This window comes from Bradyrhizobium sp. 35, assembly GCF_023073215.1.
In the GTDB taxonomy this organism is placed as follows: Bacteria; Pseudomonadota; Alphaproteobacteria; order Rhizobiales; family Xanthobacteraceae; genus Bradyrhizobium; species Bradyrhizobium canariense_D.
On sequence record NZ_JADPJC010000023.1, the window covers coordinates 57672 to 113911 of the forward strand.

53 protein-coding genes and 1 tRNA gene (2 of these 54 cut by a window edge) are annotated in these 56240 nt (G+C 63.9%); 28 read left to right on the forward strand and 26 right to left on the reverse strand.

Features of this window, described 5'->3' with window-relative positions; all coding sequences use genetic code 11:
* Positions 1-1061: the 5' portion of an ABC transporter substrate-binding protein gene (locus IVB36_RS04390; RefSeq protein ID WP_018457598.1), read on the reverse strand. Its footprint begins 535 nt before the window's first position; the window shows 1061 of its 1596 coding nt (coding positions 1-1061); it begins with the start codon at positions 1059-1061; its stop codon lies beyond the left edge, outside the window.
* Between the two features lie 210 nt (positions 1062-1271).
* Between IVB36_RS04390 and IVB36_RS04395 the strand changes: the two genes are divergently transcribed.
* The 13 genes from IVB36_RS04395 (at position 1272) to IVB36_RS04455 (ending at position 15947) form a co-directional block, all read left to right on the forward strand.
* Complete coding sequence (locus IVB36_RS04395; RefSeq protein WP_018457597.1) at positions 1272-2930, forward strand: ABC transporter substrate-binding protein; 1659 nt, start codon at positions 1272-1274, stop codon at positions 2928-2930.
* A 195-nt stretch (positions 2931-3125) separates the two neighbouring features.
* Positions 3126-4079 carry an ABC transporter permease gene (locus tag IVB36_RS04400; RefSeq protein WP_085349306.1) on the forward strand — a complete coding sequence of 318 codons (954 nt, stop codon included), beginning with the start codon at positions 3126-3128 and terminating at the stop codon, positions 4077-4079.
* 2 nt (positions 4080-4081) lie between these two features.
* Positions 4082-4984: an ABC transporter permease gene (locus IVB36_RS04405; protein ID WP_018457595.1), complete on the forward strand. Its 903-nt coding sequence runs from the start codon at positions 4082-4084 to the stop codon at positions 4982-4984.
* 2 nt (positions 4985-4986) lie between these two features.
* Positions 4987-6048, forward strand: a complete 1062-nt coding sequence (locus IVB36_RS04410) for an ABC transporter ATP-binding protein (RefSeq protein WP_018457594.1) — start codon at positions 4987-4989, stop codon at positions 6046-6048.
* A complete protein-coding gene (locus IVB36_RS04415; RefSeq protein ID WP_018457593.1) occupies positions 6045-6239 on the forward strand; it encodes a hypothetical protein in 195 nt (64 codons plus the stop codon). Before IVB36_RS04410 ends, IVB36_RS04415 begins: the two co-directional genes overlap by 4 nt.
* Entirely contained in the window at positions 6236-7651 is a 1416-nt protein-coding gene (locus tag IVB36_RS04420) for an Asp-tRNA(Asn)/Glu-tRNA(Gln) amidotransferase GatCAB subunit A (RefSeq protein WP_018457592.1), read from the forward strand. Before IVB36_RS04415 ends, IVB36_RS04420 begins: the two co-directional genes overlap by 4 nt.
* Positions 7648-8625, forward strand: coding sequence for an ABC transporter ATP-binding protein (locus IVB36_RS04425; protein WP_018457591.1), 978 nt, complete (start codon positions 7648-7650; stop codon positions 8623-8625). Before IVB36_RS04420 ends, IVB36_RS04425 begins: the two co-directional genes overlap by 4 nt.
* 97 nt (positions 8626-8722) lie before the next feature.
* A complete protein-coding gene (locus IVB36_RS04430; RefSeq protein WP_007605178.1) occupies positions 8723-8992 on the forward strand; it encodes a GlsB/YeaQ/YmgE family stress response membrane protein in 270 nt (89 codons plus the stop codon).
* Positions 8993-9252: 260 nt separating this feature from the next.
* Positions 9253-10998 carry a type I secretion system permease/ATPase gene (locus tag IVB36_RS04435; protein WP_018457590.1) on the forward strand — a complete coding sequence of 582 codons (1746 nt, stop codon included), beginning with the start codon at positions 9253-9255 and terminating at the stop codon, positions 10996-10998.
* A complete protein-coding gene (locus IVB36_RS04440) occupies positions 10995-12329 on the forward strand; it encodes an HlyD family type I secretion periplasmic adaptor subunit (RefSeq protein WP_018457589.1) in 1335 nt (444 codons plus the stop codon). Before IVB36_RS04435 ends, IVB36_RS04440 begins: the two co-directional genes overlap by 4 nt.
* Before the next feature lie 175 nt (positions 12330-12504).
* Positions 12505-13983 carry an AMP nucleosidase gene (locus tag IVB36_RS04445; RefSeq protein ID WP_247390764.1) on the forward strand — a complete coding sequence of 493 codons (1479 nt, stop codon included), beginning with the start codon at positions 12505-12507 and terminating at the stop codon, positions 13981-13983.
* A gap of 86 nt (positions 13984-14069) precedes the next feature.
* The gene (locus tag IVB36_RS04450) at positions 14070-14336 is read left to right on the forward strand and encodes a DUF1488 family protein (RefSeq protein WP_231171036.1); all 267 of its coding nucleotides are present in this window, start codon (positions 14070-14072) and stop codon (positions 14334-14336) included.
* Between the two features lie 240 nt (positions 14337-14576).
* Positions 14577-15947 (forward strand): hypothetical protein, encoded by a 1371-nt coding sequence (locus tag IVB36_RS04455; protein WP_018457586.1) that lies wholly within the window; start codon positions 14577-14579, stop codon positions 15945-15947.
* Between the two features lie 27 nt (positions 15948-15974).
* On the opposite strand, the gene IVB36_RS04460 is transcribed toward IVB36_RS04455, so the two are convergent.
* Positions 15975-17063, reverse strand: a complete 1089-nt coding sequence (locus IVB36_RS04460; protein WP_247390766.1) for a Zn-dependent alcohol dehydrogenase — start codon at positions 17061-17063, stop codon at positions 15975-15977.
* 44 nt (positions 17064-17107) lie between these two features.
* Positions 17108-18892 (reverse strand): acyl-CoA dehydrogenase family protein, encoded by a 1785-nt coding sequence (locus IVB36_RS04465; RefSeq protein ID WP_247390767.1) that lies wholly within the window; start codon positions 18890-18892, stop codon positions 17108-17110.
* A 231-nt stretch (positions 18893-19123) separates the two neighbouring features.
* Here IVB36_RS04465 and IVB36_RS04470 point away from each other — a divergent pair, with 231 nt between their 5' ends.
* Together IVB36_RS04470 and IVB36_RS04475 are read left to right on the forward strand one after the other, a co-directional pair.
* Positions 19124-19825: an SDR family NAD(P)-dependent oxidoreductase gene (locus IVB36_RS04470; protein WP_018457582.1), complete on the forward strand. Its 702-nt coding sequence runs from the start codon at positions 19124-19126 to the stop codon at positions 19823-19825.
* Positions 19826-19936: 111 nt separating this feature from the next.
* Entirely contained in the window at positions 19937-20767 is an 831-nt protein-coding gene (locus IVB36_RS04475) for an enoyl-CoA hydratase (RefSeq protein WP_018457581.1), read from the forward strand.
* Between the two features lie 51 nt (positions 20768-20818).
* Here IVB36_RS04475 and IVB36_RS04480 read toward each other — a convergent pair whose 3' ends face one another.
* Complete coding sequence (locus IVB36_RS04480; protein ID WP_018457580.1) at positions 20819-21442, reverse strand: GNAT family N-acetyltransferase; 624 nt, start codon at positions 21440-21442, stop codon at positions 20819-20821.
* An 80-nt stretch (positions 21443-21522) separates the two neighbouring features.
* Positions 21523-21726, reverse strand: a complete 204-nt coding sequence (locus IVB36_RS04485) for a DUF1127 domain-containing protein (protein ID WP_007599575.1) — start codon at positions 21724-21726, stop codon at positions 21523-21525.
* A 110-nt stretch (positions 21727-21836) separates the two neighbouring features.
* On the opposite strand from IVB36_RS04485, the gene IVB36_RS04490 reads away from it, so the two are divergent.
* On the forward strand, positions 21837-22736 hold the full coding sequence (locus IVB36_RS04490) for a transcriptional regulator GcvA (RefSeq protein WP_026233402.1): 900 nt from the start codon (positions 21837-21839) through the stop codon (positions 22734-22736).
* Positions 22737-22773: 37 nt separating this feature from the next.
* Here the strand turns inward: IVB36_RS04490 and IVB36_RS04495 are convergent, their stop codons facing one another.
* From IVB36_RS04495 to IVB36_RS04505, 3 genes are read right to left on the reverse strand one after another with little or no spacing between them, the layout of a single operon-like run.
* Positions 22774-23187 carry a Rieske (2Fe-2S) protein gene (locus tag IVB36_RS04495; protein ID WP_018457577.1) on the reverse strand — a complete coding sequence of 138 codons (414 nt, stop codon included), beginning with the start codon at positions 23185-23187 and terminating at the stop codon, positions 22774-22776.
* Positions 23187-24296, reverse strand: a complete 1110-nt coding sequence (locus IVB36_RS04500) for an amidohydrolase family protein (protein WP_018457576.1) — start codon at positions 24294-24296, stop codon at positions 23187-23189. The genes IVB36_RS04495 and IVB36_RS04500 overlap by 1 nt, the downstream gene beginning before the upstream one ends.
* 23 nt (positions 24297-24319) lie before the next feature.
* On the reverse strand, positions 24320-25378 hold the full coding sequence (locus tag IVB36_RS04505) for an amidohydrolase family protein (protein ID WP_018457575.1): 1059 nt from the start codon (positions 25376-25378) through the stop codon (positions 24320-24322).
* A gap of 169 nt (positions 25379-25547) precedes the next feature.
* Here IVB36_RS04505 and IVB36_RS04510 point away from each other — a divergent pair, with 169 nt between their 5' ends.
* Entirely contained in the window at positions 25548-26030 is a 483-nt protein-coding gene (locus IVB36_RS04510; protein ID WP_247390768.1) for a CinA family protein, read from the forward strand.
* Between the two features lie 57 nt (positions 26031-26087).
* On the opposite strand, the gene IVB36_RS04515 is transcribed toward IVB36_RS04510, so the two are convergent.
* The 8 genes from IVB36_RS04515 to IVB36_RS04550 form a co-directional block, all read right to left on the reverse strand.
* A complete protein-coding gene (locus IVB36_RS04515; protein ID WP_018457573.1) occupies positions 26088-26441 on the reverse strand; it encodes a nuclear transport factor 2 family protein in 354 nt (117 codons plus the stop codon).
* A 10-nt stretch (positions 26442-26451) separates the two neighbouring features.
* Complete coding sequence (locus IVB36_RS04520; protein ID WP_018457572.1) at positions 26452-27924, reverse strand: amidase; 1473 nt, start codon at positions 27922-27924, stop codon at positions 26452-26454.
* Positions 27925-28154: 230 nt separating this feature from the next.
* Complete coding sequence (gene mbfA / locus IVB36_RS04525) at positions 28155-29126, reverse strand: iron exporter MbfA (protein WP_018457571.1); 972 nt, start codon at positions 29124-29126, stop codon at positions 28155-28157.
* 62 nt (positions 29127-29188) lie between these two features.
* Positions 29189-30340, reverse strand: a complete 1152-nt coding sequence (locus tag IVB36_RS04530) for an alpha/beta hydrolase (RefSeq protein WP_026233401.1) — start codon at positions 30338-30340, stop codon at positions 29189-29191.
* Positions 30341-30474: 134 nt separating this feature from the next.
* The gene (locus tag IVB36_RS04535; RefSeq protein ID WP_018457569.1) at positions 30475-31344 is read right to left on the reverse strand and encodes an MBL fold metallo-hydrolase; all 870 of its coding nucleotides are present in this window, start codon (positions 31342-31344) and stop codon (positions 30475-30477) included.
* A gap of 15 nt (positions 31345-31359) precedes the next feature.
* Positions 31360-31971, reverse strand: a complete 612-nt coding sequence (locus IVB36_RS04540; RefSeq protein ID WP_018457568.1) for a glutathione S-transferase family protein — start codon at positions 31969-31971, stop codon at positions 31360-31362.
* Between the two features lie 156 nt (positions 31972-32127).
* The gene (locus IVB36_RS04545) at positions 32128-32970 is read right to left on the reverse strand and encodes a fumarylacetoacetate hydrolase family protein (RefSeq protein WP_018457567.1); all 843 of its coding nucleotides are present in this window, start codon (positions 32968-32970) and stop codon (positions 32128-32130) included.
* A 128-nt stretch (positions 32971-33098) separates the two neighbouring features.
* Positions 33099-33947: an MBL fold metallo-hydrolase gene (locus tag IVB36_RS04550; protein ID WP_026233400.1), complete on the reverse strand. Its 849-nt coding sequence runs from the start codon at positions 33945-33947 to the stop codon at positions 33099-33101.
* Between the two features lie 136 nt (positions 33948-34083).
* Here IVB36_RS04550 and IVB36_RS04555 point away from each other — a divergent pair, with 136 nt between their 5' ends.
* The gene (locus tag IVB36_RS04555) at positions 34084-34560 is read left to right on the forward strand and encodes a DUF3775 domain-containing protein (protein ID WP_018457565.1); all 477 of its coding nucleotides are present in this window, start codon (positions 34084-34086) and stop codon (positions 34558-34560) included.
* 12 nt (positions 34561-34572) lie between these two features.
* On the opposite strand, the gene IVB36_RS04560 is transcribed toward IVB36_RS04555, so the two are convergent.
* The 3 genes from IVB36_RS04560 to IVB36_RS04570 form a co-directional block, all read right to left on the reverse strand.
* Positions 34573-35562, reverse strand: a complete 990-nt coding sequence (locus IVB36_RS04560) for an NADPH:quinone reductase (RefSeq protein ID WP_018457564.1) — start codon at positions 35560-35562, stop codon at positions 34573-34575.
* A complete protein-coding gene (locus IVB36_RS04565; RefSeq protein ID WP_007605221.1) occupies positions 35559-36341 on the reverse strand; it encodes an SDR family oxidoreductase in 783 nt (260 codons plus the stop codon). The genes IVB36_RS04560 and IVB36_RS04565 overlap by 4 nt, the downstream gene beginning before the upstream one ends.
* 126 nt (positions 36342-36467) lie before the next feature.
* Positions 36468-36980, reverse strand: coding sequence for a CvpA family protein (locus tag IVB36_RS04570; protein ID WP_018457563.1), 513 nt, complete (start codon positions 36978-36980; stop codon positions 36468-36470).
* 118 nt (positions 36981-37098) lie between these two features.
* Here IVB36_RS04570 and IVB36_RS04575 point away from each other — a divergent pair, with 118 nt between their 5' ends.
* Complete coding sequence (locus IVB36_RS04575) at positions 37099-37860, forward strand: SDR family NAD(P)-dependent oxidoreductase (protein WP_247390769.1); 762 nt, start codon at positions 37099-37101, stop codon at positions 37858-37860.
* Positions 37861-37924: 64 nt separating this feature from the next.
* On the opposite strand, the gene IVB36_RS04580 is transcribed toward IVB36_RS04575, so the two are convergent.
* A complete protein-coding gene (locus tag IVB36_RS04580; RefSeq protein ID WP_018457561.1) occupies positions 37925-39517 on the reverse strand; it encodes a choline dehydrogenase in 1593 nt (530 codons plus the stop codon).
* 120 nt (positions 39518-39637) lie between these two features.
* Positions 39638-41095: a coniferyl aldehyde dehydrogenase gene (locus IVB36_RS04585; RefSeq protein WP_026233398.1), complete on the reverse strand. Its 1458-nt coding sequence runs from the start codon at positions 41093-41095 to the stop codon at positions 39638-39640.
* 312 nt (positions 41096-41407) lie between these two features.
* Between IVB36_RS04585 and IVB36_RS04590 the strand changes: the two genes are divergently transcribed.
* Together IVB36_RS04590 and IVB36_RS04595 are read left to right on the forward strand one after the other, a co-directional pair.
* Positions 41408-41484, forward strand: a tRNA-Met gene (locus tag IVB36_RS04590).
* A gap of 413 nt (positions 41485-41897) precedes the next feature.
* On the forward strand, positions 41898-42224 hold the full coding sequence (locus IVB36_RS04595; RefSeq protein ID WP_247390770.1) for a hypothetical protein: 327 nt from the start codon (positions 41898-41900) through the stop codon (positions 42222-42224).
* 137 nt (positions 42225-42361) lie between these two features.
* Here IVB36_RS04595 and IVB36_RS04600 read toward each other — a convergent pair whose 3' ends face one another.
* The gene (locus tag IVB36_RS04600) at positions 42362-42865 is read right to left on the reverse strand and encodes an integrase arm-type DNA-binding domain-containing protein (protein WP_247390771.1); all 504 of its coding nucleotides are present in this window, start codon (positions 42863-42865) and stop codon (positions 42362-42364) included.
* Between the two features lie 311 nt (positions 42866-43176).
* Positions 43177-43488: a helix-turn-helix domain-containing protein gene (locus IVB36_RS04605; protein ID WP_026233807.1), complete on the reverse strand. Its 312-nt coding sequence runs from the start codon at positions 43486-43488 to the stop codon at positions 43177-43179.
* Between the two features lie 93 nt (positions 43489-43581).
* On the opposite strand from IVB36_RS04605, the gene IVB36_RS04610 reads away from it, so the two are divergent.
* Both IVB36_RS04610 and IVB36_RS04615 read left to right on the forward strand, forming a co-directional pair.
* The gene (locus IVB36_RS04610) at positions 43582-44334 is read left to right on the forward strand and encodes a glucose 1-dehydrogenase (protein WP_026233808.1); all 753 of its coding nucleotides are present in this window, start codon (positions 43582-43584) and stop codon (positions 44332-44334) included.
* 281 nt (positions 44335-44615) lie between these two features.
* Entirely contained in the window at positions 44616-45515 is a 900-nt protein-coding gene (locus tag IVB36_RS04615) for an alpha/beta hydrolase (RefSeq protein WP_018459437.1), read from the forward strand.
* Between the two features lie 149 nt (positions 45516-45664).
* On the opposite strand, the gene IVB36_RS04620 is transcribed toward IVB36_RS04615, so the two are convergent.
* Positions 45665-46156, reverse strand: a complete 492-nt coding sequence (locus IVB36_RS04620; RefSeq protein ID WP_018459438.1) for a hypothetical protein — start codon at positions 46154-46156, stop codon at positions 45665-45667.
* 263 nt (positions 46157-46419) lie between these two features.
* Between IVB36_RS04620 and IVB36_RS04625 the strand changes: the two genes are divergently transcribed.
* From IVB36_RS04625 to IVB36_RS04635, 3 genes are all read left to right on the forward strand, one after another.
* Positions 46420-49476, forward strand: a complete 3057-nt coding sequence (locus IVB36_RS04625; protein ID WP_247390772.1) for an adenylate/guanylate cyclase domain-containing protein — start codon at positions 46420-46422, stop codon at positions 49474-49476.
* 312 nt (positions 49477-49788) lie between these two features.
* Positions 49789-51006, forward strand: a complete 1218-nt coding sequence (locus tag IVB36_RS04630; RefSeq protein ID WP_026233810.1) for an OpgC domain-containing protein — start codon at positions 49789-49791, stop codon at positions 51004-51006.
* A gap of 46 nt (positions 51007-51052) precedes the next feature.
* The gene (locus IVB36_RS04635) at positions 51053-51541 is read left to right on the forward strand and encodes a DUF2059 domain-containing protein (protein WP_026233811.1); all 489 of its coding nucleotides are present in this window, start codon (positions 51053-51055) and stop codon (positions 51539-51541) included.
* A 49-nt stretch (positions 51542-51590) separates the two neighbouring features.
* Here IVB36_RS04635 and IVB36_RS04640 read toward each other — a convergent pair whose 3' ends face one another.
* Positions 51591-52793 (reverse strand): ABC transporter substrate-binding protein, encoded by a 1203-nt coding sequence (locus IVB36_RS04640; protein ID WP_026233812.1) that lies wholly within the window; start codon positions 52791-52793, stop codon positions 51591-51593.
* A 213-nt stretch (positions 52794-53006) separates the two neighbouring features.
* Between IVB36_RS04640 and IVB36_RS04645 the strand changes: the two genes are divergently transcribed.
* Positions 53007-54620, forward strand: a complete 1614-nt coding sequence (locus IVB36_RS04645; RefSeq protein WP_018459443.1) for an acyl-CoA synthetase — start codon at positions 53007-53009, stop codon at positions 54618-54620.
* A gap of 10 nt (positions 54621-54630) precedes the next feature.
* On the opposite strand, the gene IVB36_RS04650 is transcribed toward IVB36_RS04645, so the two are convergent.
* A complete protein-coding gene (locus IVB36_RS04650) occupies positions 54631-55833 on the reverse strand; it encodes an MFS transporter (RefSeq protein ID WP_026233813.1) in 1203 nt (400 codons plus the stop codon).
* 190 nt (positions 55834-56023) lie between these two features.
* Between IVB36_RS04650 and IVB36_RS04655 the strand changes: the two genes are divergently transcribed.
* A protein-coding gene (locus IVB36_RS04655; protein WP_018459445.1) for a hypothetical protein crosses the window boundary here: on the forward strand, positions 56024-56240 show its beginning. The gene runs 587 nt beyond the window's last position; only the first 217 of its 804 coding nucleotides appear in the window; its start codon is at positions 56024-56026; its stop codon lies beyond the right edge, outside the window.

Genomic DNA, 56240 nt, shown 5'->3' on the forward strand with positions numbered 1-56240 from the left:
TCCTCGACCAGCTTCTTGGCGGCTGCGACATCGTATTTCAGCTCGAAGCTCGGCTTGCCGAACCAGGGGCTCGACGGATCGACCTGTCCCTTGGCGGGTTTCGCAAGGCCATTCATCAGGCCCACCACGGCTTCACGATCGATCGCGAGGTTCAGCGCCTTGCGCAGGCGGATGTCGGTCCAGGGCGAACCCGGCAGCACGCTCAGATGATAATTCCAGACATGCGGCGTAACGTTGTCGACGAGCTTCATGCCGGCGGCCTTGAGCTGCGGCACGGCATCCGGCGCCGGCGTCTCGATCAGATCGACCTGCCCGGCCAGCAGCGCATTGGTGCGCGTCAGCGCTTCCGGCATCGGCACCAGCACGAGCTTGTCGACCTTGGGAATACGCTTCTTGTTCCAATAATCCGGATTCTTCGTGAGCTCGGCGAGTTCGCGCGGCACCAGTTTTGTCAGTTTGAACGGGCCGGTCCCCGAAGGCTGGCTCGCGAACTTGTCCCAGTCCTTACCGAGCTTCTCGTATTGCGCCGGGCTGGAGACCAGGAACCACAGCATCTGATAGGGAAAGAAGGAATCGACCGTCTTGGTGGTGATCTCCACCGTGAAGTCGTCGATCTTGGCGTAGCTCGCGACCGAAGGCAGGCGGGTCTTGACCTGCGCACTCTGGCGCTTGTCGAATTGCGGCGCCTTGTCATTGAGCACCTTGTCCAGATTCCAGATCACGGCGTCGGCATCGAACTCGCTGCCATCGTGAAACTTCACGCCCTTGCGCAAGGTGAAGCGCCATTTGGTCTTGTTCTCGGCATCGACCCTCCACTCGGTGGCCAATCCGGGCACCAGCTTTCCCGGCCGGTCGGCGACGTCCATCTCCCACGCCACGAGCGGATCGTAGATGGTGTAGGCCGTGAACTGATAGGCGCCCGCGCCGCGATCGGGCTGGCCGGTCGTCAGCGGGATGTCCGCCATCGAGATGCCGTAGCGCAGCACCGTTTCGGCGCCCGCCGGAATCGCGGACAACGCCAGTGCAAGCACGGCGAAACAGGTCGATAGTCGGATACGCATGGGCCAAAGCTCCAAGGAAGAATTCAAGGACAATCGGAGCCAAACCTGCAATCTTGATGCCAGAATAGGCAGCGAGGTGCTTTCGCCGACGTGTCATCACAAGGACTTGTCGTCGCAGGGGCAATTTGCAGAATAAGTTTCCCCATTGGCATAGGCATTGCATACGATTGCATCAAAATTAGTCATCGAAGCCGGAAAAGGATTGAGTCAATGTTGATCAAGAAAAACAAGACCCGCGCGGCGCTGATCGCGTTGCTGGCGCTCAGTAGCGCGGCTGCGTGGCCGCGCGCGGCCACTGCCGAAACCGTGCTGCGTATCGCCATGACGGCTGCCGATATTCCGCGCACGCTGGGCCAGCCCGATCAGGGCTTTGAAGGCAACCGCTTCACCGGCCTCACCATGTATGACGCGCTCACCGGCTGGGACCTTTCCTCGGCCGACAAGGCGAGCGTGGTGATCCCCGGCCTTGCTACCGAGTGGAAGGTCGACGATGCCGACAAGACCAAATGGACTTTCAAGCTGCGGCCGGGCGTCACCTTCCATGACGGCTCGCCGTTCAATGCGGACGCCGTGGTGTGGAATGTCGAGAAGGTGCTGAAGCAGGACGCGCCGCAATTCGACGCCAGCCAGGTCGGTGTCACGGCCTCGCGCATGCCGACGCTGGCATCAGCGAAGAAGGTCGACGACATGACGGTCGAGCTCACCACCAAGGAGCCCGACAGCTTCCTGCCGATCAACCTCACCAATCTCTTCATGGCGAGCCCGGCGAAGTGGCAGGCCTTCTACGACAAGGCGGAGGGCGCCGACGCCAAGGCCAAGTCGCAGGCCGCATGGACCGCGTTTGCCAAGGACGCCGCGGGCACCGGCCCGTGGAAGATGGCGGGCTTCACCCCGCGCGAGCGGCTGGAGCTGGTCAAGAATGCGAGCTACTGGAACAAGGACCGCGTGCCCAAGGTCGACAAGATGGTGCTGTTGCCGATGCCGGAGGCCAACGCGCGCACCGCGGCGCTGCTTTCCGGGCAGGTCGATTGGGTCGAGGCGCCGGCGCCGGACGCGTTGCCCGAGCTCAAGCAGCGCGGCTTCAAGCTCTACGCCAACGAGCAGCCGCACGTCTGGCCGTGGCAGTTCTCGCGCGTCGAGGGCTCGCCCTGGAACGACATCCGCGTGCGCAAGGCCGCGAACCTCTGCGTCGATCGCGAAGGCCTCAAGGACGGCCTGCTCGCGGGGCTGATGGTGCCCGCGACCGGCACGTTCGAGGTCGGCCATCCCTGGCGCGGCAGACCGACCTTCGAGATCAAGTACGACAAGGCTGCTGCACAGAAGCTGATGCAGGAGGCCGGATTCGGCCCGAACAAGAAGCTGACGGTGAAGACCCAGACGTCTGCGTCCGGCTCGGGCCAGATGCAGCCGTTGCCGATGAACGAATATATCCAGCAGGCGCTGGCCGAATGCTATTTCGACGTGCAGCTCGATGTCATCGAGTGGAATACGCTGTTCACCAACTGGCGCCGCGGCGCCAAGGATCCCAGTGCCAACGGCTCGAACGCGACCAACGTCACCTATGCGGCGATGGACCCGTTCTTCGCGCTGGTGCGCTTCCTGCAATCGGGCATGGCGCCGCCGGTCTCGAACAATTGGGGTTTCATCAACAATCCCAAATTCGACGAGCTGGTGAAGAAGGCGCGGCAGACCTTCGATCCCGCCGCGCGTGACGCCGCGCTCGCCGAACTGCACGCGGCCTCCGTCGATGACGCGGCCTTCCTCTATGTCGCCCACGACGTCGGTCCCCGCGCCATCAGCCCGAAGGTGACAGGCGTCGTGCAGCCAAAGAGCTGGTTCATCGACTTCTCACTGGTGTCGATGCAATAGTTCCCGCCTCATACGCAGTGCACCCTCTCCCCTTGCGGGAGAGGGTGGCTTCGCGCAAGCGAAGCCGGGTGAGGGATCTCTTTCCGCGGATGACCCTCTCTCTTTTTCGTTAACACTGCATCCGGGGTTAGAGCCCTCATCCGGCGCTTTGCGCCACCTTCTCCCACAAGGGGAGAAGGGAAGAAAAGAAACAACGTGCTCGCCTATATCGCCAGACGCATCGTCTACGTCATCCCGATCGTCATCAGCGTCGCGCTGGTGTGTTTTCTGCTCGTGCACATCACGCCGGGCGATCCGCTCGTCGCGGTGCTCCCCGCAGACGCCTCGCAGGAGCTCGCCGCGCAGCTCCGGACAGCCTATGGTTTCGACCGCCCGCTGCCGGTGCAGTTCGGGCTTTGGCTGCTCCGCGCGCTTCATGGCGATCTCGGCAATTCCATCGCCACGGGCCGCCCGGTGCTCGCCGAGGTCATGCGCGCGGTCAGCAACACGGTCACGCTGGCGATTGCGGCGGCGATCATCGGCTTCACCATGGGCATCCTGCTCGGCCTGATCGCCGGCTATTTCCGCGAGACCTGGATCGACAAGCTGGCGACCTCCTTTGCCATCGCCGGCGTTTCGGTGCCGCATTACTGGCTTGGCATGGTGCTCGTCATCATCTTCTCGGTCCAGCTGAACTGGCTGCCCGCTGTCGGCGCCGGACCCGGCGGCTCGGCCGCCTGGGCCTGGGACTGGGCGCATTTGCAATATCTCGTGCTGCCAGCGATCACGACCTCGGTGATCCCGATGGGCATCGTCACTCGCACGGTGCGCGCGCTGACCGGCGACATTCTCAGCCAGGACTTCGTCGAGGCGCTGCGTGCAAAAGGCCTGCATGAGCGCGGCGTGTTCCGCCACGTCATCAAGAACGCCGCCCCCACCGCGCTCGCGGTGATGGGACTTCAGCTCGGTTACATGCTCGGCGGCTCGATCCTGATCGAGACGGTGTTCTCCTGGCCGGGCTCGGGCTTCCTGCTCAACTCCGCGATTTTCCAGCGCGACCTGCCGCTGCTGCAGGGCACGATCCTGATCCTGGCGCTGTTCTTCGTCTTCCTCAATCTGATGGTCGACATCGCGCAAGCCGCGATCGACCCGCGCATCAAACGGGGTTAGCGATGAGCGAGCTTCCGTTGTCCGTCACCAGCGATACGGCGCTTCAGTCCGCGCCCGCGACCAAGGCGCGCGGCTATTGGGCGACCGTCGGCCGTCGTATCTGGCGTGACAAGGTCAGCATGGTCTGCGCGCTGGTGCTGCTGCTGATCTTTCTCTCCGCGATCGTTGCGCCGTGGCTCGGTCTGGAAGATCCCTACAAGGGCTCGATGATCCGCCGCCTTCGGCACATTGGCACATCCGGCTACCCGCTCGGCACCGACGAACTCGGCCGCGACATGCTGGCGCGGCTGATCTATGGCGGCCGGTTGTCGCTTCTCATCGGCATTTTGCCTGTGATCCTCGCCTTCTGCATCGGCACCTCGCTCGGCCTCGTTGCCGGCTATGTCGGCGGCAAGCTCAACACCGCGATCATGCGCACGATCGACGTGTTCTACGCGTTTCCGTCCGTGCTGCTGGCGATCGCGATCTCGGGCGCGCTGGGCGCGGGCATCCTCAATTCCATCGTGTCGTTGACCGTCGTGTTCGTGCCGCAGATCACCCGCGTTGCCGAAAGCGTCACGACGGGGGTGCGCAACATGGACTTCGTCGACGCCGCGCGCGCCTCGGGCGCGGGACCGTTCACCATCATGCGCGTTCATATCCTCGGCAATGTGCTCGGTTCGATCTTCGTCTACGCGACCAGCCTGATCTCGGTCTCGATGATCCTCGCGGCAGGCCTGTCGTTCCTCGGCCTCGGCACCAAACCGCCGGAGCCGGAATGGGGCCTGATGTTGAATACCTTGCGGACCGCGATCTATGTCAACCCCTGGGTCGCCGCGCTCCCCGGTGCAATGATCTTCGCGGTCTCGATCTGCTTCAACCTGCTCTCGGACGGCCTGCGCAGCGCCATGGACATCAGGAACTAGCCATGAGCGAAACCAACCTCTCCGTCGCAATGCTGGAGCCGATCGAAGACCTCGGCGGCGTCGCCCAGCCGCTGCTCCAGGTCAACGGCCTCACCAAGCATTTCCCGGTTCGTGGCGGCCTGTTCGCCGCAAAGCGCACCGTGCGGGCGGTCGATAATGTCTCGTTCACCGTCGCCAAGGGCGAGACCGTCGGCATCGTCGGCGAGTCCGGTTGCGGCAAGTCGACCACCGCGCGGCTGCTCATGCATCTGATGCCGCGCGACACCGGTGACATCATCTATGACGGCATGAGCGTCGGCCAGTCGCTCTCCTTGCGCGAGCTGCGCCGCGGCATGCAGATGGTGTTCCAGGATTCCTACGCTTCGCTCAACCCGCGCCTGACCATCGAGGACTCGATCGCCTTCGGCCCAAAGGTGCACGGCATGGCCGACGGCGCCGCGCGCGCGCTGGCGCGCGAGCTGCTGGGCAAAGTGGGCCTGGTTCCTGCAAACTTTGCCAACCGCTACCCGCATGAGATCTCCGGCGGCCAGCGCCAGCGCGTCAACATCGCGCGTGCGCTGGCCCTGTCGCCGCGGCTGGTGATTCTCGACGAAGCCGTCTCCGCGCTCGACAAGTCGGTCGAGGCGCAGGTGCTCAATTTGCTTGCCGATCTCAAGAGTGAGTTCGGCCTGACCTATCTCTTCATCAGTCACGACCTCAACGTCGTGCGCTATATCAGCGATCGCGTGCTGGTGATGTATCTCGGCGAGGTCGTCGAGCTCGGCCCGGTCGACCAGGTCTGGGACCAACCGGCGCATCCCTATACGCGCGCACTTCTTGCCGCGATGCCGTCCTCGGATCCGGACCGCCGCACCGAGACGCCGCCGATCACGGGCGATCCGCCCAATCCGATCGATCCACCCTCGGGCTGCCGCTTCCACACCCGTTGCCCGTTTGCGGAGCCGCTCTGCGCAAATGCGACACCAAAACTCACCGCGCTCGATAGAATGGGCCACGAGGCCGCGTGCTACATGGCGATCCCGGGTTCAGGCCATCGCCGCGCGCCGAAGGAGGAAACCGCATGAGACCGACGACAAAAGAGATCAAGGCGACGGCACAGGTCGCCGGCGTTCCCGTCGACGACGAGATCGCGACGCGCATCTCCAATTCCATCGGACCGGCCTTCGAGGGCTTTGCGGCCATTGCCGGCACGTTGCCGTTCGATCTCGAGCCCGCGCTTTATCCGATCGCGCAGACTGCCAAGGTCTCGAAATGAGCACCGAGCCCGCATTGATGACGCTCACCGAGGTCGCGCGCGCGATCGCGATGAAGCAGGTGTCCTCGCATGAGGTGACGCGTGCGCTGCTGCATCGCATCGCGCAGTGGCAGCCGCACCTCAACGCCTTCATGTCGATCGAGGCAGAGGCAGCGCTGAAGGCCGCCGATGCCGCCGACGCCGAACTCGCCAAGGGGGAAGTCCGCGGTCCGCTGCACGGTGTGCCGCTCGCGCACAAGGATATGTATTACGACGCAGGTCACGTCGCGACCTGCGGCTCGTTGATCCGCCGCGACTTCGTTCCGACAGTGACCTCCACCGCCTTGCAGAGGCTGAAGGACGCCGGCCAGGTTCGCCTCGGCACGTTGCATCTCGCCGAATTCGCCTATGGCCCGACTGGCCATAACGCCCATTACGGCCCGGTTCGCAATCCCTGGAACGCTGCGCACATCACCGGCGGCTCGTCGTCGGGCTCGGGCTCGGCGGTCGCGGCGCGACTGACCTATGCGGCGCTCGGCTCCGACACCGGCGGCTCGATCCGCATGCCCGCACATTTCTGCGGCGTCACGGGATTGAAGACCACCGTCGGCCGGGTCAGCCGCGCCGGCGCGATGCCGCTGTCGCAGTCGCTCGACACGGTCGGCCCGCTCGCCCGCACCGCCGAGGATTGCGCGCTGCTGCTGGCGCTGATGGCCGGCCCTGATCCTGAGGATTCGACCTGCAGTCATGAGCCGCTGTCTGACTATGTCGGCGCGACCAAGGGCTCGCTGAAGGGCCTCAAGGTCGGCGTCCCCTCGTCCTTCTATGTCGATGATCTCGACGGCGAGGTCGCGCGCGTGCTGGACGAGACCGTTGCGGTGCTCAAGCGTGAGGGCGCCGACATCGTCACGGTCGAGCTGCCCGATCAGCGGCAATTGTCCTCGGCAAGCCAGCTCGTGCTCGCAGCCGAAGCCGCCGCCTTCCACAAGCGCTGGATGATTGAGCGGCCGCAGGATTATGGTCCGCAGGTGTTGATGCGGCTCCAGAACGGCCTCGCGGTCCCCGCCATCACCTATCTCGAGGCGATGCGCTGGCGCGGACCTGCGCTCGCCGCGCACAACGCTGCCACATCGGGCGTCGACGCGATGATCGCGCCGGCGTCCCCCGTGCCGGCGCCAACGATCGAGGAGAGCGACGTTGGCGGCGGGCCGAATGCGCCGGCGCTGTTGCAGCGGCTGACGCTGTTCACCCGTCCGGTGAATTACCTCGGCCTGCCGTCGCTCACGGTGCCCTCGGGCTTCACCAAAAGCGGTCTTCCGATCGGCATGCAGCTGATCGGCCGCTCGTTCGATGAAGCGACCTTGCTCACCATCGGCGCCGCGTTCCAGCGCGCCACCGACTACCACGAAAGGCTGCCGAAACTTCCGTCATGACAAAGCTCGTCGAGATCTCAGGCCTTAACATCCGCTTCACCGGGGAGCGCACGGTCTATGCCGTGAACGATCTCAGTCTCTCGCTCGGCGACGGCGAGGTGCTGGGCCTGCTCGGAGAGTCCGGCTCGGGCAAGAGCGTGACCTTGCGCGCGCTGATGCGCCTGTTGCCGAAGAAGCGCACGCAGATCACGGGCAAGGTCAACGTCATGGGCCGCGACGTGCTCGCCATGAACGACGAGCAGCTGTCGTCGTTCCGCGGCCAAACCGTGTCGATGATCTTTCAGGAGCCGGCGCTGGCGCTCGATCCGGTCTACACCATCGGCGCGCAGATCGCCGAAAGCGTGGTGCGTCACGAAGGCAAGTCGTATGCGGAGGGCAGGGCGCGCGCACTCGAAATGCTCGAGGTCGTGCGCATTCCTTCCGCAAAACGGCGGCTCGATGCCTATCCGCATGAGATGTCCGGCGGCATGCGTCAGCGCGCGATGATCGCGCTGGCGCTCGCGTGTCGTCCCAAGATATTGCTCGCGGACGAGCCGACCACGGCGCTCGATGCCACCGTGCAGATCCAGATCCTGCTGCTGTTGCGCGAGCTGCAGCGCGAGTTCGGCATGTCCGTCATCTTCGTCACCCATGACATCGGGGTCGCCATCGAGATCTGCGACCGGGTCGCGGTGATGTATGCCGGCCAGATCGTGGAGCAGGGCACGCTTCGCGACATCGTCCGCTCGCCGGTGCATCCCTACGCCAGGGGCCTGCTCGCCTCGACCGTCCACGGGGCCAAGCGGGGACAGCGGCTCGAGACCATCCCCGGCACCCCGCCGTCGCTGGGCGAGCGGCCGCACAACTGCTCCTTTGCGCCCCGCTGCGCCGCTGCCCAGCCGCGCTGCCTGGAGCAATTGCCTGGGAATGTGGAGGTCGGGCCGGGCCGGGCAGCACGGTGCGTGCTGGCGGAGCCGGTCACCGCGCTGTCATGATATTTGGACCGCCAGCGGGGAACGGGGGAACAGCATTCAGACCTCGTTCATCCCGGTTCCGCTTCCATGGAACCGTTCACGGAGAGGGACCTCATTTATGTACATTTCGAATGAAGGCTTGCTTGTCATCCTGTTCGTCGGCCTCGTCGCTGGTTGGCTGGCCGGCAAGGTGGTGCGCGGAACCGGGTTCGGCATCATCGGCGATATCGTGGTCGGCATCGCCGGCGCGCTGGTGGCAAGCTTCCTGTTTCCGAAGCTCGGCATTCACATCGGCACCGGGCTGATATCGGAGATCATCTATTCCGCCATCGGCGCGGTCATCCTGCTGCTGGTGGTGCGGCTGGTCCGCGGCGGCGGCCGGTTCTAATGGCGCCCGGGTTCAATTGATCGAACTTTTGACCTCTCCCCGCCCGGGGAGAGGTGACATGTCTGCAAGAAAAAGCCGCAAGATCGTGAGATTCCGGACTTGCGTGCAAGGTCGGTCGGGGGTGATGTGGGCCATAGGGGTCCCGGGTGTTCGACTGCGTTGAGCGATGAGCGCAAACGCGATGTTAATCCGGGTCAATTACTCCTGAATTTGCCTTTGAAATCAGGGACTTTGGCCCCTACCCGAAAGAGATCAGACTGATGGCAGCCGTTCCCGGCGTCCGCCGCTCAGAGCTCGGTGATGCGCTGCGCGCCTGTCGCACGGCGTTTGTCGGCGTCGGCTTGATGAGCTGCATGATCAACCTGCTCTATCTGACCGGGTCGATCTTCATGCTGGAGGTCTACGACCGGGTGCTGCCGAGCCGCAGTATTCCGACCCTGGTCGGCCTGATCGTCCTCGCCGGTTTCCTCTACATGGCGCAGGGCGTGCTGGACATGATCCGCAACCGGATCTTGGGCCGGGTCGGTACCGCCCTGGACGAAGCCTTGAACAAGCGGGTGTTCGACACCATCGTGCGCCTGCCGCTGCTGGTTGGCAGCCGCAACGAGGGGCTTCAGCCGCTGCGGGATCTCGACAATGTCCGTTCCTTCCTCGGCGGCATGGGACCGAGCGCGTTCTTCGACCTGCCCTGGCTGCCGCTCTATCTCGCCATCTGCTTCGCCTTCCACGTCATGATCGGCGTCACCGCGCTGGTCGGAGCCGTCATCCTGGTCGGGTTGACGCTGGTCACCGAGTTCATGTCCCGCCAGCCGGCGCGCGAGGCGATGGGGCTCGCCGCCCAGCGCAACGATCTCGCCCAGGCCAGCCGCCGCAATGCCGAAGTCATGGTGTCGATGGGCATGGCCGGCCGGATGAACGCGCGCTGGAGCGAGGCCAACGAAAAATATCTCGACGGCAACCAGCGTGCGAGCGACGTCGCCGGCGGTCTCGGCGCGGTCGCAAAAGTGCTGCGCATGATGCTGCAATCGGCCGTGCTCGCGGTCGGCGCCTATCTCGTCATCCACCAGGAGGCGACCGCCGGCATCATCATCGCCGGCTCGATCCTCTCGGCACGCGCGCTCGCGCCGGTCGACCTCGCGATCGCGCACTGGAAATCCTTTGTCGCGGCACGCCAGAGCTGGCATCGTCTGACCCGCCTTCTCGAGCAGATGCCGGCGCAGACGATGCCGACCCAGTTGCAGGCGCCCACCAGCCGCCTCTCGGTCGAAGGTATCGCCATGGTGCCGCCGGGCGACCAGCGCCTCATCGTGCAAGACATCACCTTTGCGCTCGAAGCCGGCAATGGCCTCGGCGTGATCGGACCGAGCGGCTCCGGCAAGTCGTCGCTGATCCGCGCGCTGGTCGGCGTCTGGCAGCCGGTCCGCGGCAAGGTGCGGCTCGACGGCGCGGCGCTCGACCAGTGGTCGTCGGACATGCTTGGCCGCCACATCGGCTATCTGCCGCAGGACGTCGAATTGTTCGGCGGCACCATCGCGCAGAACATCAGCCGCTTCGATCCCGAGGCCACGTCTGACGGCATCATCGGCGCCGCCAAGGAAGCCGGCGTGCACGAGATGATCATCAAGATGCGCGAGGGCTACAACACCCAGGTCGGCGAGCAGGGCACGGCGCTCTCCGCGGGCCAGGCGCAGCGCGTGGCGCTGGCGCGCGCGCTCTATGGCAACCCCTTCCTGATCGTGCTCGACGAGCCCAATTCCAATCTCGATACCGAAGGCGACGAGGCGCTGACCCGCGCCATCCGCGCGGCGCGCGAGCGCGGCGCCATCGTCATCGTAGTGGCGCACCGTCCGATCGGCGTGGAAGCGGTTGACCAGATCCTGGTGCTGCGCGACGGCCGCATGCAGGCCTTCGGGCCGAAGGAACAGGTGCTCGCCCAGGTGCTCCAGCCGCGCGTGACGCCGCCGGCGCCGATCAAGATCGTCAGCGAAGGCGGAGCCAAGGCATGAGCACGATGGCGCTCGGCGGCGCGAAGCCTGCCGCGAAGAGGACCGTACGGCAGTCGATCCGGTTTCACCTGATGCTCGGGCTTGGGATCGTGCTGGTCCTCCTGGTCGGCCTCGGCGGCTGGGCTTCGACGGTGCAGATTTCGGGCGCGCTGATCGCGCCGGGTCAGATCGTCGTCGAGTCCAATGTCAAAAAGGTGCAGCATCCGACCGGCGGCGTCGTCGGCGAGGTGCGTGCTCGCGATGGCGACGTAGTTAAGGCTGGCGACATCGTGGTGCGGCTCGACGACACCGTCACCAAGGCGAATCTCGCCATCGTCACCAAGAATCTCGACGCGGCGCAGGCGCGTGCGGCGCGGCTCCAGGCCGAGCAGCGCGGAATCGACAGGATCGACTACCCGCAAGCGTTGCTCGATCGCGGCAACGATCCCGACGTCAAGGCGCTGCTCTCCGCCGAAACCAAGCTGTTCGACGTCCGCGTCAACGGACGCGCCGGCCAGAAGGCGCAGCTGCGCGAGCGCATCCAGCAGCTCAATGAAGAGATCGAGGGCCTCTCCGCGCAGGAGCGGGCCAAGGACAAGGAAATTTCGCTGGTGCAGCAGGAGCTCGTGGGTGTCCGCGATCTCTATGACAAGCACCTGGTGCAGATCTCCCGTCTGACCACGCTCGAACGCGACAGCGCCCGCCTCAACGGCGAGCGCGCGCAATACATCGCCTCGCGGGCGCAGGCCAAGGGCAAGATCACCGAGACCGAGCTCCAGATCATCCAGGTCGACAAGGACATGGTCAGCGAGGTCTCGAAGGATCTGCGCGAGACCAACGACAAGATCGGCGAAATGATCGAGCGCAAGGTCGCCGCCGAGGACCAGCTTCGCCGTGTCGACATCCGCGCGCCGCAGGACGGCATGGTGCTGCAATCGACGGTGCATACCGTTGGTGGCGTCATCACCGCCGGCGACGCCCTCATGCTGATCGTGCCGCAGGCCGACGATCTCCAGGTCGAAGCCAAGGTCAATCCGGTCGATATCGACAAGCTCCAGATCGGCCAGAAGACGCTGCTGCGCCTGTCCGCGTTCAACCAGCGCACAACGCCGGAGCTCAACGGCGTCGTCAGCCGCGTCTCGCCCGACGTCACCACCGATCAGCGCACCGGCCAGAGCTACTACACCATCCGCGTCTCGCTGTCCGCAGAGGAGGTCGCCAAGCTCGGTGACTCCAGGCTGATCCCCGGCATGCCGGCGGAAGCGTTCGTCCAGACCGGCGATCGCACCATGCTGTCCTACCTGATGAAGCCGCTGCACGACCAGTTCATGCGAGCGTTCCGGGAGAAGTGACGCGCGAAAGCGCGTCATCCCATTCGTCATTGCGAGCGCAGCGAAGCAATCCAGGTCGCCTCCGTGGCGAGATTTCTGGATTGCTTCGCTACGCTCGCAATGACGGGCGGCTTCTTTCTTGCTTTAGTTTTCTTGCTATAGTTCGATTCAGCCCCAGCAAACCCGGCGTCGAACAATGCAATCCATCCAATCTCCACCCTCCGTCGCCACCGAATCCTATTCCGACGCCGGCCTCGCCGTCGCCCGCCTCGAAGAGATCTACGAGCGCAACACGAAGTTCCTGCGCGACCGGTTCGAAGCTTACGTCAACGGCGAGGCAATCACGACGCGGGTGCGGGCCTTCTATCCCTTCGTCCGTATCACCACCGCGACGCATGCGCGGCTGGATTCGCGGCTCGCCTACGGCTTCGTCGCGCGGCCCGGTGTGCACGAGACCAGCGTCACGCGGCCGGATCTGTTCCGGACTTATCTCACAGAGCAGATCGGACTGTTGATCCAGAACCACGGTGTCCCAGTCGAAATCGGCGAGTCCAGCGAACCGATCCCCGTTCACTTCGCCTATCGCCGCGACATCAACATCGAAGCCGCCATCACCACCAGCGAGAACTCGCCGGTGACGCGATCGCTGCGCGATGCGTTTGACGTGCCTGATCTGGCCACCATGGACGATGCCATCGCCGACGGCACTTTCGAGCTCCAGCCCGGCGCGCCCGAACCGCTGTCCCTGTTTCGGGCGGCCCGCGTCGACTACTCGCTGCGCCGGCTCTACCACTACACGGGCACGGATCCAGAGTATTTCCAGAACTTCGTGATCTTCACCAACTACCAGTTCTATGTCGACGCCTTCGCGCAGCTTTGCCAGCAGCGGCTTCAGGCTGGCGAGGCGGGCCTCGATGCCTTCGTCGCTCCAGGCAATGTGATCACGCGCAGCGGCGGCGCGACGACGGGCGTTGCGCCCGCGCGCACGCCGCAGATGCCTGCCTTCCACCTGGCCGCGCCCGGCTATCGTGGTATCACCCTGATCAACATCGGCACCGGTCCGTCGAACGCGCGCAACGTCACCGACCATGTTGCCGTGCTGCGGTCCCATGCCTGGCTGATGCTCGGCCATTGCGCGGGCCTGCGCAACACGCAGCGGCTCGGCGACTACGTGCTCGCCCATGGCTATGTGCGCGAGGACCATGTGCTCGATCGTGAGTTGCCGCTGTGGGTGCCGATCCCGGCGCTCGCGGAGATGCAGGTGGCGCTCGAGGAGGCGGTCGAGGACGTCACCGGGCTCGAAGGATTCGAGCTCAAGCGCCTGATGCGCACCGGCACCGTCGCGAGCGTCGACAACCGCAATTGGGAGATCAGCGGGCCCGATGTCATTCGCCGCTTGTCGCAATCGCGCGCGGTTGCGCTCGACATGGAATCGGCCGCGATTGCCGCCAACGGCTACCGCTTTCGCGTCCCTTACGGCACGCTGCTGTGCGTCTCCGACAAGCCTCTCCACGGCGAGATCAAGCTCGCAGGCATGGCCAGCGAATTCTACCGCCGCCGCGTCGGCCAGCATCTCGAGATCGGCTTAAAGGCGCTGGAACGGCTCAAGCAGCAGGAATCCGAGCGACTGCATTCCCGCAAGCTCCGCAGTTTCGCCGAAGTTGCATTTCAGTAGGCCATGGATTGCCTTTGCTGCTGACAAGCAGCGGGATTTTCGGCATTTTCGGCGCGGGGGTCGACCGGGACGAATTGATGCCACTCATGCGCGACAGGATCATTGGCCATGATCTCGAACGGCTCGCCTTTCGCTTCACCATGCTGAACGACGGCGAGGTCGTGCAGTGCCAGATCAGCGACGCCGCCATGGACGAGCTTGCGGGCATGCAAGGCACCGAAAGCAGCGCGCGGCAGGCCCAGTTCCTGTCGCTGCGCGAGACCATCGAGCGGCTCGCCTCAGACCTCTACGACGAGGCGCCGCGGGTCAGGGGCCATGTGGTGCGGATCTTCACGCGACATTTGCAGCGATAGTGCCGCTCCAGCCTCCGCCGTCATGCTCCAGGACAGTTCATCAGTTGGTCAAGATTTGGTCTTGCCGGGCTTACCTTCCCGCCGGCAGCCATTTCGACGAGCGTCAATTCCTCTAAAGCATTCGCTAACCAAGCAACCGTTTCGCGGCAATCTTAAGACCTGCGAAACCAGACGTTATCCAGCTATGAATTGATGGCCCGTAGAGGTTGGGTCACGAAATGGAGCCTCACGAGTGATCGCGTGACAAAAGACATTGTTGGAATCGACGCGATCCGCGGGCCCGGTCATGACGTCAATCCGAACAAGACGCAGCCAGAGAGTTGGCGGCTTGCAATCGCCGTCGCGATCGGATGTGGACTTGTCGGCCTTGCGCTCCGCTACGTTGCCCGGGAACACGCGACCGATGACGCCATTCAGCATCTGATCCCCTGGTATGTCTTTGCTCGCGATCACGGAGTCGCCGGGCTGGCCGAAGCCTTTACCAACTACACGCCGTTCTACAGCTACCTCCTGCTGATTGCCGCCCGATTTGATTGGCTAGGCGAGCCACTTTCCCTCGTGAAAGCGATCTCGGCAGTATTCGAGTTGGGCTGCGCGATCACTGTGGCCCAGATCGTCTGGCGAGCGACAAAGCTGCCGTTGCGAGCTTCCCTGGCCTTCTGCGCTGTCTGGCTTGCACCGACGGTGATCTTCAACGGCGCGGTGTGGGCGGAGAGTGATTCGATCTGGACGTACTTCACGCTGGTTTCCATCGCGCTGTTCATGCGGGACCGAAATGGCGTTGCGTCATTTGCGATGGCATTTTCGGTGAAGGCTCAGGGCGTGTTCCTGGGACCCTTCGTGCTCGGCATGATTCTGCGCCGCAGGATCCACCCGGCATGGCTCGCCACCGTTCCCGGGATCTATGTGGTTCTCGCCATTCCGGTTCTGGTCGCCGGTAGATCTTTGGCCTCCGTGTTCGCGGTCTATCTGGACCAAGCTCACACCTTCAATCGCCTCACCATGAACGCAGCGAACATCTGGGTGCTGGCTGGCGGACTGCCGTACGCGATCGGAGTCGCCGTCGGCATGGTGCTCGCGGCCGCGAGCGGGCTCGCCTTGTCGATCTTCATCGCGCGCTCTCGACGGGCGGGGCCGGAGTTTATTCTGCTCGTCGCCTGTGTATCGCTCATGCTCATGCCGTATCTGCTCCCGAAGATGCACGAGCGGTACTTCTACGCGTTCGAGCTTGCGTCGATCGCGCTGGCCTGCCTCAATCCGCGCTATGTGCCCTTCGCGGTGATTGCTCAGGTCGACGGCGTGTTATCCTATCTCGCGTTCGAAAACGGAATCGTCCTGGGCGTGCTGCCGGCGGCACTCTGCAACAGCCTTCTCGTGTACTACCTCGTGCATGATCTTTGGCGCGGCGAACGTGGATTTCGCTTTCCGAAGCTTGCTTGGCTCGGCTTCATCGCGTCGACCGCGGGATTGTTCTCCTATCTGGTCATCGAAGGGCCCGGTTTGAACATATCGCCCCTGTACCTGCTCGCCACGGGTCTCGTGACAGCTGCGGCGCTGCTGCTCCTGAAAGAGTCGCGTGGCGACTTGGCCGGCCCGGACCAGTTGCCTTAATCCTGGGCGACCCGCGTCATCGAGCCATCAGCTGTCAAACATGATCACGCTGCGCAGCGTCTTGCCGGCCTTCATGTTGGCAAACCCTTCGTTGATCTCGGAGAGCTTCAGCTTGGCCGAGATCCAGTCTTCCAGATGCAGCCGGCCGCGCAGGTAGAAATCCACCAGCCGCGGCATGTCGACGCGAAAATGGTTCGAGCCCATCGATGAGCCCTGGATCCTGCGCTCGCGCAGGAAGTCGAAGCCGTGCAGCTCGATCTTCTGGCCGAACGGAATCATGCCGACGATGGTGGCCGTGCCGCCCGAGGCGAGCATGCCGAAGGCCTGCTCCGCGGTCTCCTTGCGGCCGAGCACCTCGAAGGAATGATGCACGCCGCCATTGGTGAGATCGCGCACCTGCTTCACGACGTCGCCGTCTGCCGGATTAATGATGTCGGTGGCGCCCAGCTTGGTCGCGAGCTGGAGCTTGGCCGGGTTGGTGTCGATGGCAATGATGCGGCCGGCGCCCGCGATCTGCGCGCCGTTGATCGCGGCCATGCCGACACCGCCGCAGCCGATCACGGCCACGGTCTCGCCGGCCGTCACCTTCGCCGTGTTCACGACCGCGCCGTAGCCGGTGATGACGCCGCAGCCGATCAGCGCGGCCAGATCGAGCGGCATCTCCTTGCGGATTTTGACCATCGCGTTCTCGTGCACCAGCATCTGCTCGGCGAAGGACGAGAGGTTGAGGAACTGATGCAGCTTCTCGGAGCGAGCCCATTGCATCCGATTGGACACCCCCGGCAGCAATTTCACCGTGGTGTCGGTGCAGAGCACCGTGCGGCCCGTGGTGCAGTTGTCGCAGGTGCCGCAGAATACCGAAAGACAGGTGACGACATGATCACCGGGCTTCACATAGGTGACGTCGGAGCCGACCTGCTCGACGACACCGGCCGACTCGTGCCCGAGCACCGCGGGCAGCGGATGCGGATAAAGGCCTTCCATGAAGTGCAGATCGGAGTGGCAGAGACCTGCGGCCGAGGTCCGGATCAGGACCTCGCGCGGGCCGGGCTTCGGCAGGCTGACATCCTCGATGACTAGGGGCTTGTTGACTTCATGGAGGACGGCCGCCTTCATCGAGCACTCCCTATCGCTTTTTTTGCTTCGAACGTGGGTGCAGCCTACGCTGCCAGGACCAGTTCGCCAACCTCGCTCATGCTGCCTGCACGATCGCCGAGCAGCAGCGCCGCGATCTTCTGCTGCACGGCATTTTCCGTCAGCCGGAACGGATCGCTCGGCGACACCCGGTGATCGATCACCAGCCGCGACAACAACAGCCTGCGCGCATCGCCCCGCATGTCGTGAATACGATGCGCCTCCCAGGCGAGCGCGACGGCACCGGCGACATGATAGAGCAGGCTGGTGGCGCGGCGCGCATCGGCCTCATTGTCGGCCTTTCCCGCGACCTCGCGTGCGAAGCCCACCGCACGATCGGTGAGCGTGTGCAGCCGGTCGCGCCAGGCCTGCGGCACCGAGGGGCTGTCATCGAGGCGAGCATGCAGATCGGCGGCCAGCGCGGATTCGGCGCCGTGGCGGCCGACCGCACGCCTCAGCGCATCGATCGCGACGATGTTGCCGGTGCCTTCCCAGACCGAACCGAGATGCGCGTCGCGGAGCAGGCGGGCGGTCGCGAATTCCTCGATATAGCCGATGCCGCCGCGCATCTCGAGCGCATCGCCACAGACCTTTCGCGCATCGCGGGTGGCGCGGAATTTCAAGGTCGGCGTCAGGATGCGCAGCAGTGCGGCCGCATCCTGGCTGCCGGCCTCGGCGCGGTCGAGCGCGTCCGCAGTGAGAAAGCTCATCGACAACGCCTGCTCGACCGGCAGCATGATCTTCAGCATCTGGCGCCGACCTAGCGGCAGGTCGATGATGCGGTTGCCGAACACCACGCGGTTTTTCGCCACCGTCATCGCGTCATGGTAGGCCCGCCGCATCAGCGCGGTGGATTTGACGCCATTTGAGAGCCGCGACGAGTTCACCATCTCGGCCATCTGCACGAAGCCGCGGTCGAGCTTGCCGACCGCGTAGGCGATCGCGCCTTCGAGCTTGATTTCACCCGAGGCCATCGAGCGCGTGCCGAGCTTGTCCTTCAGACGCACGATCCGGTAGTGGTTCTGCGAGCCGTCGTCGAGGAAGCGCGGCATCAGAAACAGGCCGACTCCGCGCGTGCCGGGGCCGGCACCTTCGGGGCGCGCCAGCAGCATCACGATCTTTGCGTCGGCGTTCGAGCAGAACCATTTTTCGCCGGTGAGGCGCCAATGGTCGCCTTCCTGCACGGCCGTCGTGGTCAGCGTGCCGACATCGGAGCCGCCTTCCTTCTCGGTCATGAACTGGCCGCCCTGGGTCAGCTTGCTCATGTCGGTCTGGGTTAGTCCGTCGAGATATTTCGCCTTCAGCGCCTCGCTGCCGAAATTCGCGAGCAGCTTGGCGCAGCCGTCGGTTACGTTGATCGGGCAACCCATGCCGAATTCGGTCTGGTTGAACAGGAAGGTGAAGGCGTGCTTGGCGACGACAGGATATTTGTCCGGCCAGCCCATGATGCCCTTGCGGATCGAGAGCGCGTGGATGCCGAACTCGCCGAAGGCGGCCTTCTCCAGCTCGCGATAGGCCGGGTGGTATTCGATCCACTGCACGTCGCGACCGAACTTGTCGCGCTGGTGCAGCACCGGTGTGTGCCGGTCGGCGAGCCGCGCGCATTCATCGAGCACGCCGCCGGCGAGTTCGCCCAGCCGATCGAGATGCGGCTCGATGTGGCGGAATAGCGTCTCCGGTAGAAGAATGCGGAGGAGATCGGTGAGTGCCTGATCGGCGCGGTAGAAATTCATGCCGGTGGTATCGGGAGCCAGCAGTCCGGATGGTGCGGCCGCGACCTGTTTTGGCTGCGCGGGGGCCGGCTGTCGCATGATCATCCTCTTCGTTTCCGCCTTGCGGTCATTTTGCGCTGATTTGGCGCTTGCCGCTTGTGATGATGTCGATCATGCTCCAGTCGCGAAAGCGGATAAAGCCGCAAATTGTCAGGGAGGCATGATCGCCGTGAGGGCGCAATTCGCTCTGCGGAATTATGATCGTCCCGGCTGGTTGTCCGCGCGGACCGTGCATAGATCAGCGGCTTCCCGTCTTCGAGAGATCACGCCATGGAACACCCGAAATACAAGATCGCCCTCATCGTCGGCGCCGGCGAAGGCCTGAGCGCCTCGCTGGCGCGGTTGTTGTCCGCCCAGGGCATCCGCGTCGCGCTGGCCGCGCGAAAAATCGAGAAGCTCGGCGCGCTCTGCAGCGAGACCGGCGCCAAGGCCTATGCCTGCAACGCCACCGAGCCTGATGCGGTCGAACGCCTGTTTGGCCTGGTCGAACGCGAGATCGGCATGCCCGACGTGGTCGTCTACAACGCCAGCGGCCGCGCGCGCGGGCCGTTCGTCGATCTCGTTCCGGCCGACGTGGCGAACGCCATTGCGGTCAGTGCCTATGGCGGCTTCCTGGTGGCGCAGCAAGCGGCCAGGCGCATGCTGCCGAACCAGCACGGCGCGATCCTGTTCACCGGCGCTTCGGCAAGCGTCAAGGGCTATGCGCAGTCCGCGCCGTTCGCGATGGGCAAGTTCGCACTGCGCGGGCTCGCGCAGAGCATGGCGCGCGAATTGTCGCCGCAAGGCATCCATGTCGCCCATTTCGTGATCGATGGCGGCATCAGGAGCGCAGCGCGCACGGAAGCGCCGGAGAAGCCGGATTCAATGCTCGATCCCGATGCCATCGCGGAGAGCTACTGGAACGTGTTGCAGCAGCCGCGCAGCGCCTGGAGCTGGGAGCTGGAGCTGCGGCCCTGGGTGGAGAAGTTTTGAGGCAAGCTGCCGTAGGGTGGGCAAAGGCGCATAGCGCCGTGCCCACTATCAACGACGAAACAGCAATTGGTGGGCACGCTTCGCTTTGCCCATCCTACAAGGGCGGGAATCATGTCCACGGAAACCACCATCGATACCGGCACCAGTGAACTCCTCTGCGTGATCCGCGATCGCGTCGCATTGATCACGCTGAACCGGCCCGAGGCGCGCAACTCGCTGTCGGACGCGCTGACCCCGGCGCTGCGTACGATGATCCGCTCCTGCGGCGAGAACCCCGATGTCGGCGCGCTGCTGATCACCGGCGCCGGCGAAGCGTTCTGCGCCGGCGGCAACGTCAAGGGCATGGGCGCGCATCGCGACCCGAAGAAGCTGGAGATGTCCTTTGACGACAAGGTCGCCGATCTCCAGGAGCGGCAGCGCCTGCTCACCGGCGCGCTGGTGTCGGTGCGCAAGCCGACCATCGCGGCGCTGCCGGGGCCGGCGGTCGGCGCGGGGCTCGCCATCGCCATGGCCTGCGATATCCGCATTGCCGCGCAATCGGCCTTCGTGGCCACCGGCTATGCGCGCATCGCGCTGTCCGGCGACTATGGCATCGCGTGGCTGTTGACGCGCCTCGTCGGCACCGCGCGGGCGCGCGAGCTGCTGTTCACCGGCGATCGGGTCGATGCTGTCAGGTGCGAGGCCATCGGCCTCGTCAACCGCGTGGTGCCCGATGACAAATTGCAGGCGGAGGCCTTTGCACTGGCAAAATCCCTCGCTGAAGGTCCGCGCCTCGCGTTGCGCTACATGAAGGACAATCTCGACGAGGCCCTGCTGTTCGACTTCGAGACCGCGCGCGACCACGAGGCCGAACGTCTGGTTCGCCTGACCACGACCGCCGATCACAAGGAAGCGGTGCAGGCCTTCATCGAGAAACGCAAGGCGGTGTTCACGGGGAAGTAGCGGCGCAAAAATGCCCGGCTCTGGTTTTCGCCAGGCCGGGCTCGAGTGGTGTCAGGCCGAGGCTGAGGGGCTATCGGCCTGACGGGAAAGAGCGACGAGGCGCCAGCTCGCGCAGGGAATGTCTTTCGGTGCGACGGAGATCTCCTTGTCGAAGCGCACTAGCTTCCAGTCGTCCGGATGGTTGACGAAGGCGAAGTCCGATTTACGCGCGACCGAGATCATGGCGGCGTTGGAGCGCAGCGTGTCGCCGAACATGTGGTCGGCGCCGAGCGCGGCCGCGCGGCATTCAAGATTCTTCATCAGCACGGTGGCGATGCCGTGGCCCTGCCAGCGGTCGGCAACCGACAGACCGAATTCAAGCGTCGCGGTTTCGGCATGCAGCGCATAGCGCGCTTCGGCGACGATGGTCTCGAAGCCGTCGACCATCATGGTCGCCACCACGGTAAAACGTTCGCGCTCGCCGATTTGAAGGAATTCGTGCAGCAGGCCCTGCGGCAGTTCGCTGATCGCGCCGAAGAAGCGGTTGTATCGGGACCGCGTCGAGAGCGAGCGAAAATAGTGCTGGAGCTCCTCGGTGTCGCGCGGCTCGACGAAACGAACGCGCAGCGCCTCGCCGTGTCGCGTGCGCAGCGTGTCCGAATATTGCTTCAGATCTTCCAGGCGAAGGGTGCTCATGACACGCGCCCCCAAGGGGACCAAAGGGGAAAGGGACCGCCGGCGCCCCCACAGTCAGGCGGCGCCGGCCTGGCGGCCAATCAGGCCCGCCAGAAGGGTTTGTCGGCCTCGTAGGCGACATCGCTCCAGGACAGTCCGACGTCCTGAAGGTCGCGCGCGGACCAGTTGGTGAGCTCACGCCGGGTCCGGTAACGCTCGTGCCAAACGTGAAGCGTCTCGCCGATCTGGTGGATCAGCCCTGGCGCATGATGATTTGTCATCGAATTCTGGGTCAAAGTAGACATTGCCAGCTCCTGGAGCTAAGTTGACCGCTAATATCTGCTTCCGGGTGCACTGCGACAAACGACAATTTGTACTCTTTCGCATGAAATAACGTCATGTATCCTGCTGCCAGATGACTGCCAGATTGCCCTCCCTGAATGGATTGCGGGCCTTTGAGGCCGCCGCGCGCCATCTCAGCTTCACGCTGGCGGCGTCCGAGCTGAACGTGACCCAGACCGCGATCAGCCACCAGATCCGCAGGCTCGAGGAGGAGCTCGGCATCCGCCTGTTCGTCCGGCAGAACCGCGCGCTGGCGCTGACGGCCGAGGCGCGCGACTATCTGCCGGGCGTCCGCGCCGCCTTCAACGACCTCCGGCTTGCCACCGATCGGCTGCTGCGCAAGGACGATGACAAGGTGCTGACGGTCTCGACGCTGGCTTCGCTCGCCGCAAAATGGCTGCTGCCGCGGCTGACCGATTTCCAGGAGCACCATCCCGGCATCGACGTCCGTATCACGACCTCCACCAGCCTCGTCGACTTCCAGCGCGACAATGTCGATGCCGCGATCCGCTACGGGCGCGGCCAGTGGCCGGGCTTGCGCGCCGACTGGCTGATGGCGGACGAGCTGTTTCCGGTCTGCAGCCCGTCTCTGCTGCGTGGCGACAAGCCGTTGCGCTGTCCCGAGGACCTCAAGAGCCACATGCTGCTGCACACCTCCAACGCCAACAGCGACGACTGGCGGCTGTGGTTGACGGCGGCGGGTCTGCCGGCCGACATCGCCAGGCAGCCCGGCATCACCTTCGACATGATCTTCATGACCATCCAGGCCGCGATCGACGGCATCGGCGTGGCGATGGGGCGGACCTCCTATGTCCAGGACGACATCGCCAAGGGGCGACTAGTGGTCCCCTTCAAGATCGCGCTGCCGGCCGATGCGGGCTTCTACCTGGTCGCGCCGGAGGGGCGCCGCGAAGCGCCGAAGCTCGCCGCATTCCGTGAGTGGATGATCGCGGCAACGCGGAATAAGGCCTGAAATCGTGCCGGCGCATGTCCGCGCAACCTGCTTCTCGCTACAGCTCCACCACGACGTAGTCGCTCTCGATCTTCACGGGTATCGTCTCGGCGACATACGGCCCCTTCACCACGCTTGCACCCGGCTCGACATGGGCCGGGTAGGCCTTCACGCGGAAGCGGCGAGGGTCGCAGTAGGACTGGCCGGTGCGGATGTCGAACTCCCAGCCATGCCAGGGGCAGCGAATGATCTCGCCGAGCTTGGTATATTCGATCTCGCCCGGATCCTTCGATTGCGCGAGCCCGATCAAGGGTCCCTCGCACAGCGCAGCGCCCTGATGCGGGCAGCGGTTCATCAGGCCGAAATATTCACCCTTGATGTTGAAGATTGCGATCGGCCGTCCGTCGATCTCCAGAAATTTTCGCGTGCCGGGCGGAAGCTCGTCGACCGCGGCAATCACATGCCGCGCCATCAACTGATCCCGTACAGCTTCTTCGCATTGCCGAGATAGAAGGCCTCGCGGTCGTCGTCGCTGACGCCCGCGGGCAGCACGCGCGACGGCTCGTCGTAATCCCAGTGCGGATAGTCGGTCGCGAACAGTAGCCGGTCCCAGCCGATCCACTTGATGACATCGAACAGATCCTCGCGCCGCTCCGGATCCTCCATCGGCTGCGTCGTCCACCACACCTGCTCGCGGATATATTCGGACGGCGGCCGCTTGACATGCGGCACCTCGCTGCGCAGGCGCTGCCAGACTTTGTCGAGCCGCCATGCTAGCGACGGCGCCCAGCCGAAGCCGGCCTCGATCATCACCATCTTCAACTTCGGGAAGCGCTCGAACACGCCCTCCAGCACGAGGCTTGCGAGCGCCGATTGCTGGCACTGCGAGTGGCCGACCATCTCCTCGATGTAATAGGAGGGCCAGCCCGACGGCGTGATGGGGTTGCCGCCGAAGCCGAAGGCGTGGACGCCGACGGGAAGGCCGGCCTCTTCCGCAGCCTGATAGATAGGCCAGTAGCGACGCTGGCCGAGCGGCTCGACATTGCGGCTGAGCAGCAGCACCTGCACGAAATTCTTGTCGCCGGCACGCTCGCGGATTTCCGCGGCGGCTGACAGCCCGTCCTCATTGCCGACGACGATGGACGCCTTCAGCCGCTTGTCCTTGCTGGTCCATTTGTCGATCTGCCAGTCGTTGATCGCCGAGCACAAGGCCGCCGAAAGCTCGTGATTGCGGATGCCTTGCCCGGTGTTGAGCGGATTGAGCACGCCGAGCTGCACGTTGTTGGGATCGAGCAGCTGCTTCTGCATGAAGGACAGCGAGGAGCCCTGCGGCCCGCCTTCCGGCGGATAGGCGTCGCGGCGCGAGGCGTTGGGCTGGGCCTTCGGATAGGGCGGGCCTTCCATCATGCCCTGATAGGCATGGACGCCGTACACTTCGAGATGATGCTGCCAGCGTTTGGCCAGGTAGGGATAGAGCTCGGCGCGGGTCGCGCGTGCCGGATGGATGTCGCAGTCCGCGATCGCGGTTTTGACGGCCAGTGGGGAAGCGGCTTCGGAGCTTTCGCGGAACTGAATATTCATCGCCTTGCCTCCTTTGGCAGCGGCTAAGTCAGGCGGGGATAGGTCGCATGCGGATTATCGATCATGATCTTGCGCACGAGATCGGGGGTGAGACCTGCGGGCAGCGCCTCCTGGCCGTCGAACTGCCAGTGCGGATAGTCGGTGGAGAATACGACCAATTCGTCGGACTGCATATGATCAAACAGGCGAATTAATGTCGCCTCATCCGGCGGTGCATCGAATGGCTGCAACGAGAAGCGGATGTTGCTGCGCACAATGTCCAGCGGCGCGCGATCAACCCACGGCGTCTCCATCCGCACCCCACGCCAGAACTTGTGCAGGCGCCATAGAAATGGGGAGATCCAGGACACCCCGGATTCAAGCATCACCATCTTCAGCCGCGGATATTTGACGAACACGCCCTCGACGATCAGGCTGGTGAGCTGGGTCTGGAACGCCTGGGCCTGACCGGCATAATCCTCGATGTGGTAGGAACCCCAGCCCACGGCGGTCGGCGGATTGTGATAGGCGGAACCGGCATGAATGCCGATCGGTAATTCCAGCCGTTCCGCCGCCTCGTAGATCGGCCAGAGCGCGCGCTTGCCGAGCGGCGTATCGCCCATCACGAGCATCAGCACCTGCACGAAGCGGCGGTCCGTCGCACAGCGCTCGATCTCGGCGACGGCCTTCTCGACGCTTTGGGTGGGGATCACGATCGAGCCGCGCAGCCGCGGATCGCGATCGAGCCATTCCTTCACGAGCCAGTCGTTCAGCGCGCGGCAGAAGGCGGCCTGCAGATCCTCTGAAAACACCATCTGCACGCCGTAGAGCGGATTGCAGATGGCGTGCGAGAGCTGGAAGGGATCGAGCACATGGCGCTGCATGTCCGCCAGGCTTTCACCCGGCTTGCCGCTTTCGGGGCGCCAGTCGGGCCGCGCCGTGATCGGCGAGTTCTGCGGGTAGGATTGCGAGATGAGATCGACCATGCCGCGCGTCGTCACCTGATCGCGCCAATACTCGTTCAGGTACGGCAGCAGGCTGGTCAGATGCGGCACGGCCGGATGCACATCGCAATCCACTCCGCCGGCGATCAGGGACGCCATGACGTGTCCTTCACGTTTCCTCGTCGCGTCTTTCCCGCGGGCAGAGCTTGGCCGCTCCGCCCTTTGGCCGCCATTCAAGCAGGCCTGCCCGTTGGCTGCAACTCGGCCAACGGCGCTGTCATATGCTAGAAAGGCCGAGCTCGGTTGCGAAGCAATAAGGGGTCAAGGAATGAAAGAGCTCGTCGGCATTGCGGAACAGGTCGCAGCGAAGCTGATCGCGCGCAAACAGACCATTGCTGTTGCGGAATCCTCGACCGGCGGCCTGATCTCGGCCAGCCTTCTCGCGGTGCCCGGCGCGTCCGCTTATTTCCTCGGCGGGGCCGTGGTCTACACTCGCGATGCCAGGCGCGTGCTGATGGATATTTCGGACGAAGGAATGAAGGGCTTTCGTTCCTCCTCGGAGCCCTACGCGCAATTGCTGGCCGGGCAGATGCGCAGCCGTTTCAACTGCGATTGGGGCCTGTCGGAGACCGGGGCGTCCGGTCCCACCGGCAATCGCTACGGCGATGCGGCGGGCCACAGCTGCATGGCGGTCGCCAGGCCCGCAGTCGAGGTGATGACGCTTGAGACGGGCAGCAACGACCGCTTGGCCAATATGCAGACCTTTGCAGCGACAGCGCTGAAATTGCTGCTGAAGAATCTGGAGCGGTGAGCTCGCGGCCTCCCGAATATCTGGCTGTGCCGGAGAATGTGTGGTGTGACGCGCTCTTTACCGCGACACGTGCGCCGACACCGCCAGCCACGTCCCGTTCGTCTTCGCCCAGCAATCGGTATAGCGCCCGGTGGCCTGCTGGCCGTCCGCATTGGTGTAGCTCGTTGCCGCGTGGATGATGGCGAAATCACCCATGATACGGATGATGACGTCGTGCTCTCTGAGGTTTCGGATCGCAATCGGCCGCGCCGTCTGCTTCAGGAAGGCCTCGCGATCGACCAGCGTCTTGTCGGGATTGGAGCAGTAGAACTCCGGCGCCAAAATCTCGTCGAAGCGCTTGACGTCGCAATTCTGCACCGAGGCCACATAGTCGCGGTTGAGCGCGGTGAGCTGTTCGAGGTCGTTGCTCATGGGGTTTCTCTCAGTCATTGAACAAGGGCGGCGGCACGAACCCGCCGAACTCGCGTTCGATCAGCTCGGCGAGCTTCAACGGCGTGTGGTCCTCGAGGAAGGGCCCGATGATTTGCACGCCGACCGGCAGGCCGTCCTTCGATAGGCCGAGTGGAACAGCCGTTGCCGGCAGGCCCGTCAGCGTGGCGATGCCGGGCCACGCAAGCTGGTCCGGATAGGCGTGGTCCTTGCCATCGATGTTGATTCGGCGCTTTTCCTGCTCCGGCGAATGATCATGCGGATAGGCCGGCGTGGGCATGATCGGACAGATCACCGCATCGAATGTCTTGAACAATTGCCGCCATTGCGCGCGCAGGCCGGCGCGGGCGCCCTCGTCGAATACCCAGGCCTGATGCGTGCTGGTGATACCACGCAGCCGTTCGGCAGCGAGACTCTTGTCGTCGGGTGAGAGCTGCGCTGCACCGGCACGCGCGCGCGCGAGATTGTCCGGCGGAAGGAAGGCGCCGAGGAAGCTCATCAGCATGCGCATGTAGAGGCGAGAAGCCTCCGTGAAGTCCGGAAACAGCGGACTTTCGCGCGCGACGCGCGCGCCCGTGCCCGTCAATTGCCCCGCCAGTTTTTCGATCGCGCCGCGAATATCTGCATTCGCAGGCAGCAGCGGATGGCTGTCGATCACCAGCACCCGGAAATCCTTCAGCGCGCGGTGTCGCGCCTCCGGCAGCGCGAGCTTGTATCCGATGCCCAGGTCCAACGGATCGGGGCCTGCCATCACGTCCAGGAGCAGGGGCAGGTCGACTGCGCTCCGCGCCATCGGACCGATCACCGCCATATCGCGCTCCATCGGGATGGCTGGAAAGGGCGGCGGCGTGTGGCCACGCGTTGGACAGAGATTGTAGGTCGGCTTATGCGCATAGACCCCGCAATGGAAGGCGGGCACGCGCAACGAGCCGCCGATGTCGGACCCAAGCGAGAGTGGTCCGTAGCCTGCCGCGAGCGCCGCAGACGAGCCGCCCGACGAGCCACCCGGCGTGCGGCCGAGATCGAACGGATTGTTCGTCGTGCCGTAGATCTCGTTGTAGCTCTGCCAATCCGCCAAGCCCACGGGGACGTTGGTCTTGCCGAGGATGACGCCACCGGCCTCCTTGACCCGGGCGATCGACAGCGCGTCCTCCGCCGGCTTGAAATCTTTCTGCGGCGTCCAGCCCCAGGTCGTGGGCAGGCCGGCGATGTTGTAGGATTCTTTCACAGTGATGGGGAGACCGAGCAGCGGCTTTCGCTCGCCGCGCGCCAATGCGGCGTCTGCCTCGCGTGCGGCGTCCAGCGCACGGTCGAAATCCCGGACGCAGATCGCGTTGACCTTGCTGTCGTGCCGTTCGATGCGGTCGATCGCATCCTGCGTGAGCTCGACCGCGGAAACCTTCTTGGCCGTCAGTGCCGCCGACAGCTCGACCGCGCTCTTGAAGCTCCATTCGGATTTGGCCATCCCGCATCTCCTGTTCTTAGCGTGGAACAATGATGCGCAGTTTGGCCCAGCACCGCAACCGCCGTTTGATCGCGATTGACATCTGAGCAAGACGGAACGCGGTGAGCCAAGCAACCACTCGCAGTCATCGCCCGGCTTGACCGGGCGATCCAGTATTCCACCGGCGCCGATTGGACACGGACAGGTCGCGGCGTGCTGGATGCCCGGTCAAGCCGGGGCATGAAGGCGTCCTACGCCGCTCCGATCAATATCCCCACCGCCAGCACGATCGCGCCGCCGAGCACGATCTGGAACACGGCCTGGAGGAACGGCGTGTCCATGTAGCGCGCGCGGATGAAGGCGATCGCCCACAATTCGAAGAACACGACAATTCCGGCGATTCCCGTCGCGATCCAGAATGCGTTGGCCCAGCTATCGGGCACGAGATAGGGCAGGGTGTGCCCAAGCCCGCCTAGCGTCGTCATCAAGCCGCAGGTGAGACCGCGCAGCCAGGGCGAACCACGCCCGGTCAGCGAGCCGTCATCGGACAGCGCTTCCGCAAAGCCCATGCTGATGCCGGCACCGATCGAGGCGGCGAGGCCGACCAGAAATGTTTGCCAATTCTGATGCGTGGCGAAGGCAGCCGCAAACAGCGGCGCCAGCGTCGAGACGGAGCCGTCCATCAGGCCGGCGAGACCTGGCTGCACATATTGCAGCACGAACATGCGCCGGTTGGTGCGGTCTTCCTCGGCGCGCACGTCTGAACTCAGGATCCGATCCGTCAGCTTCGCCGCCACCTCTTCGTGGCCCTTCTCGGCCTCGGCCAGATCGCCGAGCAGGCGGCGCACGCCGACATCCTGCGCCTGTTCAGCGGCCTTCACGTAAAAGCGCTCGGCCTGCAATTCCATTGTCTCGACCTCCTTGCGGATGGTGTCGAGCGACAGGTTTTTGGTGAGCCAGACCGGACGGCGGCGCAGGAAGCCTTTGACGTCCTCGCGGCGGATCGGGGGCAAATGCGGACCGAAGCGCTGCTCGTACATTTCCAGCAGCATGTGGCGATGGCCGCGCTCTTCCTCGGCCATCTGTTCGAAGATCTTGGCGGAGTCCGGATAGCGCTCCTTCAAGTCTTCGGCGAAGCTCATGTAGATGCGGCTGTCCTCCTCCTCGGAGGAGATTGCGACCGCAAGCACCTCGCGCTCGGTCAGATCGGCAAAATTCTTCACGGCGGCCCTGTCTGATTAGTTTAGAATAATTCTAAACTATATAGGGCGCTTGGGTTACCGGGTCAAACCACGCCGCGGCTCTTCGCCAGGAAATCGAGCAGCAGGCGGCTCACCTCGGCCGGCTGCTCCTGCTGCACCCAGTGACCGGCGCCATCGACGAGGTGGCAGCCCAGCAGCTTCGTGCAGGCCCGCGCCTGCATGGCCTCGAATACGCCGGGACGCTGATAGGTGCCCCAATCCTGCTTGCCCGAGATGAAGCAGGAGGGGATGTCGATGTTGCGGCCGGCCAGCAATTGGAGCTGGCTGTTGAATGCGCCCGATGTGCCGCAGCGGTACCATTGCAGGCCGCCCTGGAATCCAGTGCGGCCATATTCGGCGCTGTAGTAGCCGAGCTCGCGGTCGGGCAGCCATTGATTGGCGGCGATTGCGGCCTGCGAGGGCATCTCCTTCGCGACCGTCTCGGCCATGGTCTCGTTCAGGTCCATCACATAATAGGTCGGCAGCTTCGCAAGCTCGTTCGCCGACCAGGATTTCAGCGGATATGGCTTGTTGTCGGTCCAGTCCGCGCTCTTGTGATGATAGTAGGCGCGCAGGAAATCATGCACGCCCTGTGGCGCGCGGTGCATGTCGGCATTGGCCGGGCGTGTCGCATAGTACCATTGATAATGCTTGCGTGGACGCGGCAAGGCGGCGAGCTCGCGATGCACGGGGTCTTCGGCCGCTGGCTTTACCGGCGTGTCGACCGTGTTGAACGGCAGCGGCGGCGCTCCGCCGAATGGCGCGCTCATCATCGTCACCGAACGAAATACGTCGGGCCGCATCAGCGCGCACCAGGCCGCGACTGGGCTGCCGAAATCATGTCCGACCACGTCGACTTGCCTGTAGCCGAACGCCGACACCAGCCCGAGCGCATCCCGCACCAGGTTGAAGAGCGAAAAGGGCGCGAGATCGCCGTCATACTCCGCGCTCCATCCCGTCGTCCGGCCATAGCCGCGCTGGTCCGGCGCGATCACGTGATAGCCAGCCGAGCTCAGCGCCGGCATCACCTTTCGCCAGGAGAAGGCAAGCTCGGGAAAGCCGTGCAGCAGCAGGGTGCAGGGCCGCCCCTTGGTCTCGAAGCCGGCCTCCAGCACATGCATGCGCAGGCCGTTGATATCGTCGACATAGCGTGAGCGGATGCCGGCGGGGAGCGGGATGTCGGGGAGCATTGTCATTTGCTTTCTCCACACGGGTGGAATCGTAAGGAGGGCAAAGGCGCGCTTCGCGCGCCGTGCCTACCATCATTCTACAACGCGTTTGGCATGGTGGGCACGCTTCGCTTTGCCCACCCTACGATTGCGCCATTCGACTACACCGCCGCGCATACGAAGCCACTGCCCTTGCGCCGGATCTTCCCAACGGACGGCGACGGGAAATGCGCGGTGCAGCACAGCGTGTCGGTGTCGCAATAGCGTTCCAGGAAGCTGCGGCGCGTCGTTGCCGCCCTGGCTTGATCGAGGTCGAACTTGACCGACAGCTCCGGATAGAGCGTCTGGATCGGTGAGTGCATGAGGTCGCCGGAGAACACGGCGTCGTCCTTGCCGTGGCCCATCGTGATGGCGATATGGCCCGGCGTGTGGCCCGGCGTCGGCAGGATGCGGACGTGATCGCCGATCTGGTGATCGTTGCCGACAAGCTCGTGGCGTTTGGCCTCGACCACCGGCAGCACGCTGTCGGCGAAGGGCGGCACCTCCGCCTTCGCGTTCTGCTCGGTCCAATGATCGAACTCCTGCTTGGCGAAGACGTAGCGCGCTTTCGGGAAGGTCGGCACCCAGCGGCCGTTCTCCAGACGCGTGTTCCAGCCGACGTGATCGACATGCAGATGCGTGCACATCACGAAGTCGATGTCGTCAGGCGAGAATCCGGCAGCGTTGAGTCCGCGCAGATAGGTGTCGTCGGTCTTCATGTTCCATTTCGGGCGCTGCGGCCGCGGCTTGTCGTTGCCGATGCAGCTGTCGACCAGAATGGTGTGGTGCGGCGTCTTGATCACATAGGACTGGAAGCACAGCATCAATGTGTCGCCGTCATCCAAGGCTTTCGCCTCCCTCATCCACGCGCGGTTCTCGGCCAGCAGCTCCGGTGTCAGCCCCGGCAACATCTCCAGCGCCGGGACGAACGAGGTTTCCTGCTCGATGATGCGATGGATGGTGAGATCGCCGACCGCGTATTTCAGGCTCATATGAACTCCCGCGCTTTACGCCGCCGGCGGCACCGAGATCTTCACGGAGGGCCGCTCGAGCATCTTTTGATGGAAGGCATCGAGCTTCGGATAGGCCTTGCGCCAGCCGCAATCGGCGAAGCGGAAGTCGGCATAGCCGAGCACGCAGACGAGGCCGATCTGCGAGATGTCGAACGGACCGTTGAGGACATCGGGCATGTTCTCGAAGCGCGCCATGCCGGTCCAGGCCCGATTCCAATGGTCGTCCGACCACGCCTGCCATTGCAGGCCCTGCGGTCGCACCATCTTCTCGTAGCGGCACAGCAGCATGGAATCGAGCATGCCGTTGATCAGGGAATGATTGGTCTTGGCCTTCCAGCGCCGCGGACCGTAATCGGGGATCAGGCTGCCGCCGGCCATCTCGTTGAGGTATTCGACGATGACATACGAGTCCAGGATGACGTCGCCGTCATTGGTGATCAGCACCGGCAGCTTTTTCAGCGGCGTGATGCGTGAATAGTCCTCGTTGGCCGTGCCGGGCGCGACGCTCGCCGGCGTGAGTTCGATCTTGTCGATCAGCCCGAGCTCGATCGCGGCGATGCGCACCTTGCGGGCAAAGGGCGAGGCGGGGGAGAAGGTGAGCTTCATGGGACAATTCCCTGCGATCGGTCTTGAGCAAATGGTGTCTCGTCCGTCATGGCCGGGCTTGACCCGGCCATCCACGCGCTTCCGCGTGGCTAGACTGTGAGACGTGGATGCCCGGGACAAGCCCGGGCATGACGACGAGTGTGCGCTGGCCGAGGCTTACGCCGCGACGATCTCCTGGCGCTGCTCGCCAAGACCCTCGATGCCGAGCGTGATGACGTCGCCGACATTGAGGAAGGTCGGCGGCTTCATGCCGAGGCCGACGCCGGGCGGGGTGCCTGTCGTGATGATGTCGCCCGGCAGCAGCGTCATGAACTGCGAGACATAGGAGATGCACTTGGCCATCGAGAAGATCATAGTCTTGGTCGAGCCGGTCTGACGGCGCTGGCCGTTCACGTCGAGCCACATCGGCAGGTTCTGCACGTCCTTGATCTCGTCCTTGGTGGCGAGCCAGGGGCCGAGCGGGCCGAACGTGTCGTGCGACTTGCCCTTGGTCCACTGACCCAGGCGCTCGATCTGGAAGGCGCGCTCGGAGACGTCGTTGCAGACGCAGTAGCCGGCGACGTGGTTGAGCGCGTCGGCTTCCGAAACGTATTTTGCGCGGGTGCCGATGATCGCGGCGATCTCGACCTCCCAGTCGAGCTTGGTCGAGCCGCGCGGCTTCTCGATGGCGTCGTTCGGGCCGGACAGCGAGGTGTTGGCCTTCATGAAAATGATCGGCTCGCTCGGGATCTCCGCGCCGGTCTCCTTGGCGTGGTCGCTGTAGTTGAGGCCGATCGCCACGAATTTCGACATGCCGGTAACGGGGGCGCCGAACCGCGGCTTGCCGGAGACGGCGGGCAGCGAGGCGGGATCGAGCGCCGCCAGCTTCTTCAGGCTCTCGGGCGAATAGGCCTCGCCGGTCAGGTCCTTCACATGCGCCGATAGGTCCCGCAACTGGCCGGATTTGTCGATCAGGCCGGGCTTTTCCGCACCCTTCTCGCCATAACGAACAAGCTTCATTCTCGTTTCTCCCTGGAATGGACCGATCGGTTAAACAGCTTCATGGAACAGGGCGGCGGGAAATTCAACCGCTCAAAGAGGGCGCATTGCAGCCCTCTCGATTCGGGAGGTTCGTCCGGGGCACGAGACTAGGCCAGCGCCTCGAACCTGAATGCGTCCCCATCCCGCTTGATGTGCCCGGCCGAAAAGTGCCCGCCGATCACCAGCGTCGGGGTGTCGGCAAACCGGCCGAACAATTCGCGCCGCGTCGCGGCAGATTGGCTCTGATCGGAATCCGCGTTCGAGGACCAGCCGAGATGCGCCATCTGGCAGGGATGATGGGCGACGTCGCCCGTCAGCAGTCCCTGCTCGCCGTCCGACCGGATCAGAACGCTCATATGCCCGGGGCTGTGGCCGGGGGTTGGGATCATGCTGATCTCCTCGCTGAGCCGGTGGTCGCTCGCGACCAACTCCGCCCGGCCGGCATCGACGATCGGCTTCACGGAATCGACAAACACGGCCTGCTTGTCCGGCTCGGTGGAGTGGTCGCGCCAGTGCTGGTATTCGGTCTTGCCGAAGACGTAGCGCGCGTTGGGGAAGCTCGGCACCCATTTGCCGTCGACCCATTTCGTGTTCCAGCCGACATGATCGACATGAAGATGCGTGCACAGCACGGTATCGATGCTGTCGGGCGGAAAGCCCGCCGCAATCATCGTCTCCAGGAATGGTGTGGTGCGATTGTTCCAGGTCGGGACGTTGCGGCCCTGCTTGTCGTTGCCAAGTCCGGTATCGACCACGATGCGGCGCGAAGGAGTTTCGAGCACCAGCGAATGGATCGACATTTTCAGCCGGCCTTCTTCCGTGGCGAAATGCGGGATCAGCCAGGGCAGCTTCCGGATTTCATCGTTGGTTGCTGCCGGGAGGATGAAGCGGGTTGAACCCACCGTCTCCATCTCGACGAGTTTGGTGATCTTGACCCTGCCGACTTTCCACTGCATCCGGCGCATCCCCATGTTCTTGTTTGATGTTCTTGCTTTGCGGGGGAACATGCGCAGTTTCGCCCTCAGGCGCAATGGATCATCTGACGCCGTGCGGCGTTATCGCGGGAACCCAGGGAAAGACAAAGGGCCAGCCATGCCAGAGCTTGCGATTTCCGCGGAGAAGGTCGCCTTCATCATCGAAAAGGCGCGTGAATTCGACGTCAAGCAGGCGGATTCCGATCCGGATTCCGGCTCGAATGCGACTGATGACGATGCGGTCGACGTCCTCGAGGATGACGGCTCCGATCCGGTCGTCAACGAACTCGGAAGTTTCATCGTGGCCATGAACGAGGACGAGCAGATCGATCTCGTCGCGCTGACCTGGCTCGGCCGCGGCGACGGCACGATCGACGATTGGGACGATTTGCGCGCACGCGCCGTGGAGGCACGCGCGGAGTATCGCAGTCCCCGGCGCGAGACGGCGCATTATCTGCTCGGTGAGCCGATGCTGGGCGATCTGCTCGCCGACGGGCTCGATGAATTCGGCGTCGACTGGACCGACGGAGACCTGGTGGCCGATTCATCCGCTCCAAGCCAGCGGGACGAAGACGAGATCACCAAGCAGCGGTGATTCCGGCCGATATCAGCGCGCGCAGTCGACCACCACGGTGCCGAGCTTGTCGCCTTTCTCGACGGCGACATGGGCCTGCGCCGTCTCCGACAGCGCAAACTGCGCCGCGACATTGTGGATTCGCGGCCCCGCTGCCAGCCATTTCGAGATGTCGGCCTGCGCCGCCGCAAGCAGCGCCGGCGGCAGCGCGAACAAGACGAGCGAGCGGAGCGTGATGCACTTCTCCATCAGCTCGCGCATCGGCACGGTCGGCGTGCGGTTGCCGTTCGTGGCGTAGACCGCGATTGTCGAATTCATGGCCATCAACTTCAGGGTCGTCGCGATGTTGCCGCCGAAATCGACATCGACCAATTGGTCGACCCCGCGTCCGCCGGTGAAGGCCATGGCCTTGGCAACGACATCTTCGTCCCTGTAATTGACCACGAGATCGGCACCGGCTTGTCGCGCATGCTCGCCTTTTATCGCCGAGCTGACGGTCGCGATCACCTGCGCGCCGCCCCATTTCGCGAGTTGCACGGCGTAATGTCCGACTGCACCCGCGCCGCCGGTGACCAGCACCGACTTGCCGACGATCGGCCCGTCCGCAAACAGGGAGCACCACGCCGTCATTGCGGGAATGCCCAGCGTCGCGCCTTCCGCAAAAGAGAGATTGTCCGGCAACGGCGTCACCAGATGCTCGGCAAGCGCGATATATTCGGCCGCGGTGCCAAAGGCGCGGCCGTTACGCTGGCCGTTGAACAGCCAGACCCTGTCGCCGATCTTGAACCGCGTCGCGCCATCGCCGATCTGGTCGATAAAGCCCGCGCCATCGCTGTTCGGAATGACGCGCGAAAATTCCTTGGCGCGATAGCCGCCCCCGCGCCGGCCGACATCGGCCGGATTGACGCCGGAGGCTTCCAGGCGAATACGAACTTCGCCTGGACCTGCGACCGGCGTGGCCATCTCACCATAGGTGAGGACGTCCGCCGCCGGTCCTGTCTCCTCGTACCAGACCGCCCTCACAGCGTTCCCGGGAAGGCACCGCCATCGAGCAGAAGGTTCTGCCCGGTGATGAAGCCGGCCTTGGCGCCGCACAGGAATGCGCAGGCATAGCCGAACTCCTCGGGATCGCCGAAGCGGCCCGCGGGATTGAGCTTGGCGCGCTCGGCCAGAACCTGGTCCGGCGTGATGCCGCGCTTCTCGGATTCCCCCTTCGCGGTGCTGCGCAGGCGATCGGTCTCAAACGGGCCCGGCAGCAGGCCGTTGATGGTGACGTTGTTGATCACGGTCTTGCGCGACAGGCCGGCAATGAATCCGGTGAGGCCGGCGCGCGCGCCGTTGGAGAGACCGAGGATGTCGATCGGCGCCTTCACCGCCGCTGAGGTGATGTTGACGATGCGGCCGAACTTGCGGGCCATCATGCCGTCCACCGTCGACTTGATCAGCTCGATCGGGGTCAGCATGTTGGCATCGATCGCCTTAATCCAGTCGTCGCGGGTCCAGTTGCGGAAATCGCCGGGCGGAGGTCCGCCGGCATTGTTGATCAGGATGTCCGGCTCGGGGCAGGCCTTGAGCACGGCCTCGCGGCCCGCCGGCGTCGTGATGTCGCCGACGATCTCGGTGACGGTCACATCAGGATAGGCTTTGCGGATGTCGTCGGCCGTCTTCTTCAGGGCCTCGGCGCCGCGCGCGGTCAGCGTGACGTGAACGCCGGCCTCGGCCAGCGAGATGGCGCAGGCGCGTCCGAGGCCTTTGCTGGATGCGCAGACGATGGCGCGGCGGCCTTTGATCCCAAGATCCACTGTTTCACTCCCGTAATGTCAGGCAGGTTTTAGAGCCGCTATTCTAGCCAACCTTGGCGCCGCTGATAAGGGATTGGCTCGCATCAAAATGCATGCACGCTTGCGCGGCGATGCAAATGCGCCTCATCAGATGCGCCGCTCCTGCTTGAGACGGTCGATCGCGGAGGCCGCCTCCGGCGGCAGCGACTTGAAGCCCATCTGGCCGACCGTCGAGAACAGCGGCCGCAGATGCGAACCGGCGAGGAACGGCGGCTGCCGGTTGGCCGGCACGATCTGGTCGAACACCAGCACCAAGGTGGTGGCGACGAGGCCGACCCTGATGGCGCCGAGCGCGGCGCCGCCGAGGCGGTCGCCGATGCCGGCGTCGCGTATCGTGTCGCTCAGCGCCAGCCGGCCGAGATGTCCAAACAGCATGCCGACCACCACGAAGATGCCGAAGAACCAGATCCAGTTCTGCAGCAGCGGCGCATTCGGATTGCCCGCGACCTGCGGGACGATCAGCGGCATCAGCGCAACCGCGATGGGGGCGGCGAGGAGATAGGCCAGGATCGTCATGGCGCTGCCGAGCAGGCCGGTCCTGAAACCGAAGCCGATCGCGATGGCGAGCGCCGCATAGACGGCGAGATCGAAACTGTTCATGCGCGGGAGCCTGCCATGGAACGAGTGAACGCAGAACCGATCATTCCGGTTTCAGATCGTTAAAATCGTCTGTATTGATGGCCAAAACCGATGACCCCAAAGCTCAGGGACGCGCCCAATGTCAGACCTATTCGACGTCAGTCGAGAAACCATCCTCGTCACAGGTGCGAGCCAGGGCTTGGGGCGGCAATTTGTCCGGGTGTTGGCGGCACATGGCGCGGCCGTCGCGCTCGCGGCGCGGCAGACCGACAAGCTGAAGAGCCTGGAAGACGAGATCCGCGGCAAGGGCGGCCGCGCCGCCGCCGTCGCGCTCGACGTCACCGACATCGCATCGATCGCCAGGGCCCTCGATGCCACGGAAGCCGCGCTCGGCCCGGTCACGGTGCTGATCAACAATGCTGGCATCGCGATCGAAAAGCTCGCGACCGAGCAGACCGAGGCCGATTGGGACGCGGTGATGGGCGCCAATCTCAAGGGCGCCTATTTCCTCGCGACCGAGATCGCGCGCCGCATGATCGCGAGCAAGCAGGCAGGCAACATCGTCAACATCGCCTCCTTGCTCGGCACCGGCGTGCTGAAGGCGGTGTCGCCTTACGCGATCTCCAAGGCCGGCATCATCCAGGCGACCAAAGCGATGGCGCTGGAGCTTGCGGGGCAGAACATCCGCGTCAACGCGCTGGCACCCGGCTACATCGACACCGAGATGAACCACGCGTTCTGGGCGACGCCGCCGGGCGAGCGCCTGACCAAGCGCATTCCCCAGCGCCGCATCGGCGCCGAGTCCGATCTCGACGGCGCGATCCTGCTGCTGGCCTCGAAGGCCTCGCGGTACATGACGGGCAGTGTGGTGACGGTGGACGGCGGGTTCTTGCTGAATTGAGAAGCTGCTATCGTCCCGGCCCCCCATGCGCAATTGCGCACTAGGCCGGGACGACGAGGTAGAGTCACCGCATCTCGCCCCTGATCATATCCGCCGCCTTCTCGCCGATCATGATCGCCGGCGCATTGGTGTTGCCGCCGATCAGTGTCGGCATGATCGAGGCGTCGACGACGCGCAGACCTTCCACGCCGTGCACCTTCAGCGCCGGATCGACCACGGCCATCGCGTCGGTGCCCATCTTGCAGGTGCCGACGGGGTGATAGACGGTGTCGACACGCGCGCGCAGGATGGCGCGGATATCGTCGTCCGTTCTCACATCGGACGTGAACATGTCCTTCTTCTGCAACGCGCGCATCGCGGGCGTCTCCATCAGCCTTCGCGTCGTCTTGAAGCCCGCGACCATCGTCTCGAGATCCTCCGCCTCGCCCAAGAAATTCGGATCGATCAGCGGCGCTGCCAGCGGATCGGCGCTTTTCAGCCAGACGCTGCCACGGCTCTTCGGCCGCAACAGGCAGACATGGCACGAGAAGCCCGCCTCCTTGTGCTTCTTGCGGCCGTGGTCGTCGAGCGTCGCGATGATGAAGTGCAGCTGGATGTCGGGCACATCGAGGTCGGCCCGGGTCTTCAGGAAGCCGCCACACTCGGCGAAATTGGTGGTCATCAGGCCGCGCCGCTCCCGGCGGTATCGTTGGATGGCGCGGAGCAGGGATGGTAGCCGGCCGAGCGACGAATGGACGAAGTGTGGATAGTCGGAGGCGTAGACGAACACGAAATCCGGATGATCCTGCAGATTGCGTCCTACGCCCGGCAAATGATGCACGACGTCGATCCCGTGGGCGGCAAGCGCCTTGCCGTCGCCTATGCCCGACAGCATCAGCAATTGCGGTGACTGGAAGGCGCCGGAGGCGAGGATCACCTCGCGACGGGCGCGTAGCTTCTTTGTCTGCTTGCCCTGGACATATTCGATGCCGACCGCGCGCCCACTTTCGAACAGGATGCGCGTGGCATGCGCCTGCGTCTCGACACGCAGATTGGCGCGCTTGTCCATGTGGGGATGCAGATAGGCGCGCGCCGCGCTCCAGCGCTCACCATTGTGCTGGGTCACCTGGTAGCTGCCGAGCCCTTCGTGATCCTCTTCATTGAAGTCCTCGCGGATGCGGAACTGCGCCTCGCGGGCGGCCTGATGGAAGATGTCGTGGATCGGATTGTCCGCGCGCAGTCTGTTGACATGCAGCGGGCCGCCCTTGCCATGATAGGCGCCGTCGAAATCGGCGTTGTTCTCCGAGCGGTTGAAATAGGGCAGCACGTCGGCATATGACCAGCCGGCATTGCCGAGCGAGGCCCAGTGGTCGTAGTCCCATTTGTTGCCGCGGATATAGACCATGGCGTTGATCGCCGAGGATCCGCCGAGTCCCTTGCCGCGCGGTTGATAGCCGATCCGGCCGTTCAATCCCTTCTGCGGCACGGTATCGAAACCCCAGTTCGCCGCCTTGTATGGCAAAGCCAGTCCGAACGGCGTGGTGATCCGCCAATTGTCGTTCCGACCGCCGGCATCGAGCAGCGCCACGGATGTCCCCGCATCCTCCGACAGCCGCCCCGCCACCGCGCAGCCGCCGGAGCCCGCGCCCACGACGACGAAATCGAATGTGTCCGTCACTGATGTTTCCCCCTGCATTCATTCTTTCCGTCATTGCGAGCGCAAGCGAAGCAATCCAGACCTTTGCCGCGGAGGGATTCTGGATTGCTTCGCTGCGCTCGCAATGACAGGTGCTGAAACCTACGACACGAATCGCATCATCTTCTCCAGCCGCGCGATCTTGCCGCCATAAGGCGGATAGAGGTCGGCGAGGCGGTTGAATTTCGAGCGGTAGAACACCGGCTTCAGCTTGCCGAACGTGCGAAAGCCCCATTCGCCGTGATAGGCGCCGGTGCCGGATGCGCCGACGCCGCCCATCGGCTGGTTGATTTGCGCGAAGTGGAACAGACAGTCGTTGACCGTGACGCCGCCGGAGACGGTGCGCGCCAGCACCTCGTCGCGCGCAACGCGGTCCTTGCCGAACCAGTACAACGCCAGCGGCCGGTCGCGGGCGTTGACGAAGGCGATGGCGTCGGCCGGGTCGCGATAGCCGAGCACGGGGAGCACGGGGCCGAAAATCTCCTCCTGCATGGCCGCCATGTCTTCGCTCGCGCCCACGATCAGCGTCGGCGGGAATTTGCGGTGCGCCTTCCAGTTGGGATCGTCCGGCTTCGCCGGCTGCAGGATCTTTGCGCCGCGACGTGCCGCATCGGAGACGAGATTTTCCAGCCGCGCATAATGCCGGTCGGAGATCACGGAGGTGTAGTCCTTGTTCGAGGGGTCGGTGCCGAACATGCGTCGCATCTGCGCGCGAACTTTTTCGGCAAAGGCCTGCAACGCGCGCTCGGGCACCAGCACATAGTCGGGCGCGATGCAGGTCTGCCCGGCATTGAGCAGCTTGCCGTAGGCGATGCGCTCGGCGGCCTCTTCGAGATCAGCCGAGGCGTCGATGATAACAGGCGACTTGCCGCCGAGCTCGAGCGTGACGGGCGTGAGGTTACGCCCCGCGGCCTCCGCCACCAGCCGCCCCACCCGGGTCGAGCCGGTGAACACGAGATGATCGAACGGCAGATGCGCGAAGGCCTTTGCGACCTCGTCTTCGATGCCGGTGACGAGCAATTCCGCAGCGTCGAACCGCTCGGCGACCGTCTCCTTCAGCAGCGATGAGAAGTGCGGCACAAGCTCGCTCGGCTTGATAATGACGCGGTTGCCGGCGGCGAGCGCGCCGATCGCGGGCGCGAGCGTCAGCTGCAGCGGATAATTCCAGGGCGCGATGATGCCGACGACGCCGAGCGGCTGCGGCATCAGCCGGTTGCGCGCGGGCAGGAATTGCAGCGCCGTCGAAACGCGCTGCGGCGCCATCCAGCTCTTGAGGTGCTTGGTGGCATGACGGATCTCGGAGAACACCATCATGGTCTCGGCGATATTGGTCTCGACCGCGCAGCGGTGACCGAAATCGGCCGAGATCGCCTGCCGGAAGCGCTCCTCGTTGTCGGCGACGACAGTGCGCAACCGCGCCAGGCGGTCGAGCCGCTCGGCGAGGCCAGGCGCCGGCTCGGCCCGCGACCGCTCGACCATGGCATGGAAGGCGTCTTCGAGGCCCCGAAGCGGGGCGCTCGGCGGGGGGCGATCTGAGGGGCGATCCAAGGCGTGGTCCATGGCGTTCTCCCCCATTAAGTGGCGTTTCCGCCTGGTTTTGTTGCCGCAAGCTGGCCCCTTGTGGAACTTCTGGCAAGGGCCGGCCAAATAGGCCGCAAATTCGTCCACCGCGCTGTCATAAAGTCGAAAAAAACGTTCTCGCAGCCCTTTCCAAAGGCACCCCGGGTTGGTACATACCGCCCGCACCCAACGGGCTTTGCCCGGGGTTGCCTTCCAAGGAAGCCTTCGGGACGGACGAAGCAAGCCACGCGAACAGCGCCGGCCCTTCATTCACCGTCCCCGGCGCTTTCACGAAGGCAAAGCAACGGTTAACGCGGGGTGGAGCAGCCCGGTAGCTCGTCAGGCTCATAACCTGAAGGTCATAGGTTCAAATCCTATCCCCGCAACCAAGCAAGTGCTTGAAATAGCACGTAAAAATAGAAAAGCCGCTCGAAAGGGCGGCTTTTCGTTTGCCGAGAATCGCCACCGAGTCGCCACGGAGCTGAAATTGGGTGCCGACCGTCGCCGACGCCATATAGGCTTATGTACCGATCTCCACCTTTCGCGACAGATCCGGTTATTGGCAGCCCAGGATGGTAGAGAGTCTTCTCCCTACACTCGGACCGAAATATAGTGTCGGACACTGCGCCGGCTTGAGCGACGCATGCCTTCTTGTGCCAAGGTCAATACGACCGGGTACACCGGATCTCATCGACAGCTGGACCTGTCCTCTCAAGGTTAGGGTCCCTGCCGAAACTGATTGAAACTCAAGGCCTAGCGGCAGATGGTTGGCTAACGGAGAGCGCACAACCGGGGGGTATGCATGCAGGGACCAGCGGTGACGCATCTGTCTATTCGTGTGCCGTGGCAGGACACGAAATGGGATGGCCGAGTATGCACTGACCCCATCAACAACCAGTCCTGCGTGGTCCTCAAGGCGATCGCGGAAAATCGGAACGACGCAGCCGAGGCCCGATGCCGCGGCGAATGGATTCACGATCTGGAGGATGACCGGAAGCCGCCTTGCATCAAGGAGCGGGCGACCTTCCTTTCGGAACATGGAATAACCCTCAAGGTTCGGCTCAATTACGCGGATTGGAGTCCACCCCATAAGCACATCGAACGCACGCCCGTCCCCGTGCCCGCCTAGGGCGCAACACTCGTCCCTTTCCGCTGGTTGTTGCGGGAGAGCGGATTTGAGATCGCCAAGAACCTGAACCTCGACGTAAGCGAAGAGCGCGAACCGAAGCAGCCCGCCTTTCTTGCCCGTACGGCATGGATTCAGGATCACGACATTGGCGTCTCCTTGCCGATCTTCCGGTGCATCTTAGAAACGTCGGCGCCGTCGAGCGCATCGAGCTTGCGGGTCCCGAGGAGAGGAGCGGCGTGCTTACGCAGATAGATGCGGTAATTCACGACCGTGCGCGGCTTGAGCTTTGTCTCGGCCTCCTCGCTGAGATAGCGCTCGCCGAAGTCGGCGAAGGTCGGCATGGCGCGCTCGGTCGAGCGCTTGCGGGCGGGATCCTGTCCGAGCGCCACAGCGGCAAGCGTCGATTTGGCTGTAGCGCGCGCCTGGTCCGGGGTCATGCTTGTGGTGGATCCGAGCACCATCCGCGTCTTGCCGACGCTCCGACCTCCCGCGCCACTGCGGTACTCGACGCACCATCTCTGGACGCCGGAGGGAAGGACCTTGAGGCAAAACCCGGTCAGCTCGCTGTCGTAAAAGATGGTCGGCTTGTCCACCGGTTCGATTGCCTCAATCGTTCTCCGCGTCAGTTTCAGTATCGGCACAAGGACCTCCAGAATCGCCACCGAGTCGCCACCGAGACGGGAATGGCAGGATATCTCGGGAAATCACGATACCGGGGTTCACTAGTATTTTGAGTGACTTAGGTAAAGTGCGGAGCCTTGGGATAAGTCCAGAAAACTGTGAAATTCATACTCATAACCTGAAGGTCATAGGTTCAAATCCTATCCCCGCAACCAAGTTCGGACCTTACCGGTCCCGATCCGAAAATGGCCCGCTTCACGCGGGCCATTTTTGTTTTGGCCGCGCTCCGGTGGAAACGTCGGTCGCACCTTGCGCAAGAGTGGGGAACGGCTCACTCCGGATAGCTAAGGATCATTTTCAGCAGCTTCGGAAACCGCGCATTGATGTCCTCCTCGCGTAGGACATTGCGGTGCTGGACGCCTTGCTTTGAGGTCCGGATCAGGCCGGCCTCGCGCAGGATGCGAAAATGGTTCGACAGAGTCGACTTCGCCATGTCAGGGCAGGGCGCCGCCTCGGTGCACGACATGCAATCACTCTGTGCGGCCAGGCTTTTGACGATCCGCAGCCGCATAGGGTCCGCGAGCGCTCCCAGCACCCCAGCCAGTGAAATCTCGCTCCGCGATGGGTGAACGAACTGCACCATGCACAAAATATAGCACCTCCCTTGAACTCATTCAATAGTTCACTAATATTGAACTATTGAATATCGGCGTCGCGCCGGATGATGGAGAATGTGATGACCAAGAGACTCGAAGGAAAAGTTGCGCTCGTGACCGGCGCATCCAAAGGCATCGGTGCCGAAATCGCCGCGCGGCTCGCGGCCGAGGGCGCGGCGGTCGCCGTCAACTACAGCTCCAGCAAGCAGGCCGCCGACCGCGTCGTCGCCGCCATTGTCGCCAAGGGTGGCAAAGCCGTCGCGGTCCACGGCAATCTGGCCGATGCCAAGGACGTGAAAAGTGTAGTCGCGGAAACCGTGAAGGCGCTCGGTGCGATCGACATCCTCGTCAACAACGCGGGCGTTTACGAGTTCGCGCCGCTCGAGGCCATCACGCCGGAGCATTTCCACAAGCAGTTCGATCTCAATGTGCTGGGCCTCCTCCTGGTCTCAGGAGAGGCGGCGCGGCACTTCAACGCCAATGGCGGAAGCATCATCAACATCAGCTCCGCGGCGTCGACTCTCGCGCCGCCGAACGGCGCCGTCTACTCCGCCACCAAAGCATCGGTGGATGCGATCTCCGCCGTGCTGGCCAAGGAACTGGCGCCGCGCAAGATCCGCGTCAACGCCGTCAATCCCGGCATGATCGTCACCGAGGGGGTCGTGTCCGCCGGCCTGCACGAGGGCGACATGCGAAACTGGATCGAATCCACCACTCCGCTTGGCCGAGTCGGCAAGGTCGAGGAGATCGCTGCCGCGGTGGCCTTCTTCGCTTCGGACGACGCATCCTACGTCACGGGCGAGACGCTTCACGTCGCCGGCGGCCTTCGCTGAATTTGTTGGTTTACAGAAGGAAATGGCACGCCTTGCGCGCGCCATTTTTTGTTTTGGGGCGTCCTCGATCATGCATGTCCTGCTTGGCTGAGCTTGGGTTCGTTCGGACCATGCCGAAGCGCGTCCCGTCGCCGTCGGTGGAGCTGCCAAGCGTAAGCGCGATCAGCCCAGAGCATGCCATCCGGGAAGGAACCCAGGATGGCGCCGGGCGTCAACACGAGGACACCGGGCCCGTCCGGTGCTCGCTTGTTGGCTTGCCGTCGTTCGGAAGGAGAGGGCCAATGCAGTTCGAGGATTTCGACGCCGCCGATGTTCAGGCGGACGAGGCCCGGATCTTCATCCGTCGGGCCGGTTCGGGGCCGGCCGTTCTCCTGTTGCACGGATTTCCGCAGACGCATCTGATGTGGCGAGACGTTGCGCCGTTGCTCGCGCAAAACTTCACCGTGGTCTGCGCCGATCTTCGCGGATATGGCCGGAGCGATTGTCCTCCCTCCAGTCCGGACCATGCGCCATATGCAAAACGAGCAATGGCAAACGACATGGTGTCCGTCATGACGAAACTCGGCTTCGACCGTTTCTCGGTCGCGGGCCATGATCGTGGCGGCCGTGTCGCCTTTCGGCTCGCGCTTGATCACCGCGAACGCGTGCAGCGGCTTGCCGTCCTGGATGTCGTTCCTATTGCCGACGCCTGGGAGCGCGCCGACAAGAACCTGACGGTCGGCTATTGGCCGTGGTCGTTGCTTGCGCAGCCTGAACCTCTTCCCGAGCGGTTATTGTCGGCAGCCCCCGACGCCATCATCGACAATGCGCTGCATGGCTGGGGGTCTTCGGCCGGCAGCTTCAGTCCGGCGGTGCGAGCAGCCTATATCGACGCGTTGAGCGATGAGGCGCATGTTCACGCGATCTGCGAGGAATATCGTGCGGCCGCGACACTCGATCACGCGCACGATGTGGCGGACCGTCGTTCCGGCCGCCGAATTGACTGCCCTGTGCTCGTGCTCTGGAGCGGTCGCGGCCCCCTCAACGCGTGGTATGCGAGCGAGGGCGGCCCCTTGGGGCTCTGGCGGGCGTGGGCAGATGACATCGACGGAAAGCCGCTTGATGGCGGGCACTTCTTCCCGGAGGAGCTTCCGCAGCAGACTGCGTACGAGCTGAACCGGTTTTTTGGAGGCGGTGGATAGGACCAGCGTCTTGGCAGTGCTGCTTCCTTCGACAGCACGGTCTTGGCAAGCGCGAGGGCTGCCCCCTTGGGGCGAACGGCGATCGGAAGCAAACATTACGCCCGCGCCAGTCGCGCGGGCGTGATGCGTCTTGCGTACTACAGAATGCGTCAGGATCTGTGCGGACAGACCATCGTCAGATTGAGCAGCGTCGGCTTGTCCGAGCCCTTCTTGTAGTCCCACTCCAGCCGGATCTCGTGCCGGTGCGCGAAAGCGTCGCTGGCTTCGTGGGTGATGATCTTCGTCTTCATCGGGATTGGCGGCTCGGAGTTGAAGCATTTCCGGACGCAGGCATCGAGCAGATCGCATCGCGTCAGCGGAATGACGCCCGGCTCATCCCTGGACAGGGGGACTGTGTTCGGCTGGGTGCTGAGGTCGACGCGGGCCCGGCCCTTTTCCTTGTGCCAGTACTTGGCGCTGCCCTGCGGCCAGTTCGATGCCGGGTTCAGAATCAAATGGTACTGGCCGTATTCCAAGGTCGGCAGGTCGATGTCCTCGGACTCCTTGAGCTTCGCGACGCTCTTCTTCATGTTCGCCAAAGGATAGTAATTGCTATTCATCAAGTCTCGAAATGCCTTGCCGCTATATACCAGTCCGGCCATCGCCTCTTTCCTTCATATGTCTGTTTGTCAAAATCTCTGGTGCGGTGGCCGAAAATACGCGTCACGCTACGGCCGATCACGCTGTTTGTTGTGCGCCCTCAACGCTACCACTCAGGAATGTATTTCGTCCAGAGAGCCTCCATCCCGTAACGTCGCCTATGTCGCAAGCCCAATTGCCATGCACTTTCCTATAGGTATTGTTGGGTCGAACGCCTCGCGGGGATTGGGGTGAGGCTGCCGAGGCAGTGGTTGAAGGCGCTGGAATGCATTGCTTCGCTTGTCAGTCGGCGATTGGTCCGGGCGACCGCTGGTGCTCCAAATGCGGAGCGGCGGTGCGCCAGCCCGTCGACCCCGACAGCGAACGACGCTTTGTGACGATTCTGCGTGCCGACGTCGTCGATTCCACAGGTCTTGTTGCCGAACTGGAGCCGGAGGCGGCGGTGTCGCGCCTCGAGCCTGCTCTTGCGGCGATGAGAGGCGCGGTGCGCCAGTTCGGCGGCATCGTCAGCAAGGAGTTGGGTGACGGGTTGGCCGCCGTCTTCGGCGCCCCGATCGCCGACGACAACCACGCGCCCTTAGCCTGCCACGCGGCCATCGAGCTGGTCCGGCGTGTTGGCAGTCTGGGCGATCCAGGACTTCAAGTCCGGGTCGGCCTGCACTCGGGTCATGTGGTGGCCTACATGGTCGCGAGCGAATTTTCCAAGGTCTACGAGATCGGCGGCGCAGCCCAGCACCTCGCGGCTCGGCTGGAGACGGCAGCCGAGGCGAACCAGATCTATGTCTCCGAAGCCTGCCAGGAGCTGGCGGACGGACACGTCCGCTTTGAATTCCTTGGCCGCAAGGCGCTCCGTGGTTTCGGCGAGCCCCTGCCTGTCTACCGGGTGATGGGTGCGAGTGATCTGTCGAGCTGGCGGGTCCGACGTGCGCGGAGCGTTTCCAGATTCGTCGACCGCACGACGGAGCGGGCGTTGTTGTGGCGCGCTGCGGATAGGGTTGCTGCCGGCCGGCAGACGGTTCTGCTGATGGGTGACGCCGGCATTGGCAAGTCTCGGCTTGCGCATGAATTCGCGCAGGACCTCCGGGCTGGCGGCTGGCGGCTGATCGATGTCGAGTGCAGCCCAAATCTCCAGGGTGCGCCGTACAGCGCGCTCAAGCGCCTGTTGCTCTCGATCCTCGATACGTCAGCAAGAGATCAGACCAAGACGGATGATCCCAGAGACGAATTGCCGGTGGTGCAACAGCGGGCTCTCGACGCGATCCTGGATTTGCCGGTTTCCGATCCGCAATGGGATGAATTGGAGCCTCACGCGCGCGGTCGTGCGATTTCAGACGCAAGCTGTGCGATCATCGAGAGCGTCGCCCGTCGTCAGCGTACGATCCTTTTGATTGAGGACCTGCACTGGATGGATCGGGCCAGCGATGCGGTCGTCGCGACCCTTTCGGGGCTGCAATGCCCTGATTTGCTTGTGCTGCTGACGACGCGGCCCAATGGAATGCCGGTGTGGATCGCGAGCTGCCGCGCGGAAATCGTGGCGATGCGGCCTCTCGATGACAATTCGGGGCTGGCCATGCTCGCGGACATGCTTGGTCCCGCCACGACCAACGAAGACCTGAAGAATCGGATCATCTCTCATACGGCCAACGTTCCGCTGTTCATTGAGGAGGTCTGCCGCAGTTTGAAGGACAGCGGCATGCTTCTTGGCCAGTGGGGCGACCTTTCCCTTGCGCGTCCTGTGGACGAACTCGGCATCCCCAGCAGCATTCAGGGTGTGATCGCGGCGCGGCTGGATCGTGTGTCACGACAGGAACGATCGCTTCTCCAGATCGCCGCGGCGCTTGGACCCCGGGCCGACCAGGCCACACTGCGAAGAGTAGCGGCCGTGCCGGAAGACGTCCTGCAGGATTGCCTCACCGCGCTCGACCGGGCCGAGTTGCTCGTCAGGATCGACAGTGAGTTGGAGGATTCGCTCGAGTTCCGGCACGAGATGGTCAGGCAGGTGACCTACGATTCGATGGTCGAGAAGGTGCGGGAAAGCGTCCATGCCAGCATTCTGGCGGCTCTCGAGACCGACGAGGCGTGGACCGACGGTCCGGATACGCTCTGCTATCACGCGACCCGAGCGAAGGATTGGCGGAAGGCTTTTCAGCATGGCAGGAGCGCGGCTCGAAAATGTCTGGTGCGCTCGGCCTTTGCCGAAGCGGTCGATTATTTCGAGATCGCGATGGGTTCTCTCGACAAGATCCCGGTGACGCACGCGCGCGAAACGGACGCCATCGACCTGCGGATGGAGGCGCGATTGGCCTTTGCCGGGTCGGGGCGTGTCGCCGAAGCCCTGGATTTGGGGAGCGAGGCCGAACGGCGAGCCGATGCGATTGGCGATATTGAACGCAAGGTCGCGGCCATGACCATGAGAGCGGGTGCCCAGAATTTCTATGGAACGCCGGTTGAAGCTGTCACAATCGGGGAAGATGTGGTGCATCTGGCGGAAAGCTCGGGAAATCCCGCTTGGCGTAATCTCGCGCAATACAGTCTCGGGCAGGCCTATTTTCTTTCCGGCCGCTACGATCGCGCCGAGAAGATGCTGGCCACCGCCCGCGTCCACCTTGCGGGTCTGACCGCGAGTGCTCCGATCGGCACGACCCCACGATCTTTGCTCCTGCTTTGCTGCATGATGAACAGCGTCACTCACACGGTGATGGGCCAGATCGATGCCGCCGAGCAGCTCCAGCAGCAAGCCGCAGCGATCGCGGAGGAGACCGGCCGCCCCTACGACCGCGTCGCCGCGGCCTATAGCGGCGGCTGGCTGATGCTCGGCCGCGGCGAGCCGGCGGCGGCCGCGGCCATTCTCGAGAATGGTTTTGTCCTGGCGCAGAAGCACGGCATCCGGCTGTTCGTGCCGGTGCTCGCCTGCCATCTCGGCATGGCCTATCTGGAGCAGGGGCTGTTTGACCGGGCGCGCGGCATGCTGACGGAAGCGCGTGAGGAAGCGAAGGCGGTCGGCTATACCTCGGCGGTGCTTCGCAGCTCGATCTACCTGGCGCTCGCCACCCACCGTCTCGGCGACGTCCAGGCCGCGCAGAACATGCTGCGCGAAGCGCGCAACACCGCGCGGCAACAGGGGTTCTCCGGCCTGGAGGCGGAGGCGCTGTTCGGCGAGGCCGTGGTGACGCCGCCGTCGGATCCGGAGGCCAGGGCGGCGATCCTGAGCGCCCTGCGCGCGACCATCGCGATCGCCGCCGAGAGCGGCGCGCTGCCGCTGCGCCACAAGGCCGAGGCGATGCTCAACGAGATGCAGGCGACGGGTGACGAGCTCAGCTGACGGCAGCGGCGGCCGGGCCGCTATCGGGGCCGAAATCTGCCCGACGCGTCAAATAAATTAAGCAGGCGCCGCAAGGAGTTAGCTACTGTGCATGGGGTTGTTTTCGCCCTTTATCTTGAAGGGCCCTTCATGGTGCAGCGCGGAGGACGGCACGCTTGTGCCGCCCGCTCCGATGACTATGCCCTTGCGCGCGCAGCAAGGTCGGCTACCGTCGGCCCTGGCCACACGGCCAGGCGACTTTTGATTTCAATTTTTTAGCATCCGATTTTGCGGCGCCGCGACGGCGCGACGCCCACCGAACGAGGCGGGGCCATGATCACACGGGACCAGTCAGCGCTGCTCGCGCCGGTCGAGCGGGATTTGCGACTCGATCTCTTCCGCGGCATCGGTCTGTGGATGATCTTCCTCGACCACATTCCGCACGACGTCGTGGCTTGGCTGACCTTGCGCAATTACGGCTTCAGCGACGCCGCCGAATTCTTCGTCTTCATCTCCGGTTATCTGGTCGGCTGGATCTACGGGCCGATCGTCGCTGGCGGCTGGTTTCTCGCCGCGCTGAAGCGGCTGTGGCGGCGCGCGGTCGAGATGTACGTCGCCCACATCATGCTGTTCCTGCTGTTCACGGCGCAGATCGCCCGCACCGCGCGCCGCTTCGACAATCCGATGTACGAGCACGAGTTCAACGTGTTCAATTTCCTGTCGCATCCGGACGAGCTGATCGGGCAGGCGATCCTCCTGAAGTACAAGCCGGTCAATCTCGACGTGCTGCCGCTCTACATCACGCTCGTTTTCGCCTCGCCTTTCATCGTGTGGTGCCTGGTGCGCCGGCCGAACCTGACGCTCGCCGCATCCGTGGTGCTCTACGTGCTGGCGCGCTGGTTCGACTGGAACGTCGCCTCCTATCCGCCCGGCACGCACTGGTACTTCAACCCGTTCTGCTGGCAGCTGATGTTCGTGTTCGCAGCCTGGTGCGGCATCGGCCAGATCGACAAGATCGCGAGATGGGTGTGGTCCAGGGCGGCGATGGCGCTGGCCGCGGCCTGGCTCGCCTTCGCGCTGCTGATCGTGATGACCTGGCACGTCCCCGCGCTCGATGCCCTGACCCCGAAATGGATGATCAAGGCGATCTACCCGATCGACAAGACCGACCTCGACATGCTGCGCTTCACGCATTTCCTGGCGCTGGCGATCTGGGTGACTCACCTCATCTCGCGCAAATGGCGGACCCTGCACGGGGCCTGGCTGCGCCCTGTGATCCTCTGCGGCCAGCATTCGCTGCCGATCTTCTGCCTTGGCGTCTTCCTGTCGTTCTCGGCGCACTGGATCCTGACGCAATACACCAAGGGCGTCTGGGAGCAGCTCGCGGTCTCCGTCGTCGGCATCGTCATCATGATCGCAGCCGCCTGGCTGCTCGACCGGACCGAACGGGTGCCGAACCTGTTCGTGAAGGTGACGGAGATCGAGGAGGCCGACACCGTCCTGGAAAGCGCGCCTGCGGACAGGTCTGCCGTGGCGCCCGCGGGTCGTTGAGTATCGCCGGCCTGCATTTTCGCGGAGAGATCCAACGGAGGGGTTTATGTCCAGACTTGTGTTGACGATCGCCGGCACACTCCTGCTCCTGATCTCGGGTGCATCGGCGCAAGCGCCCTCGCCGGAGGCGATGAGCGCGGCGCGCAAGCTCGTGGTCACCTTGAAGATCGCGGATCAGTATCGCGCGCTGTTGCCGCAGCTCCTGCTCAAGCTGAGGCCCTGGGTCGCGCAGGACAGGCCGGAGATCGAGCGCGATTATGACGCGGTGACGGCACCCGGCTCCGAGATCTACACCCCGGCCCTCACCTCAATGATCGACCAGGTCGCCGCTCTCTATGCGCAGAGCTTCAGCATTGACGAGCTGCGCCAGATCGAGGCTTTCTATGTCCAGCCAGCCGGGAAGAAGCTTCTGGAGAAGTCGGATGCGCTGGCGCAGGCCAGCGCGCAGATCGGTCAGGACGTCGGTCAGAAGACGGCCGACGAGTTGAAGCAGCGCCTCATCGAGGCGCTGCGACAGAAGGGGCACAAGCTCTGAGCCTGTACCGACAGCGCTAGCGAACCTACGCCTTGTCCGTCCTGTTGGCTCACTTCACAAGAGGGCAGCCGCCGTCCTTCAGGGGCCGGAAGGCCTGGTCGGCAGGGACTTCGGCGAGCAGCTTGTAATAGTCCCACGGGCCTTTGGACTCCTCGGGCTTCTTCACCTGGAACAGATACATGCTGTGCACCATGCGGCCGTCTTCGCGTAAGCTGCCGTTGTCGGTGAAGGCATCCTTCACCGGCAGCTCGCGCATCTTGGCCATCACGGTCTTGGTGTCCTTTGTGCCAGCGGCCTGCACCGCCTTCAGGTAGTGCAGCGTCGCGCTGTAGGTCGCCGCCTGGTTCATCGTCGGCATGCGCTTGACGCGCTCCATGAAACGCTTGCCGAAAGCGCGGGTCTTCTCGTTGAGGTCCCAGTAATAGGCCTCGGTGATGATCAGTCCCTGCGCGAGCTTCAGCCCTAAGCTGTGCACGTCGGAGATGAACATCACGATCGCAGCCAGGTTCTGGCCGCCGGCGACGATGCCGAACTCACCGGCCTGCTTGATCGCATTGATGGTGTCGCCACCGCCGTTCGCCAGCCCGATGATCTTGGACTTCGAGGCCTGGGCCTGCAGCAGGAATGAGGAGAAGTCCGCGGTGTTGAGCGGATGCTTGACGCTGCCGAGCACCTTTCCGCCGGCCGCCTTCACCACGTCGGAGGTGTCGCGCTCGACTGAATGACCGAACACGTAGTCCGCCGTGAGGAAGAACCAGCTATCGCCGCCGTTCTTGACGATGGCGCTGCCGACCGTGTGCGCGTTGGCGTAGGTGTCGTAGGTCCAGTGCGCGGTGTAGGGCGAGCAGGACTTTCCGGTAATGTCGGAGCTTGCCGCATCCGTCACGATCATGATCTTCTCATACTGCTTCGACAGCTCCATCACTGCAAGCGCAGTGGCCGAGGTCGGCAGGTCGATGATCATGTCGACGCCCTCGGTCTCCCACCACTTTCGCGCGATGGTGGAGGCGACATCGGGCTTGTTCAGCACGTCGGCGCTGACCATGTCGATCGGCTTGCCGAACATCTGCCCGCCGAAATCCTCGATCGCCATTTTGGTGGCCTCGACATTCCCCTGGCCTCCGATGTCGGAATAGACCGAGGAGAAGTCGGAGAGCACGCCGATCTTGAGCGGCGCCTGCTGGGCGAGAGACGGGCTGATCACAAACGCAGTCAATCCGGCCGCTAGGGCGGCACGCATAATCCGGCACATGGCATTTCCCCAAACTCTATCGTTGGCGCACGAGGCTAGATTTGCCTCCCTCAAGCGTCAACTCTTGCGTAACGGCGCCGCGCTCGCTGGCTGATTTGACGCGGCCGGTTGCCCCGACTACGCTTTTGCAAAGAACAAGACGCGCGTGAATGCAATGGCCTGACCTGTGCTCAGGGCGGCACTCACGCAATGAGAAAATTCAGGGGAACGGAAATGACCGGCGACACCGCAGCGACCATCTCGAAGGCCCGCGAGCATTCCATCGGCGACCTCCTGCGCCGTGCGGCGGGTCGCGATCCGGGCAAGCTCGGGGTGAGCTGCGGCAATGTGAGCTGGACTTTTGCCGAGATGGACGCGATCTGCAATCGGCTCGGCCGTGGCCTGGTTGGCCTCGGCGTGAAAAAGGGGGACCGCCTCGCCGTGCTCTCGCGCAATTCGCATGCCTTTGCGGCGCTCCGGTTCGCGGTGGCCCGGATCGGTGCGGTGCTGGTGCCGATCAACTTCATGCTCAATCCGGACGAGATCAATTTCATCCTGAAGAGCTCCGGCGCAAAGCTGCTCGCGGCCGGCCCTGATTTCGTCGAGCCCGCGCGCGCGGCCAGCGCCAGGGATTGCGCGGTCGAGAAGATGATCTGGCTGCCGGGTGAGGATCCCGCCACCGCGCCCGCTAGCCTCACCACCTTCGACGATCTCCTCAGCTCCGACGGCTCGTATCTCGATGCGTCCGTCGACAGCCGCGATCTCGCGCAGATCGTCTATACCAGCGGCACGGAGTCGCTGCCCAAAGGCGCGATGCTGACCCATGACGCGGTGATGTGGCAGTATGTCAGCTGCATCATCGACGGCGGCATGAGCGTGGACGACAAATTCCTGCACGCGCTTCCGCTCTATCACTGCGCGCAGCTCGACGTGTTCCTGGGGCCGCAAATCTATCTCGGCGCCTCCGGTGTGATCACGGGCAAGCCTGCGGCCGACAATATTCTGACATTGATCCAGGCGCACAGGATCACATCGTTCTTTGCGCCGCCGACGATCTGGATCGCGATGCTGCGCTCGCCCAATTTCGACAAGACGGATTTGTCGACCTTGCAGAAGGGCTATTACGGCGCCTCGATCATGCCGGTGGAGGTGCTGCTCGAGCTCCAGCGCCGCCTGCCCAGCGTGAAGTTCTGGAATTTCTACGGCCAGACCGAGATCGCGCCGCTCGCGACCGTGCTGGGTCCTGCGGACCAACTGCGCAAGGCCGGCTCGGCGGGCAAGCCCGTGCTCAATGTCGAGACCCGCGTGGTCAACACTTCGATGGAGGATGTGAAGGTCGGCGAAGTCGGCGAGATCGTGCACCGCTCGCCGCATCTGCTCTCCGGCTATTACAACGATCCGGTCAAGACGGCGGCGGCGTTCTCCGGCGGCTGGTTTCACTCCGGCGATCTCGCCACCGTCGATGACGAGGGCCACATCACCGTGGTCGATCGCGTCAAGGACATGATCAAGACCGGTGGCGAGAACGTCGCGAGCCGCGAGGTCGAGGAGATGGTCTACCGCATCCCTGCCGTGTCGGAGGTTGCTGTGGTAGGCCTGCCCGATCCGCGCTGGATCGAGGCAGTGACTGCGATCGTCGTGGTCAAGAGCGGGGAGAAGCTCGACGAGGAGTCCGTCATCAAGCATTGCGCCGGCCAGATGGCGCATTTCAAGGTGCCCAAGCGCGTCATCTTCGTCGATGCCCTGCCCAAGAACCCGAGCGGCAAGCTGCTCAAGCGCGAGCTACGCCAGCGCTTCGTCGGCGGCGAGACGCTCGACAAGGCGATCCAGAAGAATTTTGGCACGTGAAGCTCGCGCCTCAATACTTCTTCACGTGGGCGCCGAACGCGAACCACAGCGCCATGGACGCGAGGCCGAAACCGCCGAGCAGCAGGAATGTCGGGCCGTAGCCGATCCATTGCGCGATCCAGCCGCCAAGCGCGGGGCTGAGGCTCGCGCCGACACCCTGCACGGTGATCACGGCACCCTGGCCGAGATTGATGCGGCCGGTGCCGTTGAGCGAGCGCGCGACCATGCCGGGGACGGCAACCGTCTGGAGTCCGGTGCCCAGGCCGTCGAGCACCTGCATCGGTACGACGCCCCACCATCCCGTGACGAAGAAGGCGAGCACGCCGCGGATGGGCAGGAACATGAAGGAGACAAGAATGATGGGCCAGTAGTTGCGCTTGCTCGCCGCCTTCATTGCGATCAGCGACGTGATGACCATGACGCCTTGTGCGATCACCACGATGGTCGCGACGAAGCTCGGGCCGTTGGCCTGGCCCTCGGCGACCGCCGCCAGGCCATAGAGCGGAACGATGGCGGCATTGCCGAGATGAAACAGCGCGAGCGCCAGTGCCAGCACCAGCAGCGCGCGGTGCTTGAGCAGCATCGTGAACGCGTCCGGCGCGCTGTCGGGATCGTCCTCCTTGCTGCCGCGCGCGGCGCGATCATCGATCGCCTTGGCCGGAATCATCATCACACAGGCGATCGCGATGGCGCCGAACACCGCCGCCAGCACGAACACCGAGACATAGCCGAACTTGTAACCGAGATAGCCCGACAGCGCGGCGCCGACCATGTTGCCGGCGTGGTTGAAGGCCTGGTTGCGGCCGTTGAGCGCGTTGAAGCCCTTCTGCTTGGCGATGCCGAGCGTGATGCCGGTGACCGCGGGCACGATCGCGGCGCTCGCCAGCGATTGTGCGATCTGCGAGAACGTCACCGCCCAGAAATTTTGCGAGATCAGGATGATCGCGGAGGCGAGCACCACGCAGATGCCGGGAATCACGACCCACATGCGCTTGTTGCGGCTGGCGTCGATGAAGCCGCCGATCGGCGTGGTGATCAGCATGCCCGCGACATTGCCGATCGTCATCGCGGTACCGATCAACCCGCTCGCCCAGCCGCGCTCCTGGAGGAAGACGCCGACGAAAGGGCCGATGCCCGACTGCATGTCGGCCATGAAGAAGTTGAGAGCGAACAGGGGCCAGATACGAGACGAGGAGGGGGACCGCGATGTCATCGATACCAAAACGTCGTCTCAGCCGGAATACGGCGGGTGGGACATAATCCTTTCAGCCAATCGTTCTGGCGCGGACGAGGCATTAACGAGTGCTGATCGGGTTGGTTCCAGCCCTTGCCCGGAGGCGGGCCTTGCAGTTACGGCCAGCAATTCCTTATTGACGTTGGATTGTCTCTGTTGGGAGTACGGCATGCCTCTCTGGACCTGCGAAACCTGCGGCGCGCAATTCCCGGATGGCGAAAATCCGCCCGCGGCCTGTCAGATTTGCGAGGACGAGCGGCAATACGTCGGTTGGAAGGGCCAGACTTTCCTCACGCGCGAGGCGCTCTCGGAACGTCACTGCCTGGCCTGGCGCGACGATCTCGGCTTGACCGGCATCGCGCTCGAGCCAAGTTTTGCGATCGGCC

What these genes read in the sequence shown, in the direction of transcription:
- IVB36_RS04520 (WP_018457572.1), bottom strand. Translation starts at nt 27,924, where the DNA reads ATGGCCAAATCCGAATGGAGCTTCAAGAGCGCGGTCGAGCTGTCGGCG.
- IVB36_RS04605 (WP_026233807.1), bottom strand. Translation starts at nt 43,488, where the DNA reads ATGGTGCAGTTCGTTCACCCATCGCGGAGCGAGATTTCACTGGCTGGG.
- IVB36_RS04490 (WP_026233402.1), top strand. Translation starts at nt 21,837, where the DNA reads ATGACTGCCAGATTGCCCTCCCTGAATGGATTGCGGGCCTTTGAGGCC.
- IVB36_RS04610 (WP_026233808.1), top strand. Translation starts at nt 43,582, where the DNA reads ATGACCAAGAGACTCGAAGGAAAAGTTGCGCTCGTGACCGGCGCATCC.
- IVB36_RS04540 (WP_018457568.1), bottom strand. Translation starts at nt 31,971, where the DNA reads ATGAAGCTCACCTTCTCCCCCGCCTCGCCCTTTGCCCGCAAGGTGCGC.
- IVB36_RS04425 (WP_018457591.1), top strand. Translation starts at nt 7,648, where the DNA reads ATGACAAAGCTCGTCGAGATCTCAGGCCTTAACATCCGCTTCACCGGG.
- IVB36_RS04405 (WP_018457595.1), top strand. Translation starts at nt 4,082, where the DNA reads ATGAGCGAGCTTCCGTTGTCCGTCACCAGCGATACGGCGCTTCAGTCC.
- IVB36_RS04630 (WP_026233810.1), top strand. Translation starts at nt 49,789, where the DNA reads ATGATCACACGGGACCAGTCAGCGCTGCTCGCGCCGGTCGAGCGGGAT.
- IVB36_RS04460 (WP_247390766.1), bottom strand. Translation starts at nt 17,063, where the DNA reads ATGAAGGCGGCCGTCCTCCATGAAGTCAACAAGCCCCTAGTCATCGAG.
- IVB36_RS04465 (WP_247390767.1), bottom strand. Translation starts at nt 18,892, where the DNA reads ATGCGACAGCCGGCCCCCGCGCAGCCAAAACAGGTCGCGGCCGCACCA.
- IVB36_RS04505 (WP_018457575.1), bottom strand. Translation starts at nt 25,378, where the DNA reads ATGGCGTCCCTGATCGCCGGCGGAGTGGATTGCGATGTGCATCCGGCC.
- IVB36_RS04640 (WP_026233812.1), bottom strand. Translation starts at nt 52,793, where the DNA reads ATGTGCCGGATTATGCGTGCCGCCCTAGCGGCCGGATTGACTGCGTTT.
- IVB36_RS04645 (WP_018459443.1), top strand. Translation starts at nt 53,007, where the DNA reads ATGACCGGCGACACCGCAGCGACCATCTCGAAGGCCCGCGAGCATTCC.
- IVB36_RS04445 (WP_247390764.1), top strand. Translation starts at nt 12,505, where the DNA reads ATGCAATCCATCCAATCTCCACCCTCCGTCGCCACCGAATCCTATTCC.
- IVB36_RS04440 (WP_018457589.1), top strand. Translation starts at nt 10,995, where the DNA reads ATGAGCACGATGGCGCTCGGCGGCGCGAAGCCTGCCGCGAAGAGGACC.
- IVB36_RS04585 (WP_026233398.1), bottom strand. Translation starts at nt 41,095, where the DNA reads ATGGACCACGCCTTGGATCGCCCCTCAGATCGCCCCCCGCCGAGCGCC.
- IVB36_RS04500 (WP_018457576.1), bottom strand. Translation starts at nt 24,296, where the DNA reads ATGAATATTCAGTTCCGCGAAAGCTCCGAAGCCGCTTCCCCACTGGCC.
- IVB36_RS04535 (WP_018457569.1), bottom strand. Translation starts at nt 31,344, where the DNA reads ATGAGCCTGAAATACGCGGTCGGCGATCTCACCATCCATCGCATCATC.
- IVB36_RS04485 (WP_007599575.1), bottom strand. Translation starts at nt 21,726, where the DNA reads ATGTCTACTTTGACCCAGAATTCGATGACAAATCATCATGCGCCAGGG.
- IVB36_RS04435 (WP_018457590.1), top strand. Translation starts at nt 9,253, where the DNA reads ATGGCAGCCGTTCCCGGCGTCCGCCGCTCAGAGCTCGGTGATGCGCTG.
- IVB36_RS04615 (WP_018459437.1), top strand. Translation starts at nt 44,616, where the DNA reads ATGCAGTTCGAGGATTTCGACGCCGCCGATGTTCAGGCGGACGAGGCC.
- IVB36_RS04470 (WP_018457582.1), top strand. Translation starts at nt 19,124, where the DNA reads ATGGAACACCCGAAATACAAGATCGCCCTCATCGTCGGCGCCGGCGAA.
- IVB36_RS04620 (WP_018459438.1), bottom strand. Translation starts at nt 46,156, where the DNA reads ATGGCCGGACTGGTATATAGCGGCAAGGCATTTCGAGACTTGATGAAT.
- IVB36_RS04545 (WP_018457567.1), bottom strand. Translation starts at nt 32,970, where the DNA reads ATGAAGCTTGTTCGTTATGGCGAGAAGGGTGCGGAAAAGCCCGGCCTG.
- IVB36_RS04450 (WP_231171036.1), top strand. Translation starts at nt 14,070, where the DNA reads ATGCGCGACAGGATCATTGGCCATGATCTCGAACGGCTCGCCTTTCGC.
- IVB36_RS04430 (WP_007605178.1), top strand. Translation starts at nt 8,723, where the DNA reads ATGTACATTTCGAATGAAGGCTTGCTTGTCATCCTGTTCGTCGGCCTC.
- IVB36_RS04595 (WP_247390770.1), top strand. Translation starts at nt 41,898, where the DNA reads ATGCAGGGACCAGCGGTGACGCATCTGTCTATTCGTGTGCCGTGGCAG.
- IVB36_RS04480 (WP_018457580.1), bottom strand. Translation starts at nt 21,442, where the DNA reads ATGAGCACCCTTCGCCTGGAAGATCTGAAGCAATATTCGGACACGCTG.
- IVB36_RS04510 (WP_247390768.1), top strand. Translation starts at nt 25,548, where the DNA reads ATGAAAGAGCTCGTCGGCATTGCGGAACAGGTCGCAGCGAAGCTGATC.
- IVB36_RS04550 (WP_026233400.1), bottom strand. Translation starts at nt 33,947, where the DNA reads ATGCAGTGGAAAGTCGGCAGGGTCAAGATCACCAAACTCGTCGAGATG.
- IVB36_RS04575 (WP_247390769.1), top strand. Translation starts at nt 37,099, where the DNA reads ATGTCAGACCTATTCGACGTCAGTCGAGAAACCATCCTCGTCACAGGT.
- IVB36_RS04530 (WP_026233401.1), bottom strand. Translation starts at nt 30,340, where the DNA reads ATGACAATGCTCCCCGACATCCCGCTCCCCGCCGGCATCCGCTCACGC.
- IVB36_RS04555 (WP_018457565.1), top strand. Translation starts at nt 34,084, where the DNA reads ATGCCAGAGCTTGCGATTTCCGCGGAGAAGGTCGCCTTCATCATCGAA.
- IVB36_RS04635 (WP_026233811.1), top strand. Translation starts at nt 51,053, where the DNA reads ATGTCCAGACTTGTGTTGACGATCGCCGGCACACTCCTGCTCCTGATC.
- IVB36_RS04650 (WP_026233813.1), bottom strand. Translation starts at nt 55,833, where the DNA reads ATGACATCGCGGTCCCCCTCCTCGTCTCGTATCTGGCCCCTGTTCGCT.
- IVB36_RS04395 (WP_018457597.1), top strand. Translation starts at nt 1,272, where the DNA reads ATGTTGATCAAGAAAAACAAGACCCGCGCGGCGCTGATCGCGTTGCTG.
- IVB36_RS04410 (WP_018457594.1), top strand. Translation starts at nt 4,987, where the DNA reads ATGAGCGAAACCAACCTCTCCGTCGCAATGCTGGAGCCGATCGAAGAC.
- IVB36_RS04420 (WP_018457592.1), top strand. Translation starts at nt 6,236, where the DNA reads ATGAGCACCGAGCCCGCATTGATGACGCTCACCGAGGTCGCGCGCGCG.
- IVB36_RS04570 (WP_018457563.1), bottom strand. Translation starts at nt 36,980, where the DNA reads ATGAACAGTTTCGATCTCGCCGTCTATGCGGCGCTCGCCATCGCGATC.
- IVB36_RS04495 (WP_018457577.1), bottom strand. Translation starts at nt 23,187, where the DNA reads ATGGCGCGGCATGTGATTGCCGCGGTCGACGAGCTTCCGCCCGGCACG.
- IVB36_RS04475 (WP_018457581.1), top strand. Translation starts at nt 19,937, where the DNA reads ATGTCCACGGAAACCACCATCGATACCGGCACCAGTGAACTCCTCTGC.
- IVB36_RS04625 (WP_247390772.1), top strand. Translation starts at nt 46,420, where the DNA reads ATGCATTGCTTCGCTTGTCAGTCGGCGATTGGTCCGGGCGACCGCTGG.
- IVB36_RS04415 (WP_018457593.1), top strand. Translation starts at nt 6,045, where the DNA reads ATGAGACCGACGACAAAAGAGATCAAGGCGACGGCACAGGTCGCCGGC.
- IVB36_RS04515 (WP_018457573.1), bottom strand. Translation starts at nt 26,441, where the DNA reads ATGAGCAACGACCTCGAACAGCTCACCGCGCTCAACCGCGACTATGTG.